Below are 57,671 nucleotides of genomic sequence, written 5' to 3'. Positions count from 1 at the left end.
ATTGGCAAAAGCCTTTTCAGGCGGCCTTTTCGGACAAGGTCTGCGTCGACGAGGCAAGACTTTACATGGGCGAATGGGCTGCGGCGTTCGGGCGCCAGGAGGCAACTCACTCCGGCGAGTTCATGGGGATCGCTCCAACAGGAAAACGGATCGAGATCCGCTACATGGACTTCTGGAAAGTCGTCGACGGCAAGATCGTCGACAACTGGGTGATGGTCGATTTCCCGCATGTCCTGGCGCAACTTGGCAAGGATGTTTTTGATGGTCAGGGTTGGGAAGCGTTCGATCGGGGAGATCGTGTTCCTCCAGCTCCGGACAAGGCCGCGTGACCGCGGTTACGTAGTTTTTCGTGTTTCGCAGAAGTCTGCTTGATCTTTCTGCATACGTATGCAAGTTGAATGGAAACGGTAAGGCGAGTGTCGAGTGAAGTCCGCCAGGAGAGCGGCTGCCGGCACTTTGAAAGGGATGAAACATGGCCATTGAGTATCTGAAGCGTGGAAAGCCGGAAGCGGAACGCTCGCAGGACGATGCCAAGGTTCGCTCCATCGTGGAGGGAACGCTCAAGGAGATCGAGGCACGCGGCGACGCAGCCGTGCGCGAATTGTCGGAAAAATTCGACAACTACACGCCACCTTCCTTCCGTTTGAGTGCGTCAGACATCGAGGCTTTGATGAACCAGGTCTCTTCACGAGACATGGAAGACATCAAATTTGCCCAGCAGCAGGTTCGTAAGTTCGCAGAGGCGCAACGCGCTTCGATGCTCGACATCGAGGTCGAAACGATGCCTGGCGTTGTCCTGGGGCACAAGAACATCCCGGTGCAGTCGGTAGGCTGTTATGTTCCGGGTGGAAAGTTTCCGATGGTTGCTTCCGCCCACATGTCTGTTGCGACAGCGTCAGTTGCGGAAGTTCCCCGCATCATCGCTGCGACCCCTCCCTTCAAGGGTGCGCCGAACCCGGCGGTTATTGCAGCGATGCATCTGGGTGGTGCGCATGAAATTTACGTTCTCGGCGGTATCCAGGCCGTTGGCGCCATGGCCCTCGGCACGGAAACCATTGATCCAGTGCACATGCTGGTCGGTCCGGGCAACGCCTTCGTTGCCGAGGCCAAACGCCAGCTCTTCGGCAAGGTCGGCATAGATCTCTTCGCGGGACCCACCGAGACCATGGTGATTGCGGATGAGACGGTCGATGCGGAAATGTGCGCGACGGACCTGCTGGGGCAGGCCGAACACGGTTACAATTCCCCTGCGGTTCTGGTGACCAACTCGCGCAGGCTTGCCACCGAAACGCTCGCTGAAATCGGCAGGCTCCTGAAGATCCTGCCAACTGCGGACACGGCGTCGAAATCCTGGGAGGACTATGGCGAGGTGATCCTGTGTGACACTTACGACGAGATGCTCGCTGTTGCGGACGATATCGCTTCGGAGCATGTGCAGGTAATGACCGACCGTGATGATTGGTTCCTAGAAAAAATGACCTGCTACGGCGCCCTGTTTCTGGGTGCGCGCACCAATGTTGCAAATGGTGACAAGGTGATCGGCACCAACCACACTCTGCCGACCAAGAAGGCTGGGCGCTACACGGGTGGGCTGTGGGTCGGCAAGTTCCTGAAGACACACTCCTACCAGAAGGTCCTGACGGACGAGGCAGCGGCCGAGATCGGCGCGTATTGTTCGCGCTTGTGCATGCTCGAGGGGTTTGTCGGTCACGCGGAGCAGGCCAATGTCCGTGTCCGCAGATACGGAGGCGGCAACGTCCCTTACGGAGAGGCCGCCGAATAGCGATGGACAGGCATACCGAGCACAAGGCCCTGATCTCTTCGCTGCGGGCAGCGATGTATGACTTTGAAGAAAACAACGTCCGCAAGGCCCTGAAGGATCTGTGCGCTCCGGATTCCCTTTTCAGACTTTGCCATCCATTTGGAGATACGACCGGACCGGACGCGTTTTACGAAAAGGCCTACGCACCTCTCTTCAGGGCCATTCCGGATCTGGAACGCCGCGATACCATCGTCATGGCCGGCCCGACGCCGGAAGGACAGGACTGGGTCGGTTGCGGTGGTTATTACACAGGGTCTTTTGAGACGCCCTGGCTGGACATTCCGGCCACGAACCACCAGGTCTCCATGCGGTTTCATGAGTTTTACCGTTTCATGGATGGCAAGGTCGTTGAATTCCAGGCGCTCTGGGATATTCCGGAAGTCATGATGCAGGCGAATGCCTGGCCGATGGCGCCCAGTCTGGGACGCGAGTGGCACGTTCCGGGGCCTGCTACGGAAGATGGCATCGTTCAGGGTCCCTACGACGCAGACGCCGGTCGGGCTACTTGCCAGCACATTATCGACATGCTGACCTACATGAAACGGCATCCCTCCCAAGGCGGACCGGAAGTCATGGAATTGCCGAAATTCTGGCACCCCCGCATGAGCTGGTACGGTCCTTCGGGCATTGGTACGGGACGGGGCATCAAGGGGTTTCGCAACTGGCATCAGATCCCGTTCCTGAACGGGATGCCGGATCGTGGTCGTTATGTTGACGAGGTGACCTACCATTTCTTCGGGGATCGGCAATATGCTGCCGTGACCGGCTGGCCGAACATGATCCAGACCGTGTCTCACGATGGCTGGATGGGGATTGCGCCTTCAGGCAGGAAAATCACCATGCGCAGCCTCGATTTCTGGCGCCTGGAAAACGGATTGATCCGCGAAAACTGGGTTCTTGTTGATCTTCTGGATGCTTATGCCCAGTTGGGTGTTGACGTTTTCAACAGACTTCGGGATTTCAACAAGGCCCGCGCGGGCTTTGATCCTGAAACCGGAGTATCCCTGACATGATCGAACTTCCTTCTACCCCGAGTTTTTCCCTTGCTGGCAAAAAGGTCCTGGTTGCAGGAGCTTCATCGGGCATCGGCCTTGCCTGCGCAACGGCCCTGGCCGAAGCAGGCGGCGATGTGGTTCTCGCTGCGCGGCGGGAGGAAAAACTGGCGGAAGCCGTCAGCACGATGACGGCCAAGGGGTGGAAGGCGTCCTTCCTGCAACTCGATGTAGCCGATGTTCTTGAAGTTCAGGTCAGCATAGATCGGCACGGCCCGTTTGATGTCCTTGTCAACAGTGCAGGTCTTGCGCGGCACACGCCGGCCATTGAAACGTCTCCTGAAGATTTCGATGCGGTGATGAATGTCAACCTGCGCGGTGCCTATTTTGTCACGCAGTGTGTGGCCAGGGGCCTGATGGCGGCGGGCAAACCCGGGTCACTCATCAACATGAGCTCTCAAATGGCTCATGTAGGGGGCATCGACCGGGCGGTTTATTGCGCCTCCAAGTTCGCGGTCGAGGGTTTTACCAAGGCTATGGCACTGGAATTTGGTCCGAAGCAGATACGCGTCAACACGATTTGCCCAACCTTCATCCGAACGCCACTGACCGAGGTGACCTTCGATAACCCTGAGCGGGTCAGGTGGATCGAGGAAAAGATCAAACTGGGCCGCACGGGCACCGTCGAGGACATCATGGGCGCCGTGCTGTATCTGGCTAGCGATGCGTCTTCCCTGGTGACGGGAACATCGCTTCTGGTCGATGGAGGTTGGACGGCGGACTGATGCGCGCTGAGAAAGTTACATCCGTCGACGTTGCCATGAGGGCCGGCGTCAGCCAATCCGCAGTCAGCCGCGTGTTCACACCGGGAGCGTCGGTATCACCGAAAATGGCGGAAAAGGTGCTGAAAGCTGCTCAGGAGCTCGGATATCGGCCGAATGTTCTGGCGCGCTCGCTCATCACCGGCCGTTCCCGGATCATTGGGCTGGTGGTGGCCTATCTGGAAAACCAGTTCTATCCCGACGCCCTGGAAAGACTGTCCACTGCGCTTCAGGCGCATGGGTACCACATTCTCGTTTTCATGGTGTCGAATGACGACGCAGGTGTCGACAGGGTGATGGGGGAATTGCTCGATTATCAGGTCGACGGCATCATCACCGCATCCGTTGGCATGTCCAACGCACTGGCTGCGCGCTGCGCTGCTGCCGGCGTTCCGGTGGTTCTTTTCAACCGCGGTCAGGATGATCATCGCCTCAATCAGGTCACGTCCAACAATCTGGAAGGTGGTCGCAAGATTGCGGATTTTCTCGCCGCAGGCGGACACCGCAGGATTGCTCATATCGCGGGCTGGTCCGGATCTTCCACAGGCAGGGATCGCGAAGCCGGCTTTCGTGCCGGACTGGAAGCGGCGGGGGTCGGGCTCGCGGCCTGCGTTGACGGTATGTACAACCGGGAGACAGCCGCCGCTGCTGCGCGCGAAATCTTTGCAGGTGACGACCGCCCGGATGCGGTGTTTGTCGGCAACGATCACATGGCATTTGCCGTCATGGATGTCTTGCGTTTCGAACTCAACCTCGACATTCCGGGCGATGTTTCGGTCGTCGGATACGACGATGTGCCCCTCGCGTCATGGCCCGCCTACAATCTCACCACTTTGCGCCAGCCCTCCAACCGGATGGTCGAGGCAACGGTCTCCACGCTGCTCGGCTGGATCGAGGAGGGCAGCAGTGACGTCCAGAAAATTCAGATAGACGGACCACTGATGGTCCGCGGTTCAGCCCGCATACCCGAAGGATGGCTCGATGAAAGGCTTTGACCCGCGCTGGAAGGATTTCCCCGACTACATTATCGGGATCACCAGGGAAATCTGGGAAGAGCGCAAGATCGCAACGCTTCACCACTACTATTCCGACGACATTATCGTACGCTCGCCGGGTTCGCTTGTGGTTGGCAACAAGGGGGTGATCGGTGCGACCATGGCCACCTTGTCGGAATTTCCTGACCGAACCCTGTTCGGTGAGGACGTCATCTGGTCAGGCACTCCTGAGGAAGGCATGCTTTCCTCGCATCGTATTGTTTCCACCGCGACCCACCTTGGCGATGGTGTCTACGGCAACGCGACGGGCAAGAAACTGCAATACCGGATTATTGCCGATTGCCACGCCATCAACAACCAGATCAACGATGAGTGGCTGATCCGCGACCAGGGTGCGATCGTGCGTCAGATGGGCTGGGAACCGAAGAAATATGCATTGGATCTGATCGCGCGCGAAGGTGGCCCCGAACACTGCAGCCGGCCTTTCACACCCGCGATCGACAAGATTGGTCCGTACACCGGCAAAGGGAACGACAATGAATGGGGCGTGAAATACGCCGACATTTTGAGCCGGATCATGAATGCAGACATGGCCGCCATCGAAGCTGAATACGATCGCGCGTGTGAACTCGCCTATCCAGGTGGAACTGCCGGCTATTCCTGGGACGTTGCGGACCGCTTCTGGATGGGTCTGCGAGCCGGCTTTCCGTCTGCCGATTTCCGGATCGAGCATCAGATCGGCCGGGACGATCCCATGATGCCGCCGCGCGCCGCCATTCGCTGGTCGCTCACCGGCAGGCATGACGGCTGGGGGGCATTCGGCGAACCAACCGGTGCCGACGTCCACATCATGGGCGCATCACACGCCGAGTTCGGACCCAGGGGTCTGCGACGCGAATACACGCTTCTCGATGAAACGGTGGTCTGGAAACAGATCGCACTGAAGACCGGATAGGTAAACAGACAGGTATGGTAATGAGCCCTGACGAGATGGAAACGCGGATTGTCCGCTATGGTGACCTGAAGCCGTGCCGAACGGCCTTTATCGATGCACACACACCCGGCTCCGATCAAAAGGAAAACTTCACGATCATCGGTGGCGGCGTATCTGAAAGTCCGGACCAGCATGTTCACATCAAGGACACGCCGGGCTTCAATATCGGCGCGGCCGGGCAACCGCCAAAGTGCCGCAATTCATTGCATTCGCATAAAACGGCGGAGGTCTTCTACGTCCTGAAGGGCCGCTGGCGCTTTTTCTGGGGGCGTTGGGGAACTGCGGGAGAAGTTGTTCTGGAAGAGGGCGACATCTTCAACATACCGACAGGCATTTTCCGCGGGTTCGAAAACATAGGCACCGACTACGGAATGATCATGGCGGTTCTTGGTGGCGATGATGCAGGTGGGGGCGTCACTTGGGCGCCCCAGGTCATCGAGGATGCCAGCGATCACGGCCTTGTTCTTGGTGAGAACGGAGTTCTGTACGACACCAAGAAAGGCCAGTCACTTCCAGATGGTATCAGGCCGATGCCGCTTCTTTCCGACGAGGAGCTCAAGGCCTATCCGGAACCGGGCAATAGTGCCGTTGTCCGCGACTATGTTGCCCGCTATTGGGATCTGATGGCACTTGCTGCCAATTCGCCATGCAAGGTGATCGGTGAAGCCGGGCTTTTGAAGGACAGACCTGGCTTCGAGGTCGAGTTCCTTACGCGTGGATCAATTCCGGACACGAACTACACCTTGAACTGTCATGAAATTCTGATGGTTGTGCGTGGCCATTGGAAACTCTGCTGGTCAGGTGGTGAGAAAGGCCTGGCACCAGGTGATACCTGCGCTGTTCCGCCGGGTCTCGAGCACAGCCTTGTGCCGTCCATGAGCGGAGAAGCGAGCCTTTATCGCGTCCTGAATACCCAAGACCAGGCGGGACCGACCTGGGTCGGCTGATGAAGAAAATGCACCGCCTCACTGGCGATATTGTTTCGATCTGGCGGCATGCTCCGGGGTGCCGTCCAGGCGAAGCACCGCGAAGATCCCGGACCTTGACCATCATCCGGCAACGCGGAAACCAGCTTGGAAGCAGAACAACAGGCCAGGTGTTCCCGGCCCGTACTTCGCCTGGCAGCGAAGACCTGAATGGGAACCACGCATTTGAAGAAAACCAGAGGCACGGCTGAAATCCTGCCAGACACACCGGGGGAGATCATGAGCAATATTGACGTTACCCATGTCGGCTCGTTGCCGAGAACACAGAAAGTCGTCGACTTCATATTTGCACGCGAAAAGGGTGAGGACTACGACGAGGCGGCATTCGACGCGGCGATGGCTGCCGCTGTCTCGGAGACTGTGCGCAAACAGGTCGACGCCGGTGTGACGGTCGTCAGCGATGGCGAGACCTCCAAGATTTCCTACGCTACATACGTGAAAGACCGCTACACGGGGTTCTCCGGTGACAGTCCCCGGAACGCTCCGGCGGACCTTAAGCTCTATCCCGGTTTTCTGAAGCGGATCGCCGAAAGCGGTGGTACGCCGCAATATGCCAGGCCGATGTGCACTGGTGAAGTGCGCTCAAAGGGCCAGGGGGAGTTGGTAAAGGACATCCGGCATCTAAAGGGGGCAATGTCCGAACATGGTGCTCAGCATGGGTTCATGAATGCCGCATCGCCTGGGGTCATCTCGCTGTTTCTGCAAAACGACTATTACCCCACGCGGGAGGCCTACCTGCAGGCGCTTGCCGATGTCATGAAGACCGAATACGAGACCATCGTCGCCTCCGGCTTGAAACTGCAGCTTGACTGTCCGGATCTCGCCTTGTCGCGTCACATGCTGTTTACCGACCTCTCTGATGAGGAGTTTCTCAAGATTGCAGCCGGCCATGTCGAAGCACTGAACCATGCGCTCCAGAACATCGATCCGGCGAATGTCCGAATTCACATCTGCTGGGGAAACTACGAAGGGCCGCATGTCTGTGATATTTCCATGGACAAGGTGTTTTCAACACTCATGTCGGCGCGCGCGCGCTACGTCCTATTTGAAACGTCCAATCCGCGGCATGCGCATGAATGGACTGTTTTCAGGGACCGGCGATCCGAAATTCCCGACGACAAGGTGCTGGTTCCCGGTGTCGTCGACACCACAACGAATTTCGTTGAACATCCGGAAGTGGTTGCGCAGCGCCTTGACCGGTTTGTCGGAATCGTCGGAGCCGATCGGGTGATTGCCGGATCCGACTGCGGCTTCGGCACCTTCGCCGGTTACGGCGCAGTTGATCCGGAGATCGCCTTCGCCAAACTGAAGGCACTTGCCGATGGTGCTGCAATCGCCGGAGAACGTGCGTGATCCCACTGGTCCTTCTTCCCGGCATGATGTGCGATGGGCGGCTTTACGGTCCGCAGGTTGCCGCGCTGTCCGGGCGAATGACAATTCATCTTGCTCCGATCACTGAGCATGCGACTGTCGAGGCACTTGCTGCCGATATTCTGGAAAAGGCCCCGCCGCGATTCGCCCTGGCCGGCCTTTCCATGGGCGGCATCGTTGCAATGGAGGTTCTGAGACAGGCTCCGGCGCGCATCGACAGGCTGGCCCTTCTGGATACCAATCCGCGTGCCGAGCTGGAAGACGTCAGGCGGCGCCGGGAGCCTCAGATCGACAAGGTCCGGGCAGGCGGTCTGCGCGAGGTCATGAGGGACGAACTCAAGCCGAACTATCTGGCGAACGGGCCACTCCGCGAGGATGTCCTCGATATCTGCATGGATATGGCACTCGACCTGGGTGCCGATGTCTTCGAGCGTCAGTCGCGAGCCTTGCAATCCAGGCCCGATCAGCAGGCAGCCCTGCGGGCGGTCGGAATCCCGACCCTGATCCTGATGGGTAGGGAAGACCGGCTCTGTCCGCTGGAGAGACACGAACGGATGCATGACCTCATTGAGGGCTCCGTGCTCAATATCGTCGAGGGCGCAGGGCACCTGCCGACCCTGGAACAACCCGAGGCCGTCAATGAGGCCTTCAAGACCTGGTTGGAACTCTGATGGAAGCTGACCTTCTGAATCTTCTCAAAACCGTCGACACGCCGACGGTCTGCAACGCGATCGAGGTTGCAGAAGGCAGGCGTGGTTTCAACCGCTTCACCCGCGGCACCATGCTGTCGTCCGATCCGACCTCCGGAGCCATGGTCGGGTTTGCCCGAACCGCACGAATTTCGGCGCTGGCGCCACCGACAGAGCCGGCTGACGTCATCAAGGCCCGGCGCATGGATTATTATCGTCATATGTCCGAAGGACCTCGTCCGGCACTGGCTGTCGTCGAGGACATAGACTATCCGAACGCAATCGGGGCCTATTGGGGCGAAATCAACACGACGGTTCACAAGGGGCTGGGCCTGTCGGGCGCCCTGACCAACGGTGTCATGCGCGACCTTGGCGACTTGCCGGACGGTTTCCCGGTCGTTGCGGGATCGGTCGGTCCAAGCCACGGCTTTGTCCATGTCAGGGAAATAGATACGCCGGTCAGGATTTTCGGACTGGACATTCATCCCGGAGAGCTCGTTCACGCGGACCGGCACGGCGCTTTGGTCATACCAGCTGCAGTCATGCCGGATCTGGCCGAAGCAATCCGCAAACTCCTCGACACCGAACATCTCGTTCTGGGACCTGCACGCGAACCCGGGTTCACTTTCGAAAAATTCGAGGCAGCCTGGGCAGCCTTCGAAAGAGCGCGGACGTAGCAACGGCAGAGATTTCATCTGTCGAGAGGGGACGCCGTTTCGGGTCAAAATCCTGAACTGCGGGACCGGTATGCGTGCCGGTGAAGTGCTGCGCGTCACAGGCATCTCTCGCGGCTTTGACTATCTTCAGGTTATCGAAGGACAAAACGTTCATCGGTGGTTCAGCGCTTGTGAAACAGGTTAAAGCGCCAGAGGAGAAGTCAGTGCCAGCAAGAATGACGGTTGAAGCGGAAGCAAGCTCCTTGCAATCGGTGTCTGTCTCGTCTGAGCGTTACGGTTCCCCGGCGCGTCTCTTGCACTGGGCCGTTGCCATATTGGTTCTGATCACGTGGCCCCTTGGGTTGATGATCGGTTTTGCCAAGAAAGACGTTGTTTCGACGTTTTACCTGCTGCATGAGAGTTTCGGATTTCTGATCCTTTGGCTGATGCTCCTGAGGGTCGGATACAAGCTTACGTCGAAGGCCCCGAAGCATGAAGGCTCCGCCCTGGAACGGGTGGCCGCCTCTGGGGTGCATGGCCTGCTTTATGCCTTCCTTGTCATCATGCCGGTGACGGGTTTTCTGGCGACCAACGCCCATGGGTTTCCCCTGAATTGGTTCGGCCTGGTGGAAGTCTGGAGCCCGATTGGCAAGAGCCCGGACATCGCCTGGAACCTCTCGGCCATCCACGAGTGGAGTGCCTGGATTCTGCTCGCCCTGTTCGCGCTTCATATTGGTGCAGTTTTGTTTCATCACATGATTAAGAGAGACATGACTCTCTACAGGATACTTTAAGCGATTGATTTGCACTGTCGAAGCGCGGGAACGGCCGGCACTTGTGTGCCGGCCGTTCAACTTTTGCGCGGCAGAACATTATCTGAACGGGCCTGACTGAAGACCAGGGGCAACGGGACATTGCCGTTTTCGATTGAAGTTGTCGGACATTCGTCGGATCGCCAAAGACCGACCTGCAGTTCCTGTTGGCGGCCTCTGATGGTGACGGTTTCGATCCGCGGGGGAATGACGGTGTCGTCAGACACGAATGAGGTCGCGTCGAGCAGGTCCTTGGAAATGACAACGGAAGCATCGAGATCCTTGGCGACCTCCAGCAGCCTGCTGGCAACGTTGACGCAGTCCCCGGTCGTTGTGATTTGTTGCTGCCTGTCGTGACCGAGCCGGGAGAGAACGACCTGTCCGTAATGTGCCCCGACCCTAACTCTGCTGATTCGGGTGCTCATTCCGGTCTCGCTCAACCAGACGCCAATACCGTTGTGAAGCAGAAACGCACACAGGGCAGCGTTGGCAGGATCGTTTTCCGATGTTTCGGGAATTCCGAACCCAAGCATCGCTCCATCACCCATGAAATCGAGCACGATGCCGCCGGTCTTGTTGGCAACGTCGACCACGATCGTATGAAAACTCTTGAGAAAATCACGCGTTCTGGCAGGGCCGAGTTGCTCGCTCAGGGTAGTATAGCCCGATAGATCAACGAACAGCATGGCTGCTTCCTGCTCTTTCGGCACCATCAGGAAATCCGGATCTTCGGCAACGCGCTTTGCCAGCCGGGGAGACTGAAACCGGCTCAGGGCCTCTTGGGCCTGCATCAGTTTGTTGGATTGGAACCGGTCGAATATCTGCCGGGTGACAATCAGGGCGATAACGGGTGGTAGGCTGGCTGCGAACGGCAGTGCCCCGCTTAACCATTGACCCTGCCCAAACAGGAAAAATGTAATCGCGACCCATCCGGCGAGCATGGCCAGATAGATTATCGAAGCAGGTGCAAGCGGCAGGAAAGCAACTGCAGCCAACCCAATAAGTGTGACCGCGAATGCGGCCGCGCTGTCTGCCAGGCGCGTATTTTCGTTCCTTGAGAGAGCGGATCCGTCGAGCAGGTTGGCAATACCCGTCGCCTGGACTTCGACCCCCGGCAGGACCGGATCGAAAGGTGTGCCGAAACGATCACCGACCGCCGTTGCCGTTACCCCGAGAACGGCAATCCGGTTTGCCAGGTCAATCCGTTCTCCTTCCAGCAGTCTTTCTGCACTGACTGTTGTGATCGTTCCTCGGGGACCATAGTAGTTCAAGGCCAGGTGCCAGCCCATATCAAGTTCCTGAACCCGGTCGCCAAGACGAATTCCCGTTTCGGTGACGTTTGGCGCCGCGGTCAAGAAGAGTTCCATCGCCTTGAGGCTGAAAGACGGCTGTAGCCCGGTCTCTGTCAGGAACAGGAGCGGGATGTGTCGCGGAGTGCCTCCGCTGTCGGTGACAATGTTCGCCAGGCCAATGGAAGCGGTTTCGCCAATTTCGGAAGCAGGCAACAGGACCTTGCTGATAACCGGCACGGCGCTGACCGATGACCTTGTTTCATCGACAAGACCGGCAGCAGCGATGACTGCCGGGATTGAGCCCAACGACTTTGCAAGTGGCACGATGTCGGAATTCTCCGGTCCGCCGGACAGAAGGATGTCGACAGCCAGTGTTTTGGCGCCAGCGTCCCTGATCTTGCCGATGAGGTCAGCCAGACGATTCCGGCTGAGCGGGTATTGCCCTGCCTTGGAAACCGTTCTGTCGTCGATTGCAATAATGGTGATCTCTTCAGGAGCTGTTCGTTCGCCCCTGATCGTGATGCGCAGGTCGAGCAGGACCGTCTCGAAACGGTCGATCACGCTTGCTTTGCCGGCGAGATGGCCCCTTGCAAGAAACCCGGTCCAGGCCAGGCCGATAATCAGCGCAATTGCCGTTATCCAGCCCGGCAGAGAGGATTTCATCGACCAAAGCGGCTGAAGAGATTTCTGACGCGCTCGGCACCCCATTCGCGAACGACGACAGGTTCGCCGGGCGTGACATCAACACCGAAGCCGGCCGCCAGCACGACCTGGTCGGAGCCATCGGACCTGGAGACGGTAACCTCGCCTTCACTGACGAAGACAGCCGTTGTCCCGTCGGCGACTTCAACTGTGTAGACGGTTCCGCGCACAGCCGCGATTGCCTGTGGTGTGCGGATCTGGAACGAGCCGCTGCCCGGAGCAATGTCGATCAGAACGGCGTCGGATGACACATCGATTTCGGTAGGCCGCCCGTCCGTAGCGGTTGCCGTGACGCCGAGAGCCGCAGCGGCCTCGGCCTCAAGGACAAGCCCGCCTGGACACTGGTAGACCACTCTCGCAGGATCTGCCAGTTCCGTACTGGTGCAGCCTGTCAGGGTTTGCGCCGACAGGTTTTGCAATGGCAGGATGACCAGTAGCGAGAGTGCCGCTAGAATGACGTTGTTTCTCATAGTCACTGTCCCGTAATGTGCCTTTCAATCGCCCCGGATTGATTTCATACCACCATCTTGAAACCAAAGTGCAACAACCGCCGTAGCCATCCTTGTACGATACATGGATGCAGAAAGAGAGAGCAACATGGAAGTCGATGGTGATTTCAACAAGGAGAAGCTCCTCGGCAGGAGCTTTGTCTTCGAAGCGCTTGACGGCCAGGCAAGACAGGAGCTTGCCAGTTTTGCATACGTGAAACGTTTCAAGTCCGGTGAAACCATATTCTCCATGGGGGCAACCGGACAAAGCATGATGGCGATCGCGGAAGGAACGGTGCGCGTCAGCATGTTGACCCCGAGTGCGCGTGAAATCACACTGAATGACCTTCAGTCCGGCGAGGTTTTTGGGGAAATTGCGCTGCTCGACGGCGGTGAACGCTCGGCGACAGTCAAGGCATTGACGAACTGTACCCTCATCGTCCTGGAAAGGCGCTCGTTGCTCGATGTGCTGCAACGTAATCCGAAACTCTCCATCCATCTGATCGAACTTCTGTGCCACAGGGTGCGCCGCTCCGATGAGCGCATGATTGAAATCGCCTTTCTTGAGCTTCCGGTTCGATTGGCAAGGCTACTTCTCAGGCTGACGGAAGCAGCACCCGGTTCGGCGGACAGGCCCCTGAAGAAACTTTCCCAGTCCCAGTCGGAACTGGCGGGCATGACAGGCAATACACGCGAAAACGTGAACCGATGTCTTCGCAAGTGGCAAAAGGCTGAACTGATTGAGCTTCGCGATGGCTGGCTGATACTTGAAGACAGGCAGGCCCTGGAGAAAATCGCAGCTGGCGAATGATCGGCAGGAACCCTGCAGGGTCGCCGGTCTGCCATGGATCGTAACGATGTTGATCTGGTGGGCGAGTGTCTCGCCAATGGACCGTCTTGCTGCACGAGTCTTTTATTGAAGATACATAAAAATTGTATACAGATCTGCGTTCAAATTTGTATATTGAGTCTGATCCGGATCACGAGATGCAAAGGGTAGTGCAGTGAAGTCTCAACGCGGCGGCAAGACCGTATATGGCGCAAATGTCGGCATCCTGATGCTGGAAACACGGTTTCCGCGCATTCCGGGAGACATGGGCAACGCCCTTACCTGGCCGTTTCCGGTCCAGTACCGCGTGGTCCGGGGTGCCTCACCGGATCTCGTCGTCAGGTCCGATGCACGCCCCCTCCTCGAAAAATTCATCGAGGCAGCTAGGGATCTCGTTGCAAGCGGGTGCGACGGCATCACCACGAATTGCGGCTTCCTGTCGATCCTGCAGGATCAGCTGGCAGCGGAGATCGAAGTTCCCTTGGCGACCTCGTCGCTGATGCAGGTTCCTATGGTGCAGTCGACCCTGCCTCCTGGAAAACGTGTCGGCATTCTGACCATCTCAAGGGAGACCCTGACGGACGATCACCTGACGGCGGCAAACGTGCCGCTGAATACGCCGATCGTCGGTACGGAAAATGGCAGGGTCTTAACCCGGGACATTCTGGGCGACGCACCGGAGATCGACTTTGCCGCATGTCTGGAAGACATGCGTGACGCGGCAAGAGAGCTTGTCTCGACACACGGCGATCTTGGCGCAATCGTGCTGGAATGCACCAACATGGTGCCTTATGCCGCCGACATCCGCCGGCTGACCGGCCTGCCCGTCTATTCGATCTACAACTACGTTCTCTGGTTCCAGCAAAGCCTTGCTCCGGCCCGTTTTCCGGTCGAGCTGGATGATCCGCGTTGGGGGTGAAACGAACCTTGGGTGCCGGCGTAACCGATCAGTAACTCGGCACGTAGAGTTGGGAATAGGCGAGGCGGACGAGTTCTATGGTCTCTCCGCTTCGGCGTTCGATATGGTTTCGGAGTGCCTTGACGGCGGTCTCCGTGTCCCTGTTTTTCACGGCATCGACGATTTTGCGGTGTGCGGGCAGGGACGGGTCAACATCGACACCGTCCTCCATCTGCTCACGGATCTGGCGGAAATTGATCAGGCGGACATAACGTATCCGTTCATTCAGGTTGCTGAGCAACCTGACCAGTTCGCCATTGCCCGACAGAGCGGTCAGGCGCAGGTGGAACTCTTCGTCCTGCTGCAGCACTTCGGCCAGGTCGGTGCAGGTGAAGTATGTCTTTTCGAACTCGTCGAGATAGTCGCAGAGCTCCGCAATCTTTTCGTCACTGGCGTTTTCGATGCCCCGGATGATGCCTTCGGTCTCGATGGCGCAGCGGGCCTGGTAGAGTTCCAGAACCTTGACGGGTTCCAGTGGCCGACAGAAGAATCCCTGACCTTTGGCGAGTGTCAGGAAACCTTCGGCTACGAGACGATTGAGCGCCTCACGCAGGGGCGTCCGGCTTGCACCGAGCTTTGTCGTCAACGCGGATTCATTTATGCGCTCGCCCGGTTTGAAGTCGAAATTGATCGCCATGTCGCGCAGCGTCTCGTAAACGCGGTCAACGCTGCTGAGGCGGTTTGTCATCTTTGTCCTGCCGTGCATATCCAAACTCTGTGTCCCCTGATAGATCAAAAAATTCGCTTTGTGAACATTTGCGCCTTCACATTTGCCTACAGAGCTGTATACAATATTGAGTGCAGGACAAAAACGCCCGTCCGGACAGGCGGCAAGCTTGGGGGAAACCTTGCGAAACACACTGAATGGCGCCGAAGCGATGGTGCGCTCCCTTGAGGCGCATGGCGTACGGCATATCTTCGGTCTTTGCGGCGACACGACGTTGCCGTTCTATGATGCCATGCACAATCTCGACCACAATATCACCCACGTCTTGACGCGGGACGAGCGCAGCGCGACCTACATGGCAGATGCCTATGCGCGCGTGACCGGACGTGTCGGCGTGTGCGAAGGACCTTCCGGCGGTGGCGCAACCTACATCCTGCCGGGGTTGATCGAGGCAAACGAGAGTTCCTACGCCGTCTTGTCGATCACGACCGATATTTCAGTTGCGTCTTACGGAAAGTATCCCCTGACCGAGGTTGATCAGGAAGCACTGATGCGGCCGCTTACCAAGTTCAACACGGTCATCAGGCGCGCGGATCATATTCCGCGCATGGTGCGCCAGGCGTTCAGGGCAATGACGACTGGCCGTTCGGGTTCCTCGCATCTCGGACTGCCCTACGACATTCAATACGATCCGGTTCCGGTCGACGATATCTGGGGCGATCCCAAACACCAGACCTTTCCCGCCTATCGGGTAGCTCCAGAACCGGGTTCTGTCGGAGCTGCCGTCGAAGCGGTTCTGACGGCAAAGTCACCGTTGATCGTGTGCGGTGGCGGCGTTGTCATTTCCGGTGCCATGGAAGACCTGAACCGGTTGGCAAGCCGGCTGGATCTGGCGGTGGCATCATCGGTATCGGGCAAGGGATCCTTGGCGGATACGCATCCCCTGTCCCTTGGGGTCGTCGGTTCGAATGGTGGCACTGACGAAACCTGGGAGATGATGGAAGCCGCAGACCTTGTCGTCTTCATGGGGTGCCGGGCCGGTTCAACCACGACGTCGCGCTGGGAAGCTCCCAAGCCCGGTCAGCGGATCGTGCATTTCGACAGCGATCCGATGACCATCGGCGCGAATTACCCGACAGAAGTAGGCGTGGTCGGTGATCTGAAACTGGCTCTGGCCGAAGTCAATGCGTATCTCGACACACGTGACGGAGATCTGCCGTCTTTCGGCGGGGCCGCGAAGGTTGCCGATATCAAGGAACGCAAATTCGCCCGGTTCCAGGCATTGGTTCAAAACGATGCCGAGTTGATCGTCCCCGAACAGATCATTGACACATTGAACAAAAACCTTCCAGATGACGCCATCGTGGTTTCGGATCCTGGAACAAGCTGCCCCTATTACAATGCCTATTCGCAGCAGAAACATCCCGGACGTCAGTATATCACCAACCGTGCACACGGCGCGTTGGGTTACTCGCTTTCGGCTGCAATCGGGGCCTGGTATGGCCGCCCCGGCAGCAAGGTCGTGGCCATGATGGGAGACGGGTCCTTTGCCTTTGCCTGTGGTGAACTCGAAACCGTCGTACGCGCCAACGCGCCGATCACCTATATCGTCTTTTCCAATTCGGCCTTCGGCTGGATCAAGGCGAGCCAGTACGCCGACTGCGAAAAGCGCTACTACAATGTCGACTTCAACCGCACCAACCAGGCGGCAGTCGCCGCGGCCTTCGGACTGAAAACCTGGAAAGTGGAAAAGACGGACGATCTGGACCGTGTCATGAAGGAAGCCTTCGCCCATGACGGCCCCACACTGATCGACGTCATCTGTCAACCTCTGGAAGAAGCTGCTGCCCCGGTGCGGCGCTGGATGGGCTGATGCGATGAGCGGGGCGGCGTCTACACATGTCGTGGTCATCGGCGCAGGTGTCGTCGGCGTCTCCACCGCAATCTGGCTGCGTCGGGCCGGTATAGATGTAACGGTCGTGGACCGCGTTGAGCCGGGAACCTCCGCGTCGACATCTTATGGCAATGCCGGCGTGCTTGCGGCGTGTTCTGTTGCGCCTGTCACAGCGCCCGGCATGATTGCCAAAAGCCCTAAAATGTTGCTGGACCCGGAATTTCCGTTGTTCCTGCGCTGGTCATATCTGCCGAAACTGGCGCCATGGCTGCTGAAGTATCTTTCCCACGCCAATGACAAGGATACGCGCCGGATTTCAGACAGTCTTGCGCCGATCCTCTACGATTCCCCTTCCCAGCACGAAGCGCTGGCCAAGGGAACCGAAGCGAAAGAATGGCTGGTCAATTCCGACTACAGCTTCGTTTATCCTTCACGCGAGGCTTTTGAAGCAGACAGGTATACCTGGATGCTCCGCCGCACGGCCGGCTTCGAGCCGGAACTGCTTGAAGGGCGGGCAGTTCAGGAATTCGAGCCGAACCTTTCGTCGGACATGAAGCTGCTGGCAGTCATGCATGACCACGGTTATGTCCGCGATCCTGGAAAGTACATTCTGGCACTTTCGCAAGAGGCGAAGAAACTGGGTGCGAAATTTGTTCAGGCTGAGGTGAAGGATTTTGTGCTCACGGATGGCCGGGTGAGCAAGGTTGTGACATCGGGTGAAGATCTGGACTGCACGCAGGTCGTCCTGGCGACCGGGGTCTGGTCAGGCGGGCTTGCCAAGAAACTCGGCCTTGCAGTGCCGCTGGAGTCCGAGCGCGGTTACCATATCGTGTTCCGGTCCGCTGAAAACGGTCCGGAAACGCCCATGATGATTACCACCGGCAAGTTTGTCGCAACACCCATGAAAGCGGGATTGCGCTGCGCCGGTATCGTCGAATTTGGTGGTCTCGAGGCTTCGGCCTCAAAGGCGCCTCTTGAGTTTCTGCGCAGGAAAGTTGCGCAGACTTTTCCGAAATTGACGTTCGAAAAGGAAGAGAGTTGGCTCGGTCACCGTCCGGCTCCTTCCGACAGCTTGCCACTGATCGGAGAAATCGGGGCATCCGGCGTCTTTGCTGGTTTTGGACATCATCACATCGGCCTCACGGCCGGGCCCAAGACCGGGCGAATTCTGGCAGGTCTCATATCCGGGGATCGCCAGAACATCGACCTGTCTGCCTATAACCCGCAGCGGTTCTAGGCAGACGACACAAGAGCAGCGTGTCCCGCAGACGTGGGGCATGAGGGGACAAAAACGAGGAGGTTTTCCATGTCCGGAATGACGAAAATTCTTATGGCTAGTGTCGCCGTTTCCGTGCTTGCAGCTGGTTCTGCATCCGCTGAATCCTGGGATATGCCTATGGCCTATGCGGCGACCAACTTCCATTCTGCAACTGGTGAAAAGTTTGCCGAATGCGTAACGCTCGGCACCGGTGGTGCTCTTGAAATCAAGACACACCCGGGCGGCTCCCTCTATTCGGGTGCCGAAATCAAGCGTGCGATCCAGACGGGACAGGTCCCGATCGGTGAACGTCTGCTGTCGGGTCACCAGAACGAAAACCCGCTCTTCGGTTTCGACAGCGTGCCGTTCCTGGCAACGTCATTTGAAGATTCCGAAAAGCTCTGGGAAGTTGCCAAGGAGCCGCTGACGGAAATCCTGGCCGAGCAGAACTTGCATCTGCTCTATTCCGTGCCGTGGCCGGCACAGGGTCTGTACTTCGACCGTGAGGTGAATTCCCTTGAAGACGTCAAGGGACTGAAGTTCCGGACCTACAACAACGCCAGCGCCAGGATGGCCGAACTCGCCGGCATGCAGCCGGTGCAGATCGAGGCAGCCGAAATCAGCCAGGCCTTCGCCACGGGCGTCGCACAAGGTATGGTGTCTTCCGGGTCCACCGGTTATGACCGCAAGATCTGGGAAAGCCTGTCGCACTACTATTCGGCGGATGCCTGGTTGCCGCGCAACTACGTCATGGTCAACATGGACAGCTGGAACAGCCTGGACGACAACACCAAGAACGTGATCAACGGCTGTGCGGCCATGGCGGAATATGCCGGTGACTGGCGCTCCATCCAGTACAACGAGTTCACCGTGAACGAATTGGGCAAGAATGGCATGACCACGGGCCGCGTGAGCGACACGATGGCCGGGGAATTGCGGGCCATCGGTGAGACCATGACCGGAGAATGGCTTGAGACCGCAGGCGACCAGGGCAAGGCCATCGTCGATGCATTCAAGGCGAAACAATAGTCTACCCGCATGACAACGTCTGCCCGGCGGCTTCCGCCGGGCACATATGCTTTTGAAGGGGGACGGCGGTGGCTATTTTCAAGCTTTTGCGCACCAGTCTTGATGCGCTTTACAAATTCGCTGGATATCTGGGGGCAGTTTTCCTGATTCTGATCCTCTTTTTTGTGGCCTCGCAAATGGTTGCAAGATGGGGTGGCGGGATCATTACCGGCGCGCCCGATTTTACCGGCTACTGTATGGCGGCGGCATCCTTCCTTGCCTTGCCTTACGCGCTGAACAGCGGCAGCCACATTCGCGTCAGCCTGCTGCTGACGGCGTTGGGGCGCTACCGCAAATACGGCGAGATCTGGTGCTGGGCTATTGCAAGCTACCTGACCTATCTGTTCGCGCACTATGCCATCAAGTTCACGTATGAAAGCTACCGCTTCAATGAAATCAGCCAGGGGCACGATGCCTGGCCGATCTGGATACCGCAGATGTCCATGGCCATCGGAACGGTGCTTCTAGCAGTCTGCGCATTCGACAATCTCGTGACAACGCTGTTTACCGGTCGGGACAATATCCATGCCCCCGGCTCGAAGCCGCAGGGGGATTAACACGTGGAAGAGATCTACCTCGTTCTCATATTCCTGTTCGTTCTGTTCCTGCTTCTCGGGACTGGCGTGTGGGTTGGGCTTGCGCTTTTCGGCGTTGCCTATCTTGGGCTTGAAATGTTCACCTCGCGCCCGGCAGGCGATGCGATGTTGACGCGGATCTGGACCGGTTCGTCCAGTTGGACCCTGACCGCCCTGCCGCTTTTCATCTGGATGGGCGAGATCCTGTTCCGAAGTCGATTATCGCAGGACATGTTCCGTGGCCTCAGTCCGTGGATGCAGCGCCTCCCGGGTGGTCTTGTCCATGTCAATATCGTCGGCTGTACGATTTTCGCGGCAGTGTCCGGTTCGTCAGCCGCCACCTTGACTACCGTCGGCAAGATGTCGATCCCCGAACTCAGGAAGCGCGGCTATCCCGAGTACATGACGATCGGAACGTTGACCGGTGCCGCGACGCTTGGCCTCATGATTCCTCCGTCGCTGACGCTAATTGTCTATGGTGTTGCCGTTGAGCAGTCGATCTCAAAGCTGTTCATGGCCGGTATTCTGCCGGGCATCGTGCTTGCGGGCATGTTCATGGCCTATGTTGCCGGCTGGTCTTTTCTCCGGCCGGGTGAAGTGCCGAAGATTGCCAATCGCATGAGTTTTTCCGAGAAACTGCGCGAAAGCCGGTTTCTGATCCCGATCATCCTGCTTATCCTTGTTGTCATCGGGTCCATGTACGGGGGGTGGGCAACGGCGACCGAAGCGGCCTCCATCGGCGTGATCGGGGCATTCATCCTGGCGGCAGTTCAAGGATCGCTCACCAGGCAAACCTTTATCGAAAGCTTGCTCGGAGCAACCAGAACGTCGGCAATGATTGCGCTGATCCTGATGGGGGCGACTGCCCTGACGCTGGCGATGGGGTTCACGGGATTGCCGCGTGCACTGGCGGAATTCATCGAGAGCCTGCAACTCTCACAATTCTCGCTGCTGATGGCGCTCATGCTGTTCTACATCCTGCTTGGCATGTTTCTCGACGGGATTTCGTCGGTCGTGCTGACCATGGCGATCGTTCAGGAAATGGTTCTTGGCGCGGGGATCGACCTGATCTGGTTCGGGATCTTCATCGTGATCGTGGTCGAAATGGCGCAGATCACGCCACCGATCGGTTTTAACCTGTTCGTCATGCAGGGAATCACCCATCACGAAATGGGCTACATCGCCAAGACAGCAATCCCTCTGTTTCTGATCATGGTGCTCATGGTCTTCGTGATGATTTTCTTCCCCGAGTTGGCCACCTTCCTGCCGGAAAACATGCGCGGGCCTCGAGGATGACAATTGCCGGAGGCGGTCGAGCGCCGCCTCCGGCCCCTACAGGAATACCCTTCAAGAGGATTACGCCATGGCAACGGTCAAGATCATCGCAGCCGTCGATTTGCACCACAGGGAGGCGGATGCCTGTGTGGTCCGCGAGGCGATCATGCTGGCACAGAGCCATGAGGCCGCCGTCGAGCTTGTCTTTGTGATACCGGACCAGCAGAACACGTATGTGCAGGCCTACATTCCCGAGGACATGCGCAATCAGGTCGAAGTTGACGCGCGCAAGGACCTTGAGGCCTATGCGGGTGAGTTCGACTGGAACGGTATTTCATGCACCACGGAAGTCCTGCGTGGTGTCGTCTATGAGAAACTGATCGAGCATGCGGATGAACTGTCTGCACGTTTCATCGTCATCGGTGCAAGTCGCCCGACGGTCAAGGACCTGTTCATCGGGCCGAATGCCGCGAGAGTGTCGCGCTTTGCATCATGTTGTGTGCTGGTTGTCCGGCCTGAATAACCCTGTTCCCACGGATCACTTCCCAATCTGCTCGGAGTTTCGCGTGAGCGACCACAAAATCGAACAAATCCGGGTTCACCGGATCAACATTCCAGCCAAGGCCGTCCATTCGCATGGCAGTGGTGATGTTGCCGGCATTCACGTTGCGATCCTGGAAATGACCACCGACACCGGCATCACCGGTTGGGGCGAAGCGTCGCCTTGGCCGGTTTTCACCGGCACGGCGGAAGGTTGCGCTGCAGCTTTGCATGTTCATCTGCGGCCTCATCTGATCGGCCGCGATCCTGTTCAGGTTGAAAAGCACATGTCCATGGCCGACAAGATCGTTGTCGGGCATCCGGAAGCCAAGGCTGCGCTCGAAATGGCGCTGCTCGACATCACCGGACAGATTGCGGGTCTTTCGGTCTGCGAACTCGTCGGCGGCAGGATGCGCGATGACATGGGCATGAGCTTTTCCATTGCCAATCCGGACTTTGACAAGGATCTGGAAGACGTTGCCGCGATGTGGGCGGACGGGGTCCGGATCTTCAAGTTCAAGACAGGTTTCGCCGACCATCGCTTCGATCTCATGCGGCTTGAGAAAATGCGGGAGATCTACGGCGAGGAAGCCGATATTCGTATCGACTACAATCAGGGCCTAGCGGCCTATGATGCCGTCAGACGCGTGCGCGATCTGGAAGTTTTCCGCCCGACCTTCGTCGAACAGCCGGTCAAGATGCACGAGCGTGAGGTGATGGCGCATATAACCCACGTGATCGATGCGCCGATCATGGCCGACGAAAGCGTTTTCGATCCGCGGGGTGCGCTCTATGCGGCCAACATCCGGATGGCCGACATCTTCTCGCTCAAGATCATGAAGTCTGGCGGCATCCGCAGGGCTCTCGAAGTCGCAGCCATTGCGCGTGCAGCAGGGATCGAGGTCTATGGCGGTTGCATGTTCGAGACCGGTCTTGCCCATGCCGCCGGAACACACCTGATGGCGGCGGTGCCGGACCTGATACTGCAATGCGAATTCTACATGTCGACCTACTACGCACAGGACGACATTCTGACAGAACCTTTCCCGGTCAGAAACGGCCGGGTGCATGTTCCCGAAGGGGCAGGCCTCGGGGTCAGGGTAGATCCGGAAAAGCTTGCGAAATACGCGGTGGCGGATCCACTCAACTAGCGTCACACGGCGTATGCGCAAACGTCCTGGAAAACGGTCGACCTGATCCCGTCAAATTTTCTTGTGAGGGTCTTCTCAGCCTGTCGAGCCCGCCCACGCCTGGTAGTCAAGTTCCGCGGCCTCGATAGCCTTTCCATTCACCAGGCGTCTCAAGAAGGCGATGCTGACGGCCCGTGAACGGCTGTTGTAAATTGCGGCTCCATCCGGATCACGGTCCGTTTCCTGATCGACACCAAGTTTTTCGTAGAGCGACTGCAACCGGCTTTGCACGCTGCGCAGGGAAATTCCCCGCCTCCGGGATATCGCCCTGTCGGTCAGGCCCAGAGCGATGTCGATCAGGACTTCATACTCGGAATCCGTGAGCCCCTGCAGGCGGTCGTCTGCCCGTTGCTGGACACCTCGAACGGTTCTGTCGATGATACATTGTTCTTCGACGAACACGCCCTGCATGGCAAGTTTCAGACGATCTTCGGAAGCCGATTTCAGGATGTAACCGTATGACGCGCCCGGTGGCACAATCCGCGAAATCCCCCGTACATATGCCTCATCTGCGTAGTTCGACCAGAACAGAATGCGCGTTTCGGGCTCCTGTCGCCAGATCGCCCGGGCTGCCTCGACGCCGGTCCGGTTCGGCATTTGCAGATCCATGACGATCGCATCCGGGCGATGTTCGATTGCAAGTGCGATACCTTCATCGCCATTCCGGGCTTCCTTGAGATCGGTTACGTCGGGCAGTTCCCGTTCGACGACTTCACGCAAAAAGGAACGGTGAAGGACGTCGTCCTCAACTATCAAGATACGCATTGTTTCGTTCTGGTTCGGTGATGGGGCATTTTGTGAGATTGGTGACTGGCATCATTACGCGCACGCACGTTCCCGATGATTTCTCTGCCGGTTCGATGCTGAATTCCGCAGATATTAATGTGGCGCGCGTCCGCATATTCTCGATGCCGCCCAGATGATCGGTATCATCGCTCACCAGACCAAGGCCATTGTCGGTGATCGAGAGACAGAGGTACCCGTCAGCCTGTGACAGACAGACGCTGATCCTGGATGCGTCGGCGTGCTTGATGGCGTTGTTGACCGCTTCCTGGGTTATTCGAAAGAGCGCGATCTGCAGCGTTTCCTGAAGAGAGTTGCCGGTCCCGTCTGTTTCGTCCGAGAACTTCACGGTAATCGGGCGCGCTTGAGAGGCGATCGCCCTTTCGAGCAGCGCCTCGATGCCTTCTTCGAAGCCGAACAGTTTCAGAACGCTCGGCCGCGCATCCTCGATGATGCTTCTGAGTTCCTGAAGGCATCCTTCAAGACGGTCGGTCAGGGAGTTCAGGGCCTCGCCGGGAATTTTTGGTGACTGCCGCAATCGGCGCAATTCGTGATTGAGGCGCGTCAGGTCGGCCAGCGTCTGGTCGTGCAGATCCATGCCGATCCGTTGGCGTTCCTGCTCCAGCGCTTCGGTCAGACGCAGCGCGCCAGCCCTCAGGCCCTCGGCATGAGCGTGAATTTCCGCCTGCCGAATGGCGGCCTTGCGGGCACGCTCTCCCTGGTTCAAGGCGTGGATATACGATGACAGAAGGTCCGCGACATACTGGGCAATCGTCACATGGCTGTCCTCGTAGATGCCGCGGGCGTGACAGGAATAGGAAAGCGCTCCGATCACCTTGCCTTCCACCTGGAGCGGGACATGCAACCGGCTGCGCAGGCGGGCATCGAAGATGGGATCGCTGAAGGCGCCGTCGAAATGAAAGCGTTCGTCAAGTTGGGCATCAGCCGTCAGAATGAATTCTTCCTCTCCCCGCAGGATGCTGCGGATAGGGCTGAAGGAGACCGGCACGGGTTCCGGTGCTTCGCCCCAACCCGTGTGTAGTCGGGCTTCGTAGGCAACATGCATGTCCCTCTCACCCGTCAGGATGCACACATCGATATGGTCATGCGGAAGAAAGAAACCGACTTCCTCGGAAACCTTCTGGATCAGGGACTGAAAGTCCAGTTGTCCGGCCACTGCTCTCGAGATCAGCAGAAACCGCTGCAGCATGGCTTCGGCGCTAATGGCACTTGCTCCGGTTTTTGTGCTTTCGTCAGTCAAGGATACCGGTCTCCGGTTCGTATCTCCCGCGCCATTCCCGCCAAGTCGCCGTTGAAACCTGCAATCAATGATGCGGGTTCCCGCAAGACTCTTGTCGAAACTACAGCATACATTCTGCGAGCCGCATGGAAAGCTCTTCGGACAGGAAACGAATTGGCTCCGGATCAGGTTCTTGAAACCGGGGTTGAAGAGGGAGCGATTGGCCATTGCATGAGGGGATCGAAATTGCGTGCGACCGGATGCGGGATCTCGTCATTCCCATTTGCCGCCTTGAACGCCTTTTCGACGCCTGCCTCTGGGCGGAAGGACCGGCTTACATGGCCGGGGCAGATTGTGTGGTCTGGTCGGACATACCCAACAACCGCATCCTGCAGTGGGTTGAAGGTCTTGGAACACGTACTTTCGAAAATGTTTCCAACTTTGCAAACGGAAACACGATTGACAGGGAAGGCCGTCTGGTCAGTTGCGAACATCAGGCGCGGGCGGTCACGCGCCGGGAGCACGACGGATCTCGAACGGTTCTGGCAACTCATTTTGACGGCAAAAGGCTGAACTCGCCGAACGATGTTGTCGTGAAATCGGATGGGTCGATCTGGTTCACCGACCCCACCTACGGCATCCTGACGGATTATGAAGGCGAGCGCGCCGAGCCGGAGCAGGATGGGTGCTATGTTTACAGGCTCCAGCCGGAGACTGGCGAAGTCGAAGCGGTCGTTCGCAGCATGGTCAAGCCGAACGGGCTTGCATTTTCGTCGGACGAACGAAGACTCTATGTCTCCGACACCGGCGTGTCTCATCAGACCGGCGGGCCCCATCACATCATGGCATTCGACCTGGACGCAACCGGACACCCGGAAAAAGAAAAGGTGTTCGCGGAGATTTCGCCCGGTGTCCCCGATGGCTTCAGGCTCGACGAATTCGGCAACATCTGGTCAAGCTCGGGCAACGGTGTTCAGGTCTTTTCGCCCGATGGAGACTATCTGGGCCGGGTTGCAGTGCCCGAAGCCGTTTCCAACCTGACATTCGGCGGGTCCAGGAACAATCGCCTTTTCATTACCGCAACGACTTCGCTTTACGCCATTTACGTCGGCGTAAGAGGTTTAACCAGGAGAAAGGCTCTCTGAAACTCCGATGTAAGTTACTGATGACTGGGAGGAAATCATGAAAATACGCCAATCACTTCTATTTGCTACAGCTGCGCTTGCCCTGACGACGGCTGGCATGCAGCCATCTTTTGCCGATACCGCGGACAAGCGGATCGCACTTTCGAACAACTACGCAGGAAACAGCTGGCGCCAGGCCATGCTCAATTCCTGGGGCAAGAACGCGGACCAGGCGGTCAAGGACGGTGTTGTCGCTGCAGGCGATGCCTTCACGACGGCTGAAAACCAGGCCACGGAACAGGCGGCGCAAATCCAGAACCTGATCCTTCAGGGCTATGATGCCATTGTTATCAATGCGGCGTCACCCACCGCCCTCAACGGCGCCGTCAAGGAAGCTTGCGATGCCGGTATCGTTGTCGTCTCCTTCGACGGTGTCGTGACGGAACCTTGCGCCTGGCGCATCGCGGTCAACTTCAAGAAGATGGGAGAGATTCAGGTCGACTATCTGTCCGGGCGCCTGCCCGATGGTGGAGACCTTCTGGAAATCCGGGGTCTTGCCGGTGTCTTCGTTGACGACGAAATTCATTCCGGTATCGAGGCTGGCGTCGCAAATCACGACAAGTTCAAGATCGCAGGTTCGGTTCACGGAGAATGGACGCAGACCGTTGCCCAGAAGGCAGTCGCCGGTATTCTGCCGAGCATGCCGGAGATCGTTGCCGTCGTGACCCAGGGCGGTGATGGCTATGGTGCAGCCCAGGCATTTGCAGCTGCGGGAAGACCGACACCGATCATCATCATGGGCAATCGCCACGATGAACTCACCTGGTGGAAGGAACAGAAAGACGCCAACGGTTACGAAACCATGTCTGTTTCGATCGCGCCGGGTGTGTCGACATTGGCCTTCTGGGTTGCACAGCAGATCCTGGACGGACAGGATGTGCCGAAAGATCTGATCGTGCCATTCCTGCAGATCGATCAGGCGGATCTTGAAGACGGGTTGGCCAACACGGAACCCGGTGGCGTGTCCAACGTCGAATACTCGCTTGATGATGCCAAGGCATATCTTGAGAGCGTGAACTGAAGTACGCCTGTGCCGTCCGTTGGAATTCCGGAGGAGCAATGACGACGGAAACTGCAAGCCCTTTGATCTCTCTTGGGGGAATTCAGAAGGTATTCGGGGCGGTACAGGCCCTGAGCGGCGTGGATCTTCAAATCCATGCCGGGGAATGCCTGGGACTTGTCGGCCACAATGGTGCCGGCAAGTCTACCTTGATGAATATTCTCGCCGGGACACTCGAAGCGAGTGAAGGCAGCCTGACGATTGCAGGCACCGGCCTCGGCAAGGGTTACCTGGTACAGGACGCCGGGAGACTGGGCGTCCGCTGTGTCTTCCAGGAATTGTCGCTGTGCCCGAATCTGACGGTTGCCGAGAACACGCGGATCATTCATCCCGTTCTGAAAGGTTTCGGGTGGCGCAAGCGTGCCGGCCTCCTGATCATGAAACAGCTCGACCAGGTGTTCCCCGGTCATGGTGTGTCCGCATCAGATGTCATCGGGGATCTCTCGATCTCGAAACGCCAGATGGTCGAGATCGCCCGGGCTTTCACCGTCACCGACACGGACATTCGCCTTGTCATTCTGGATGAGCCAACTTCCTCGCTGGATTCGCGGGTTGCTGACCAGCTTCTCAATTATGTGAACCAGGTCACTGGTCAGGGTGTCAGTGTTATTCTCATATCCCATCTGCTTGGCGAAATCCTGCAGGTTTCGGATCGGATTGCAGTCATGAAGGACGGTCGTGTCGTCGCCTGCAGAAACGCCGCGGATTTCGATCGCGTCAGCCTGGTGGAAGCCATGGGCAGTACCGTGGTCGCAGGAGCAGCACCGCGCCGAGGTGAGGAAAACAGTGCAACGATCGGCGAAGAACGTATCCATATGCGTCCATCGGGACAGCCCGATGACCAGAGCATTCGCGCGCAAGCCGGTGAAGTTGTCGGTTTTGCGGGTCTTGCCGGTCAGGGGCAGACAGAGGCCCTGCTTTCCGTATTCGAAGGACATGGCGTTCTGCCGTCGGGAGCCAGGGGCGCGGGATGCTGTTTCATTGCCGGAGACAGGCAGGTGGATGGAGTCCTGCCGCTCTGGTCCATCCGCAAGAATATCGGAATTTCCTCACTTGGGAGGATGCGGTCCGGCATGCTGATTCAAAGTGAACGCGAGCTTGAGCTTGCCGAGGCCTGGAAGGAACGGATCGGCATTCGCGCACCTGACGTGGAAGCGCCGATCCTGTCCTTGTCGGGTGGAAACCAGCAAAAGGTGCTGTTTGCCCGGGCGCTTGGATCGGCTGCCGAAATCGTGCTGATGGACGACCCGATGCGTGGCGTCGACGTCGGCACAAAGAACGAGGTCTACACCATCATCCGGCAGGAAGCGTCACAGGGACGGACGTTCCTTTGGTACACAACCGAAATGGAAGAGCTGGACTACTGTGACCGTGTCTATGTTTTCAGGGACGGGATCGTCAGTGAAACGCTCACCGGCAGCGACATCACGGAGGAGAATGTTTTGCAGGCGTCCTTCAAGCAGGTGAGCGGAGCAGCATGAACGGTCTTCGTTTTTTCGCCTCTGCCCGATTTTGGCGAGGCGCATTGCCCGCGCTGTCTCTGACCTTCGTGCTCGTCGGCGTATTCTGGTTGCAGCCGCGCGCCATGAGCTATTTCGGCCTGAATCTTCTGTTCAATCTGGCTGTCCCGATCGCGCTTGCAACGATCGCCCAGATGTTCGTGATAGCGGTTAATGACCTTGATCTTTCGATCGGCAGTTTCGTCTCGCTTGTGGCCTGCATCGGAGCAACCTGGCTGCGAGACACACCGCTACTCGGAATTGCTGCCCTGTTGGGATGCGTTGCCGTTTATGCCGCCCTTGGGGCGCTGATCTACATCAGGCAACTTCCCAGCATTGTGGTCACACTGGGAATGTCGTTCGTCTGGTCCGGCTGTGCTGTTCTCCTGCTGCCAACTCCCGGCGGAAGTGCCCCGGACTGGATCAGGACGCTTGTTTCCTACAAGCCGTCTTATGTTCCCATGCCACTCCTGGCAGCGGTTGCTCTCGGTCTGGTCGTTCACTTCGGGCTGATGCGTACATCCTGGGGGGTGCTCATGCGCGGGGTCGGTGGAAACGAGAAGGCGATCACGCGCGCAGGCTGGTCCGTCCTGAAACTCAAGATGGTGATGTATGCGCTCACCGCAGTCTTCGGCATCCTGGCAGGTCTGACCCTCGTCGGGCTGGCAACGTCTGCCGATGCAAACATCGCACTCCGCTATACGCTTCTGTCGATCGCGGGTGTCATTCTCGGCGGCGGTGAATTTGTCGGAGGTCGGATCTCTCCAGTGGGCGCGGTTCTTGGCGCAATGACGCTCACATTGACCGCATCCTTCCTGTCGTTCCTGCGCATTTCACCTGACTGGCAGATAGGCGCTCAAGGAGCAGTCCTGATCATCGTTCTGGCACTGCGCGCGATCGTCAACCGGTTGGAGGCGCGTCGATGAGATCGATTGAAACCTTCATGCGACACCATCCCTGGAGCTGGTCCTTCGTTGCCGCGTTTTTAACCTGGGCTGCAACGGCAGCATATATCAGCGGGACAGGCGGACTGGCACTCGCCTCGACAGCATTGTCCTTTTCGACATTCTTCGTGATGGTCGGCATCGGGCAGATGTTCGTCATCACATTGGGTCCCGGCAATGTCGACCTGTCGATTCCGTCGACAATCACGCTGTCGGCCGTGGTGTCCATGATGGTGATGGACGGCTCCAATGCCATGATCGTGCCGGGTTTCCTCGCTGCGATCCTGGTCGGGACACTGGTCGGTCTCTTCAATTACGGCCTGATCCGGGTGCTCAGCATTCCGCCGATTATCGCGACCATGTCCTCAAGCTTTCTGGTTCAGTCGAGCGCCATTGCGCTGGGACGTGGTGTAAAGATCAAACCGCCTGCAGCGCTCGAATGGGTCGCGACGGCAAAACTCACAGGCGTGCCCGTCCTGTCGCTGGGTGTGATCGCCCTGGCGGTGTGCATGGCCATTCTCCTGAACCGTACCGTCTACGGTCGATCCGTGACGGCATTTGGACAGAACACGCGCGCCGCAGGTCTCGCCGGCGTTCCCATTGAACGTATCCGCTACCTGACCTATTCACTGTCCGCTGTTCTGGCGGCCATTTGCGGTGTTTTCCTGGCCGGGTTCTCCGGCGGCTCTTCGCTGAACATGGGGGAAGAGTATCTGCTCGCCTCCATCGCGGTCGTGGTGATCGGCGGGTCTTCGATTGCCGGAGGCAATTCCAATGTTCCCGGGATCTTCGGCTCGGCACTGTTCCTGTTTCTGCTCGTTGCCATGTTGAACACCTTTGGAGCAGCAGCAGGCCTCCGCCTGATCCTGACCGGGCTGATCATCGTTGGTGTTGTCACCTTCGCCGGTGGCCGCGCGGAAAACCGTTAGCTCCGGTTTTCAGAATTTTTCGCAAGGCTTTTTGCCACCGTGTCATCACCGGGTTTTGTCTTGGCAAACTGAAATCTGGACAGTCGAAGCCCTGAATGATCGGGAACGGTTGGCCAAAATCACGTTCGTCATGCTGGCAATCGTGCCGGCAATCGTGGCGGGACTGCTGACATTCGGCGGCTACCTGCACAGGTGTCATCCGCTTGCCTCCGGCCCCGAGCTGATTGTCGATACGATCCGCGGCATTCCGGTGCTTGTCATCATGCTCGACCTGAATGTCGAGAGCCTTCATTGCAGAGCAACACGTAAACTGACCCATGACCTGTGGGCAGAGAACATGGCAGTTGTCCCGGTTCACCCGGGATGGTTCAGGACGGAAACGGGTGGCAGCGAAGCGGTAATTCCGGTCGTGGAAAGCGCAACTGGACTAATCTCCTTGATCGACGGCATGACTATGTCGGATACAGGCAGCATCAGAGCTTTCGATGGCTCGGTGATCGCATGATGAGGATGCTTCGGATACATGAACAAGAGCGCCGCTAATGGACCGGATTGCGTTGATGGAATTCACGAACTGTTGGACGAGTTATTCGCCATTCAGGGAAACATCTCGCAGCTGCCCGGCGAACACGATCTGAATTTTCATGTTCACACCCCGCGTGGCGACGACTTCCTGCTGAAACTGCACGCCCCCGGTGATGAGGCAGAGCTCGACATGCAAGTCAAGGTGCTTGAGCATCTAGCCGAACATGCGCCCGGTTTGCCGGTATCGCGGCCGGTCCCGGACAGGAAAGGCGCAACGGTCACGAATGTCGAATTTCGCGGCCCGCGCAGGGCTCGGCTCCTGACATGGCTATCCGGTGACGTCTGGGCAAAATCCAGGAACCGCGATGGTGCCTCCGCCCAAACGCTCGGCACGCTCCTGGGGGAGCTTGACCGGAGCCTGACGTCTTTTTCCCATCCGGGCGCCAAACGGATCTACAACTGGGACATTGCGCAGGCCGCATCTCTTCTCGACCAAGTCGATTTCATCGAAGATCCGGACAAGAAAAGGGCTGTTCTGGAAATCCTGGCGCACTTCAAGGACAGGGTCCTGCCGCGTCTCAAGGACCTGCCGCACCAGGTAATCCACAATGATGCCAATGACTACAACGTTCTGCTCGATGGAAGAGGGAACGTCAGCGGTCTTCTGGACTTCGGCGACATGGTTGAAACCTGCCGGGTCATCGAGATTGCAGTCGCCGGGGCATACGCTCTGATTGGTTCTGAGGATCCTGTCGGGACGATCGGCAGGATCGCAAGTGCGTATCACCGGGTGAACCCGGTCACGGAACAGGAAGTCGAACTGATTTTTGATCTGGTCAGGACTCGCTATGCCGTTTCCATGTGCATGGCAGCGAAGCAGATCCGCGAGTTTCCCGAAAACCGTTATCTGCTCGTCAGCCAGGAAGATGTCTGGCGGGAATTGCAGCACCTGGCCAGGGAGAACCCGCGTCTTGCGGTTTTGAGATTGCGAGAGGCCTGTGGCTTTCAGCCGGTTCCCTCGGCAGCACGTGTCATGCGCTGGCTAGAGCGCAATGCTCATGACTTTGCATCCGTCGTCAAACCGGAAAATGAGCGACCCGAGGCCGTTGTATTCGATTTTACGGCAAACGCTTCATATGCAGAGGAGTTGTCGCGATTTGACGGCCCGCAATTTGACAGGTTCTGCGAGGATGCGATCAGCGACGCCGGTGCAGACTTCGGCATCGGTGTTTATGGCGAAGACCGGACCGTCTACAAGAGCGACGCTTTTGAAATGGCGAACCCTGCCATTCGCCGTTCGGTGCACCTGGGGATAGATATCTTCGCCCCCGACTATGAACCGGTCTACGCACCCTTCGCCGGCAAGGTAGCCTTTTTCCATGATGATGCCGTGTCGAACGGTTTCGGTCCGACGGTTCTTCTGGAACACGAAACCGATGAAGGGGATGTCTTCTGGACGCTTTATGGTCATCTCTCACGGCGCGGCTGCGAGAAGCTGACAATCGGGCAGACAGTCGAAACAGGGGAGGCGTTTGCAGAATTCGGCCCACGTCCGGAAAATGGCGAGTGGCCGCCGCATCTTCACTTTCAGATCGTCACCGACCATCTTGGACTGGAAGCGCGGATGCATGGGGTCGGCGTGCGCCGGCAATGGGCCGTCTGGCGCGATATCAGCCCGGATCCCAGTGTCATTCTGGGCCTGCCGGTTCCGGCATCGGTAATTGTCGCGCAGGACAAGGAGACACTCATACGCGAGCGTCATTTGCGGATCGGCAGGGCTCTGAGCATTGCCTATTCCGATGCGCCCCTGAAAATCGTCGGCGGCGAAGGCGCCTACCTGATCGACGATGCCGGAAAGCACTGGCTCGACATGGTCAACAATGTCTGCCACGTCGGCCATTGCCACCCGCGCGTCGTCAAGGCAGCACAGAGGCAGATGGCAGCGCTCAACACGAATTCACGGTACCTGCACGATACGCTGGTGGAGTATTCGCGGCGCTTGACGGCCCAGTTCCCTGACCCGCTCAATGTCTGTTTCTTTGTGAATTCGGGAAGCGAAGCCAATGATCTGGCGCTACGGCTGGCACGAAATCATGGCGGCAACCACGATGTCATCACCGTTGACCACGCTTATCACGGGCACCTTTCCAGCCTGATCGACGTCAGTCCCTACAAGTTCGCCGGCGAGGGTGGAGCGGGATGCCCGGAACATGTCCGCGTTGCCGAAATGCCGGATCTCTATCGCGGCAGATGGCGCCATGGCGATGTCGGCGCAGGGCGGAAATACGCAGAGGATGTGAAGCGGCAAGTCGAAGCACTCGCACACGAAGGCAGGCAACCTGCATTGATGTTCACTGAAGGGGTTCTCGGGACCGGTGGCCAGCTGGTTCTGCCCGACGACTACCTGAAGCATGCCTACCGTCACGTTCGCGAGGCAGGCGGCCTGTGTTTGGCCGACGAGGTTCAGATCGGTTTCGGCCGGGTCGGCAGCCACATGTGGGCATTCGAGACCCAGGAGGTTGTCCCGGACATTGTTACCCTTGGCAAGCCCATCGGAAACGGACATCCCATGGCAGCCGTCATCACCACCGAGGAGATCGCGGCCACCTTTGCCAATGGCATGGAATATTTCAACACGTTCGGCGGGAACCCCGTGTCTGCATCCATCGGTCTCGCAGTCCTTGACGTGATCCGGGACGAGAGGCTGATGCATCACTGCCACGACGTTGGCAATCGGCTGATGGACGGCGCCCGGGCTCTGGCAGACAGGCACGAAATCATCGGCGACGTGCGTGGGCTCGGCCTCTTCATAGGCATCGAACTTGTCCGTGACCGTGAGACGCAAGAGCCGGCCCCGGACGAGCTCGACACGGTAATCCGGAAACTGAAGCAGAACCACGGGATACTGCTGTCCAGCGAAGGACCTCACGACAACGTTTTGAAGATCAAGCCGCCGGCGCCGTTCAGCCCTGAGAATTGTGATTATTTCCTCACGTCGCTCGACGAGGTTCTGTCTGGACTGGTGTAGACCGCGTGAAGGCGTCCAGGGCTCTCGACCACCGAAGATCCCGCCGTGCGGGTCTTGATCATCAGAGGCCCAGCATTTTCCGGATCTGCTCCTGATCGGTGTCGCCACCGGCGAAATCGTCGAAGGCCTTGTCGGTCACTTCAATGATGTGGCTTTCAATGAAGGGGGCGCCTTCGGCTGCTCCCTGCTCGGGTGACTTCAGGCAGCATTCCCATTCCAGCACCGCCCAGCTCTCGTAGCCATATTGTGCGAGTTTGGAGAAAATGCCGGAAAAGTCGACTTGTCCGTCACCGAGGGAGCGGAAGCGTCCGGCACGGTTGATCCAGCTCTGATATCCCGAATAGACACCCTGGCGTCCGTCGGGATTGAACTCGGCATCTTTCACGTGATAGGCGCAGATGCGCTCGTGATAGATATCGATGAAGGCGAGATAGTCCATCTGCTGAAGCAGGAAGTGGGACGGGTCGTAATTGATCTGGCAGCGTTTGTGACCGCCAAGCGCGTCGAGGAACATTTCGAAAGTCGCGCCGTCGAATACGTCCTCGCCCGGGTGAATTTCGTAACCGACGTCAACCCCGTGATCCTCATAGACATCCAGGATCGGTTTCCACCGTCTGGCAAGTTCCGCGAAAGCCTCTTCGACAAGACCGGCCGGGCGCTGTGGCCAGGGATAGAGATATGGAAACGCCAGAGCGCCGGTAAAGCTGACGGTAGCGTCGAGGCCGAGATTGCGACTGGCAATTGCTGCCTTTTTCATCTGGTCGACCGCCCATTCCTGCCGCCCGTCGGGATTGCCGTGCAAGTGCGCCGGGGCGAATCCGTCAAATGCAAGGTCATAGGCCGGATGAACGGCAACCAGCTGGCCCTGCAGGTGGGTCGAGAGTTCGGTGATCTCGACCCCTGCATCCGCACAGATGCCTTTGACCTCGTCGCAATAGGCCTGGCTCTCCGCGGCCTTGTTCAGGTCGAACAGGCGGCTGTCGAAAGTCGGTATCTGAACACCCTTGTATCCCAGACCCGCTGCCCATTTCGCGATCGACGGGAGGCTGTTGAATGGTGCTTCGTCACCGGCAAATTGCGCCAGAAAAATTGCAGGTCCTTTGATCAGTCCAGCCATTGGGTCCTCCCGGTTTCAGTTAGGAACGCGCGATGCATAACCGCAGTCAAGTTCCTTCAGGTTCATAAGAAAAATGTGTGAAGTCGGCCGTTCTGCCGCTGCCTGTCACGTCGAAAGCAAGCATTCCCACGAAAGCGCCGGTGAAAGAAGCGTGTTCCCCGCGGCCACCTTCGTCTGAAATCACACGCGCATCAAGCGTTGGTCCGATAGAACGCCAGTCGCTCGCCTGGCGCCAGAAGAACTGTTGATCAGTGCCATTGACTTCGACTGCAAGATCGACGGGGCCGCCATCGATGGCAATGTGTTCCGCTGGAAATTCCATGCGCCCGTCCGGCCAGCTGCCGGGACACGACATCAACGTCAGACAACGCCCGAGTTCCCGGTTCCAGCTCACTGCAAGAAAATGAAATTTGTGACGGTTATAGTAAGTCGCAAGCCCGGCTGCCTGCTGATAGGTCTCCGGTTCGAAGGCGGAGAGAGTGGTTTCGGCCCGGTAGTGCAGGTGTTCTTGCCTGCGTGCGACAAGAGATTGCTCGTACCAGCTGCCGATGCTTTCGCGTCCTGTGAGGCGCAGTGCCGTCCCGGTGAGCGTAAACAGGCGCTCCGGAAAAGGGGTTCGCAACCACTGGAATTCCGGAGGAAGCTCCGTGCCGTCAAAGGTTCTTTCAAGTTTTTGCGGCGGTTTGGCAATAGTCTCACCAAGGCCGGGGACATCGGCTTGCGGAAGTTGACCGCCGTCGGCGAGATAGAGCCAGTCGTCTCTCCAGACACACTTCTGAATCGCGGTTTCCCGTCCAAGCGGTGAATATCGGCCGGGCAGGGGACGGGAGCAAAGATGCGTGTGATAGGTCCGACCGTCAGCAGTTTCGACGATCTGTCCGTGCCCGGCCCGCTGCAGCGGCCAGTCGGCATTGTCCTTTGCGGTGATAAGATGGGTCGCCGGATGCAGCTCGTAGGGGCCGTCAATCGACCGGGCTCTTGCCATTGTGACTGCATGTTGGTAGCCGGTGCCGCCTTCGGCTACGGTCAGGTAATACCAGCCGTTGCGTTTATGAAGGTGCGGACCTTCTGTCAGGCCCAGTGAGCTGCCGGTGAAGATTTTTTTCGGGCGGCCGATCAACCCGCGGGTTTCTGACCATTCCTGCAGCAGGATGCCATCGAAGGCGGAGGTTTCCGGTTTGCCGCCAACGGAGCTGGACACATGATTCCATTGCAGAACGAGATACCATTTTCGTCCATCATCGTCGTGAAAGAGCGAAGGATCGAACCCGTGTGACGAGAGATATATCGGATCGCTCCAGGGGCCTCCAATTGACGGCGCGCTCACAACGTAGTTGTGCGCGTCCTTGAAGTTTCCATCCAGCCGCTTGACGTCCGTAAAGACCAGCCAGAACCGCTCGTCGGCATAACTCAGGCACGGCGCCCAGATCCCGCCGCTGTCCGGGTTGCCACGCATATCAAGCTGGCTGGCCCGGTTTAGCGGCCGGCAGGTCAGATCCCAGTTGACCAGGTCCGTCGACCGGTGGATCTGGACACCCGGATACCACTCGAACGTCGAGGTGGCGATGTAAAATTCATCGCCAACACGGCAGATCGACGGATCCGGGTTGAAGCCTGGCAGGATCGGGTTTCGGATCATCAGCGGGATGGTCCTTCCCGTTCTGACGATGCGGCCCACAGATTGACTTTTCCTTCCACCGTCGTGGCATCGATTTCCTGAAGTTCCGCTTCGGTGAAATCCATGTTTTTGACGACGGCGGCGCAATCCCGCACCTGTTCGGCACGGCTGGCACCGATCAGAGCCGTTGTGAGCCGGCCTTTGCGCAGCACCCATGCAAGCGCCATCTGCGCCAGCGTTTGTCCGCGCTGCTCTGCCATTGCATTCAGGGCCCGGATCGCGTTCAGGGTCTCTTCGGTCAGGAACTCACTCTTCAGGGATTTTCCCTGGGTTGCACGGCTGCCCTCCGGAATGCCCTTCAGATATTTGCTGGTCAGCATTCCCTGGGCCAGGGGTGTAAAGGCAATGGACCCGATACCGAGATCCTCGAGAGTATCGAGCAGTCCGTCCTCTTCCACCCATCTGTTGATCATCGAGTAGCTGGGTTGATGGATCAGGCAGGGCGTGCCGAGTTCCTTCAGGATTGCAGCGGCCTCCCGCGTCCGTTTGGAATTGTAGGACGAGATGCCGACATAAAGTGCGCGTCCGGAGCGAACGATGTGATCGAGCGCCATCATTGTCTCTTCGAGCGGCGTCTCCGGATCGAAACGGTGGGAATAGAAGATGTCGACGTAGTCGAGACCCATCCGCTTCAGTGACTGGTCGCAAGAGGCAATCAGATATTTCCGGCTGCCCCACTCGCCATAGGGTCCGGCCCACATGCCATAACCGGCCTTGGACGATATGATCATTTCATCCCGGTAAGGGGCGAAATCGGTTCGCATAAGGTCGCCGAAGGCTTCTTCTGCAGAACCGGGGGGCGGACCATAATTGTTTGCGAGGTCGAAATGGGTGATCCCGAGATCGAATGCGGTTCGCGCGATGTCACGCTTGCGTTCGTGCGGCGTGTCGCCTCCGAAGTTGTGCCAGAGGCCGAGCGAGATTACCGGCAGTTTCAGGCCGGATCTTCCGCAGCGGCGATATTCCATGTGATCGTAACGTGCTTGCGCAGCTTGCCAGGTCATAATGTCTCCGAATGAGCCAACAGGTCCCTCGCCGCTTGGGGATCAAGGGCCTCGGGACGGTCGCATGTGGTGAGAATATCCTTGTACTCACCTGTCTCGCCAGAGGCGAGTATGGATGTCATCACATCTACGACATGGAGCGAGAATTCAAGCGAACACCGGTGGGGGCGGCCTTGAAGGATTGCAAGTGCCATATCCGCGAGCCCTGCCGCACGGTAGTTCGCATGAGGGCCGTCATTGGCAATCGAAAACGGATGTTTCCAGTCTTCAGAAACAGTTACGAAACTGCCTTTTTCGGTCAGGCGCAGTTCACCACCGAAAAAATTCGGATCGGGAACGTGAATCGTCCCGTCCCGTCCATAGAGTTCCATGTTGGAATGGCCATGCTGCCAGACATCCCAACTGGCGCAGTACGTGACTTGCGCACCGGAATGGAACTGCAGGATTGAGTGGATTGTTGTCGGGGTCTCGACCTTGATCTTTTCACCATGTCGCGGTTCTGAGGTGATGGTCCGGTAGTCCGATCCCGACATGCACATGGCGGTGACCCGTTTGACCGGCCCGAGCAGCTGAACCAGATTGGACACGTAATAGGGGCCCAGGTCCAGGATCGGACCTCCACCGGGCTTGAAGAAGAAGTCCGGATTCGGATGCCACATCTCCATGCCCGGACTTTGAACGAAACATGTCCCGGACGTCACGGCGCCAACGGAGCCCTGGTCGATCAGATGCCTGGCAAGCTGGTGTGCGCCACCAAGAAACGTATCGGGTGCGGAGCCGACACGCAGACCTTTTTCCCCAGCAAGGGTGGCAAGGGCCTGGCCTTCTTCGACACTCAGAACGAATGGTTTTTCGGAATAGACGTGTTTGCCTGCTTCCAGAATTGTCCTGGACACCTCGAAATGCGCGGCAGGTACAGTCAGGTTGACGATGATGTCGATATCGTCTGCCGACAACAGGCCGTCCACGGTTTCTGCCCTGAGGTTGAATTCTTCGGCGCGCGCTTTTGCAGCGTCGTCGCTTAGATCGGCGCACGCACGCACCTCAATGCCCCGGAACAGGGGCGCCAGACGCATATAGGCAGCCGAAATATTTCCGCATCCAAGGATGCCGATACCAAGTTTGTCAGTCATTTTTCGTCCTTAGAATCTCTGAAATGTCTCGATCGAGCGGCTGGCGAAGCGTTCGAAGTCCGACGGGTTGTCGTGTTCCATGACAAACAGGTCGACATCGATGTTGCGCAGGGCCGCAGTGAGCGTCTTCCAGTCCATGACGCCATAGCCGACATCGGCCCAACCATCCTCGTCAATACACTCGTCCTCAGGGGCAATATCCTTCACGTGAGCCGTGGTGATGCGCTCGGCATACCGGTCGATCCAGGCGAGCGGGTCCTGTCCTCCCCTGACGATCCAGGCGATATCCGCTTCCCATTCGATGGAAGGGGCATTTTGAAGAAGAATGTCCATCGGAAGACGACCGTCCGCACAGGCAGCAAATTCGAAGTCGTGATTGTGCCAGCCGAACCGCAATCCTGCGTCGCGGACCTGCTTGCCGATGTTTTCAAGCCGTTTCCCGACAGAAGTCCAGGCGTCCGCGTCGGCGACCCGTTGTTCCGGGGGGAGGGCCGGACAGAACAATCGCTTCATGCCGAGCGTTTTGGCGGTCGCCACCACGGTGCCGAGATCGTCTTCGAATTGCTCGAGCGGGAAGAAATGCCCGGAAGGCATTGCCAGGCCATGCTTGTCGAGAAGCGCCTTGAAAGCGGCGGCATCTTCATAATTGCCGCCAAAACCCTCAACCTGCGTGTATCCGAGGTTGGAAAGATGACTGAGCACATTGTCCCACGGTGAGAAATTGCGGGCGGAATAGAGTTGAAATGAAACGTCCATGACTGTTGTCCTGAAGGTTGGGGGTATTCTGTCAGATGCGGTTTTCACTTGATTTGTCGAAGAGATTGGCACGTGCAGGGTCAAAGCCGACAGTCACGCTGTCTCCGTCACGCACGAGTGCCTGTCCGTCCATTCGAACCCACAGGGAGCGGCCGGCGACGGCAACACGGGCAAGGGTGTCCGAACCCAGAGGTTCAACCAGTTCCACGCTGCCGTTCAGACGGATAGCTGCGGTGTCCGCCTCGGCCCCGGTAACCATGTGTTCAGGGCGGATCCCGAACCAGGCAGGTCCCTGCACGGGTGTACCATTGTGGAATTCGTATCCTTCGAGCGGAAAGAACTGGTCACCGGTGGAAAATCTCAAACCGTCGCCTCCCACGATGTCACCTTCAAAGAAGTTCATGGTGGGAGAGCCGATGAATTCGGCAACATATTTGTTGGCAGGCCGGTTATAGATTTCGTTCGGCGAAGCAAGCTGCAGGATCTGGCCGCCGCGCATGATGGCGATACGGTCGGCAAGTGTCATGGCTTCGATCTGGTCATGGGTGACGTAGATCATCGTGTTGCTGAGCTTCTGGTGAAGTTGCTTGATTTCGACCCTCAGGTCCGCCCGAAGCTTTGCGTCGAGATTGGACAGGGGTTCGTCAAACAGAAAGACATCCGCGTCGCGTACCAGCGCCCGCCCGATCGCGGCTCTCTGGCGCTGGCCGCCGGATAGAGCCGCCGGCTTGCGGCTCAGGAGAGGTTCGATCTGCAGGACTTTTGCCGCCCGGTTGACCCGTTCCTCGATTTCCGCTTTCGGCAGGCCGGCATTCTTGAGGCCGAAGCTGAGATTTCCGGCAACCGTCATCTGCGGATAAAGCGCATAGCTTTGAAACACCATGCCGATACCGCGCTCGGACGGTTCTTCCCAGGTCACGTTGCGCCCGCCGATAAAGATCTGTCCGTCCGAGACATCGAGAAGTCCGGCGATACAGTTGAGCAGGGTGGATTTGCCGCAGCCGGAAGATCCGAGCAGGACAAGGAATTCGCCCTGCCCGACATCCAGGTTGAGGTCCTTCAGGACATCTAGCGCCCCGAAGCTCAGGGCGAGGTTCTTGATGGATATGCTTTGGTTGGTTTCCATGGAGCGTCTCCTCAGCCTTTCACGGCGCCGGCGGCAATGCCGCGGACAAAGAGTTTGCCGGAGATGAAATAGATGGTGAGCGGAACAAGGCCGGTGAGGATCGTTGCCGCCATGTTGACGTTGTATTCCTTCACGCCCTGTGTCGAGTTGACGATGTTGTTGAGCTGAACCGTCATCGGATAGAGGTCCGGCTTGGTGTAGATGACACCGAACAGGAAATCGTTCCAGATACCGGTCACCTGCAGGATCATCGCGACTACGAAGATCGGCAGGCTCATGGGCACCATGATCCGGAAATAGATGCCCCAGAAACCGGCGCCGTCGACACGGGCCGCCTTGAACAGTTCCTGCGGCACGGACGCGAAGTAGTTCCGGAACAGCAGCGTCAGGATCGGCATTCCGAAGATCGTGTGCACGATAACCAGGCCTGTCAGGCTGCCGTAAAGACCGACTTCCCGCAGCATGATGACGATCGGGTAAATCATCACCTGATAGGGAATGAATGCGCCGACGATCAGGATTGTGAAGAAGGTTTCGGAACCCTTGAAGCGCCAGTTCGCAAGTGCATAGCCATTGACGGACGCGATGGCGATGGAAAGCAGGACAGAGGGTATGAGGATCCTGACGGAATTGAAGAAACCTCTTGAAAGGCCGTCACAGTTCAGCCCGGTACAGGCCTCCGCCCAGGCCTTCACCCAGGGTTGGAAGGTTATCTCGACAGGCGGTGAGAAGATGTTGCCAAGACGGATTTCGGGCATGCCCTTCAGCGACGTCACGATCATCACGTAAAGAGGCAGCATGTAATACAGCGACACCATGATCAGCGTGCCGTAGATCATTATGTTCCGGCGCGACAGTACGGTGCGCGGTTTCGGTCCGCGAGGTCCGGTCATCTCTTGCGGGACAGGGGAGACCTGGACGTCAGCGGAGGCTCTGGTCACGTTACCCACGGCGTTTTCCTCCGAATTCGAGATAGGCCCAGGGAACGACGATCACGATGACCGTAAGAAGCATCATGGTCGAAGCGGCAAATCCCTGTCCAAGGTTCTGCGACAGAAACATGGCGTCATAGACATATTTTGCCGGAACTTCAGAGGCGATGCCGGGCCCGCCACCTGTCTGTGCGACCACCAGGTCGTAGACCTTGATGATGCCTGAAGCGATCAGAACGATGGCGGTAATGAAGATGCCTCGCATCATCGGAATGATGATGAAGATGTAGGTCTTCCACATCGGAATGCCGTCGATTTTGGCAGCTTTCCAGATGTCCTCGTCGATACCGCGCAGACCGGCAAGCATGAGACACATGATCAGTCCCGTGCCTTGCCAAAGACCGGCGATGAGGATGCCGTAAATCACGATGTCGGGATTGTAGAGCGGGTCGAAGGAGAAGTTTTCCCACCCGAGATTACGCACGACTTGCTGAATACCGAAATCCGGATTGAGGATCCATTGCCATGCAAGTCCGGTGACGATGAAACTCAAGGCGAAGGGATAAAGCAGCAGCGTTCGGAATGTGTCCTCGAACCTGATCTTCTGGTCGAGCAAAGCTGCCAGAACAAAACCGATAAGAAGGGAAAAGATCAGGGAGAACGCACCGTAGATGGCAAGGTTCTCAATGGATATCAGCCATTTGCTGCTGCTCCACAACCGTTCGTACTGTGCGAAGCCGACGAACTTCTCTTTGGGGAGAAGCTTCGAGCTGGTGAACGAGTAGAGCACCGTCCACGCTGTTCCACCTATGAAAACAACAAGTGCGGTCGTGATCATGGGGATCGCGGCTATCTTGGCACTCAGGTTCCTGTGCCATCTTGCTGGACCCGTTGCTGCGGCCATGTTGCTGTGTCCTTGTCGAAGAAGTCTTTCGGCGCGCGCTCGGCTTACCCTGCGCGCAGGAATGCGCGCAGGGCTGGAGGACGCCGCCCGGGCGAGACATGACGACGACTGTCCGGGCGGCGGAGCGCCCCGGGATCAGTCGGCGCTGCTGATGATGGACGCGAACTGCGCCTGTGCATCTTCAGCGGACATTTCCGGGTTGTTGAAGAACTCGACAAAGAGATCGTTGACCTGCTGGTTGCTGTCTGCCGACATCAGCTGGTCAGTGCCTGGAATGATGTTGCCCTTGGCCAGAATGTCCAGGCCCTTGCGCATACAGTCATTTGCCGCTGAAAGGTCCACATCTCCGCGAACGGGAAGGGAGCCCTTTTTCAGGTTGAATGCCACCTGGGTCTCTGGAGAGATCATCACTTTGGCAAGTTCGCCTTGCGCTTTGGTAATGGCCTCGTCGTCGACTTTCGGGAAGTAGAATGCGTCGCCGCCCGTCTGAATTACCTCGTTGACGCCGAGGCCCGGCAGACAGGTGTAGTCCTTGCCGGCGACCTGTTCGGCGACCTGGAACTCACCCTGCGCCCAGTCACCCATGATCTGTCCGCCAGCCTTGCCTGTAATCACCAGATTGGTGGCATCGTTCCAGGCCTGGACATTGGAATCCTTGGCAAGATCCCGCGCTGTCGCCGCGGCTTGGAAAACTTTCGTCAACTCGGGACCGGCAGCAAGCTCTGCATCCTTGTCTCCGAATACCTTTGTGTATGTTTCCGGGCCCGCCAGCGCAGTCAGCAGCGTTTGGAACGCCAGCGTTGTCTGCCAGGGCTGCTGACCCATTGCCAGCGGTACGATACCGGCTTCCTGAAGCTTGGGCGCAGCGGCGACAAATTCGTCCCAATTGGTGGGAACAGCCAGGCCATTGTCCTCAAATGCTGAATTGTTCAGCCAAAGCCATTGCGGTGAGTGAATGTTGACCGGCACGCAGTAGATTCTGCCATCAAGTGTGCAACTGTCGAGCAGGGATGACGGAAAGACGATTTCCTTCCATTTGCCTTCTTCTGCGATGTCGGTGAGGTCGCGCATCAGGCCGGCCTCGACGAGTTCTTCAGCCTGCCGGCCATGGTTGAATTGAGTGGCCGCCATCGGATCGCCACCTGTAATGCGGCTGATCATGATCGGTCGTGCGGTGCCGCCGGAACCTGCTATCGCTCCGTCAACCCACTTGTTTCCGGTTGCGTCAAAGGCCTTGGCGAATTCCGCAACTGCTGCAGCTTCACCGCCGGATGTCCACCAATGTGTCACCTCAAGATCGGTCGCCTGTGCAGCTGTCGCGGCACAAAGGGCCGTGGATGCGGCAAAAACCACGCGTAATGCTTTCATGTTGTCCTCCCATCGAACCCAGATTGTTCGAATGTCCTAACGATGTTGCGTTTCTTGCGCTTTGTAATCGATTACATATTGTTGTATACTTCGTGTAATCGATTACATTTATCATTCGCGGGAAACGGCTCTGTGTCAACCCGGAATGTGAATAAAGCGAAAAACAAGCGCTCCGGAGAAGGTCTTGGTACAGAAAAACGTACGCATTCGCGATGTTGCAAGACAGGCAGGTGTATCAACAGCGACGGTGAGTCGGGCGTTGACGACTCCGGATCTTTTGGCAGAAGCAACGCGCGAAAATGTTTTTGCCGCGATACGGGCAACGGGCTACCGGGTCAACAAGGCGGCGCGAACCTTGAGAACCCGTCAGGCCGGGGCGGTACTTGTACTGGTCCCAAATCTTGGGAATCCGTTCTTTTCCCGCATCCTGGCCGGCATCAGCGCGCGATTGGGAGATCACGAAACGTCTGTTCTGATCGCAGATACAATGGATCGTGTGGCCACCGGCAAGTCCCTGGTCGACTATTTTCTCGATTCCCAGATCGACGGAATGATCTGTCTGGATGGAGGATTGCCGGAAAACGACCTGCAGCAGTTTCGGGACAACGGCCTTGCCGACAGGATCGTATTTGCCTGTGAATGGGTACAAAACACCGATTTGCCCTCGGTTCGAAGCGATAATATCCAGGGCGCCCGACTGGCGGTTCGCCACCTTTACGAGCTTGGGCATCGGAAGATTGCTCACGTAACCGGCCCGCTCGACAACGTTCTGACACATGCAAGACGAGAGGGAATGCTGATCGAGCGGGGAAGGCTGGAGCTTCCGGCGCGTGATGAATGGATTATCCGCGGCGACTTCTCGCTGGAATCCGGACGCGAGGCCGCAGAAGAAATCATCCGAATGGAAAACCGGCCCACCGCCGTGTTCTGTGCGTCGGATCAGGTCGCCTTCGGACTGATGTCCACTCTGACAGCCAGGGGGCTCAGGGTTCCGGAAGACATATCTGTCATAGGTTTCGATGACATCGAGCTTTCCGACTTCTACGTTCCATCCCTGACGACCATCCGTCAGGACCGGCACGCCCTCGGCACCAGGGCGGCATCGCTGCTTCTGGAGTGTATCGATCCCCAATCTACAGCGGATGGTCACAGGAAAACCCCGGTTATTGTCGATGTTGAACTCATCGTTCGTCACAGCACTGCAATGGCATGAACGGATTGGCCCTTGGGATGGAGCAGCCTCCGGTTGCGGCAAGTCAGGAAAAAGGAACGACGGACGGGTGGAATAGGCCCCGTTAGCTGAAACCCGAGCCGTTTGGAAGTGTTCCCCGGCTTGTGCAGTCAGTCCACAAGGAGAAACTCTCGGTCGATCGGCACATTGTCAAATTTTGCCCTGTTGAAGTTGATTGCAATTTGCAGCACCCGATAGGAAATTATTACCGATGGGCAATATTTTACATTATTAAGTTGTGATGCAGTTGTATTGGGCTTCGTATTTATTGCATTCACTAATTATGACAACATGTTAATTGTAAAATTTATCGGTACTTTAGTTTTTAATTAACTTGAAGAAGGCACTCTGATCGACAAAATAACCATGGGTGGTCGAAATGCGGATATTTGCGCTGAGCTTGGCGTTGTCGCTAAGCTTCATGGTCTTTCAAATTGAAAAAGTCGAAGCGGATTCCGGACTGAACGTCGTTGGAACCGGAGATGGCCTTGAAATGCTTCGGGAAATTGGCGAAGGCTTTTCTTCGCAGCATCCCGACATCGAACTTTCAATTCCCCCCAGCATCGGATCGGGTGGCGGTATCGCCGCCGTGAGTTCAGGTGCGGAGAGGCTGGGACGGGTTGCCCGTCCGCTCAAGGAAAGCGAAGTCGAGTTTGGTCTGGTTTACTTGCCGATTGCAAAAATACCGAGTGCCATATTCGCGCATCCTTCGACCGGCATCATGGCCTTGTCGAGCGAAGATCTCGTGAAAGTGTATTCTGGCAAGATCAGGAATTGGTCCGAACTCGGCGGTGCTGACTTGCGCGTCAAGCTCGTGAGGCGTGAAGACGCCGACAGTACATTGCAGGTATTGCGCGCTTCCATGCCTGGCTGGAATGATCTGGAATTCTCGCCGCGATCAAAGACGGCTGTCACGACACAGGACGCGATCAATACCGCCAGAAGCGTCGAGGGCGCAATCGCCTTTGGTCCCTATTCTCGGACATTGGAAGAAGGATTGTCCGTTCTGAAAATCGACGGCAATCATCCGACTGACGACAACTATCCGAGCGCGGTGACCCTGGCGTTGATCTACAAGGACGGAACGATGGACTCACAGATGGAGGCCTTCGTCGACTACAGCCATTCGGACAAGGCTCGCGAACTGATCGAAAATTTCGGTGGTGTTCCGACAACCAACTAGTGCTCTGAGCAAACATGATACGTCACTCGTCACTCCTCTGGAACTATACATATGGCGCTGTTTTCACAGCGCTATGTGCGTTTGCAGGTTTGATCGGGCTTGTCGCGTATCAGTTGGAAGACAGCATGGCCCGGCAGCAAACGGAGCTATTGAAGCTGTCACAATCCCGACTGCTCGAAACCCTGACCGCGGATGTGAAGCTTGCCGGAAAAAGGCTCGAGCTTCTCTTTGAAGACAGGCTTCGCCGCGTCAGTGCAATTGCCGCGGACCCCAATATCGTCAAGGCGATAGAATCGCGGAACAATGTTGCCATGTCCGAGTTGCTCGGGCCGTTGGCAGAGTTGGATGATATCGATGGCATTGTGGTTCTGGATGAAGAGGGCAGGGTCATCGGAGCATCGTCCTACGAGGCCGATCTGGTTGCTCTCGGAGCCGGGATATCCAACTACAGCTTCATTGAGGACATCTCCCGGTCCCTGTATGAAAGTATTCCCGGCGAAGTCATCACTTTTTCAAGCGTTCTGCCAGAGACAGAATCGCAGGTTTTTGTTCCTGAAAAGAATGTGAATGCGGTTTCGCAGGTGATTTTTGTCCCGGTCTTCGACGAATTCGGATACGTGGTCGGCGGATTGCTGGCTCAACGCTGGCTTCGTGAAGAAGAACCGATGCTTGCGGGACTGACCGATATCAATTCGTTCGGTTTGGCAATCGTCTATGATGGCAAGATTATCTCCAGAGCCAGTTTCGACGGACCGCTTTCTGCAATCGAGGTCTCTCCCGAAACACCAAATATCACGCTGAACGGCAGCCACGTGATCAAGTGCGGAATGCCGATCACACCGGTCACGATCTGCGCCTTGTTGCCGATTGAGCAGTTGACGGAGACACAGAACGAACTCACCAAAATTGGCGTGGAAGAAGAAACCAAGCTTCTGAAGCGGCTGTTTCTGTTCGGTCTTCTTGCCCTTGTCGCTTTTGCAGGTGTTGCCTTTCTCCTGTCGCGCCAGATCACGCGCCCTTTGACCACGATCACCAGGGTCCTGTCGGGAATTGCCGCCGGTGACTTTGAAAACAGGGTGGTCGGCACGGAACGTCTCGACGAGGTTGGAGACATTGCCAGATCCGTTGTATCGCTTCAAAGGTCGGTCAAGGAACGCGATGCGCTACGTGTCAGGGTTCATGAGAAAAACACGATATTGAAGTCTCAGGAAGCCAAGCTCCGCGAGCAGAATGTCCTGTTCGACGCTGCGTTGAACAACATGTCGCACGGGCTGTGCATGTTCGACGCCAAAGGCAAGCTGATTGTTTCGAACCAACGATACAACGAGCTGTTCGAGCTGGATCAGGACGCGGTGAAACCGGGAATGACCGCAGCAGAAATTGCAGCGGTTCTCAAGGTTGACGTTGTTGAAACCGATGTGCCGGTAGGCGTGGAAATGAAATTTCCGCTGATGCGTTCGAAGGCTGGTCCGCAAAGCACGGAAATGGTTCGTATCGAATCCGGCAGGATCGTCCTGACGACCAGGCAACCGCTTTGCGATGGCGGCTGGGTCGCGATCTCGGAAGACATTACCGAGCGGCAGGAAGCGCGCGACAGGCTGGCATTCCTTGCGCGCCATGACATGCTGACGCAATTGCCCAACAGGATAGAATTCAGGGATCAGCTCGAGGCCTTGCTGAAACGGCAAAAATCTCAAGGTGGTGAATTCGCAATTCTGTGCCTGGATCTGGATGAATTCAAAACGGTCAACGACTCGCTCGGTCATCCGATTGGCGACGAATTGTTGCGCCAGGTTGCCGATCGCCTGAAGGACCTGATCAGTGAGCGGGAATTGGTTGTCCGTCTGGGAGGCGACGAGTTTGCTATCCTGTCCGATCTGCCGGCTGACCTCTACGCGGTTGACGAACTCGCACAATCCGTCATCTGGGAATTGTCCAAGCCATTCAAGATTGCGGATCATGAGATCGTTATCGGTGTCAGCATCGGAATTTCCGTTTCCAAGGGCAATGACGTTGTAGGTGACGAACTGTTCAAGCAGGCCGACCTTGCGCTCTACCAGGCAAAAGAGGACGGACGCAACACCCACCGGTTCTTTGAAACGGACATGGGAACAGCTGTCAGCGAACGCAGGGAACTGATCACCGATCTGAGGCACGCGATCGCAAATTCGGAACTGGAACTCTATTTTCAGCCGCAATATTCGCTCGAAACCAATGCCGTGACAGGGTTTGAGGCGCTCGTACGCTGGAACCACCCGAAACGCGGCATGGTGCCGCCAATGGAATTCATACCTCTTGCGGAAGACACCGGTCTGATCGTTCCGCTGGGAGAATGGGTCCTGAACGAAGCCTGCCGGCGGGCGGCGAGTTGGCCCGAGCATCTTCGCATTGCGGTCAATCTGTCACCGCGCCAGTTGCGGGGTCACGGCTTCGGACCGGTGCTGATTGGAGCACTTGCCAGATCCGAACTCCGGGCCGACCGGCTGGAACTCGAAGTCACCGAGAGCGTTCTTCTCATCGAGTCCGACGATATTCTGGATGCGCTGCACCAGGCCAAAGCGCTCGGTGTCAAGGTGTCCATGGACGATTTCGGGACCGGATATTCGTCGCTGAGTTACCTGCGCCGCTTCCCCTTCGACAAGATCAAGATCGATCAGTCATTTGTCCGTTCGATGGCCTATTCGGACGAGTCGGTTTCGATCGTCAAGGCGGTCATTGATCTGGCCAAGAACCTGGACATGACGACGACCGCCGAAGGTGTGGAAACCGAGTTGCTTCTGGAGATGTTGAAGGATATCGGATGCACGGACGCCCAGGGATATTTCCTCGGTCATCCGATGCCGGTTTCCCAGATGGACGATTTGCTTTTCGAATGTCAGGGACCGATAACTGCCGCAGCGCAGTAACCGCGCCCGGACAAGTTCAACCGGAACATCGCGTACCAGTTTTCAGCTGACAGGGATTCTCCTGCCAGCTTGCGACAAAGAATCCGAAAGAGATCAGCTGGCGGCGGCCGTTGCAAACGGCGTTCTCGCTTTGCGCAGCAGGGCCGACGCAAGCATTTTCAGCCCGCTGCTTTCCTCCGCGACAAAAAACGGATCTGCGTAGAAGGTCGCGCCTGCCTGCCGTGCGACCTCCCGTGTTGCTTCCACGTGAGACGGGGCGCCTGCCGAATAGATGACGTGGTCTTCTGTCAGCTCGCCGAGCAGTTCACAAGGCCTGGCCGTCAAGATGGTCTCGTCATCGCCATCACTTGCGGTCAGCGTCACGGACACGCCACGGTTCCGCAGCCAGCGTATGGCGTCACGCATGTAAAGGCCGTCCTTGGTTCTGGCGCCGACGACAAGCCTGATGTCTCGCTCCGGCTGACCGAGAATCGCCGCGACCGCGATCGCCCATATCGGGGCAAACCCTGTTCCGGTCGATGTCAGGACGATTGGCTCGGGCTGTCTGCGCAGGAAGCCGTTTCCGAACGGCCCGCGCAGTTTGACGCTGTGGCCCTTGGCGATTTCAGAACCGAGCTTCGAGGAGACGACGCTGTTCGGATAGACCTTGATGTGAAAGACGATCACATCCTGTTCCGCATCGAGATTGAGCGGTGTTGTCGGACTGTAGTCTCTTGCCGGAAAACCGGAAAAGGTTGCACGCAGATATTGTCCCGGCAACCAGGTAACGGGTTTGACGGTTCTCACACGAACCTCGAGATAGTCATCCTTGATTTTCTGGATGCTCTCGACAGTTCCCTTGATGGTTTTGACGATCGGCACGGGGTCGTAGGAGATTTCGGCATCTCCTTCCAGTACCGCCAGGCACCCGAGTACGGTATTCTTCTCGTCGGTTCCCAGGGAATCGACCTGCCCGTCGAGCACGCGCACACGGCAGGTTTCGCATTGGCCCGAACAACAATCATGCGGCAGGACCAGCCTTCCTCCAAGGCCTGCGTCAATCAGTGTGTCCCCGACATTTGCCTTGATCTTTTTTCCGTTGATCGTGACGGTACAGGTGCTCTTCGACATTGGGTTTGTCCGTACTGGCCTTGGCTGTATCAGTTGAAAGTCAAGCGCACTGGGCGCGAGTGTCGCGTGTGGCGTGTTTGATTGTGATCGAAAACGGACAGCCAGACATAAAGACCGTCTTCCATGGGAAGATCCTGGTGGTTGCCGGTGTCCATGTCGCGAATGACCTCAAGAGTCCAATAGCCGTCCTGCCATTTGGCACCGCCGTTCAGGTCCGCGCGGCTGCCAAGATATTCTCCCGTGATAAGGACACCCGGAATAACCGTTCCGACCGGAATGTCCGCGTCCTTCTCTGCTGAATACGGGACGCTTTCGGCATCGAACATCCACCATTGCGATCCGGCATCATCGGTTGCCTCGACAGACATGTCGAGATTGCCCATCAGGGCAGCCGTTCTCACATGGTCGGCAGGAAGACGCAAAACGTCCACGGTGCCCTCATAGTCTGATCCCGGTTGTTTCTTGTAATTGTAGACGTAGAACGACTTGCCTTCGTCCGCGGCATAGCCGGCACTGTAGCGCTTCTTGCCGGCTGCCTGCGCTTCATTAGGCTCAAGCGGTGTTCCGAACCACATGTCGTCAACCTTGCCCAGCATGCCGCCGCGGGCGGCTTTCCATTGCCAGACGTCCATCAGGCTGCCGTCGGTTGTGTAATGCAGTCCGCGGCCGTGGAGTGCCGCTGGCTTGTCGCCGAGGGGTTTTGGTCCCATGTGTGTGGAATCGCCGCCGCCGAACGCGTCGGTCCTGGAAAAGGCGACGGAAAACTTGTCCTCGTAATACGCCGTTTCGTCGGAGATGTCGGCCCGGTTGTTGAGCATGCGCCACCCCTCTTCCGTCTTGATGATGGGATGCCGCTTCAAGGACCGGTTGCCGTCCTCCCAGCGGAATGCAAACGCAATCTTGTCGCCGACCTGGGCTGCACGGACCTCAACCGTGGACTCGCCTGTACCGTTCAAGTTGGAACCTTGATGGGTTCGCACAAAAACGGGCCGTGCTCCTTGCCAGGTCGCGTCGTCAAGCACACCATCCAGTTTGGGGAGAACCGATGCCTGGGAAACGAATAGATCACTTCGCGTACCGAAATCGAGAGCAACGGCACCGGCGATGACCACGCCGCCGAGGGCTGCCGACTTCAACAGCGGATAGCGGCTCATGCCCGGAAACTGACGCAGCGACTGCGGCCTAAACAGGCGAAGCAATTGAGCGACACCGCCATAGAAGTAGTGCAGCCCGACATGCGCAACGATGTAGGTCAGCACAGTAAGTGCCGAGACGTAGTGAACAGTGACCCAAAGGCCGCCATGACCAAGAAAAAGCAGGACCCCCGTCACAGAAAGAACAACAATCGCGGCGAACAGGATCCAGTAGGCGATGACGTTGATGGCCGCGATCCGCAATTTGTTGCTGGCCGGCAGCGACAGCACGACGATTTTCTTGGATGAAATGCGGCGTTTCAGCCGCGCGGCAGACATATAGGCGGCATAGGCAAAAATGAGTGCCAGTACGAAGACCGCGGACACGTAGTGCCATGTCCAGATTTCACCTTGCGGCAGGATAGGTTCGAAAAGTTTGGCAAACCAGGATCCCTCTGCATCCGAAGACAGTCTGAGCCCTGTAACCAGGCTGGTGACGATTGCAATCACCAGTGTCCAGTGGAGAAGGATTGTTCCAAGGTCGCTCCGAACGGGCGCCTTCGGCGCGTCGGGTGATCCCGATGCTCTCCTGGAGCTGTTATGTCTGGAGCCCGGCGTAGTGCGGTCTTGCGAGTTCGGTGGAGGAGTGAGTTCAAGGGTGTGATCTGTCACTTGGTCCGTCAAGTTTCTCTCCACGCGTAGCGATTCAACGAAACAAAATCAGATTCTGATTCGTGCGCGAAATATTAACAGGGTTTAAATTTTCTAAGTTAAAAAAACATGATTTCATCGCAAAAATAAATAAAAAAATGAACAAATGTCAAAATATGTAAGTGTGAGTAAATTAATGAATTCATTGTGCCTGCGCAAAATTCACTAGCATGCGAATATAACTGTTAATTGTACAGCGGGTTGTGAAGCTGGTTTGGCTTTTTTGTTGTTCATTTTAACATGGACTCTTTTATGCGTGTCTCATTTCCGGCTGCGCTCGTAACTAATAACAATATGACCAGTTTAACCTGTCCGGGACTGCCACGGTGGATTCTGTATTTCCTGTGTCGCAGACACGGCACTGCCGAACTGGTTCGCGAAGCCGCTCGGAACGCAATGAGATATGTCCGGCCTGGAGATCCTTTCTGCCCGGTTCAATAAAGTCCCGTCACGTTTTTAAGATTTTGCAGGAAATGATTCAGGTCATATGCGCGTAACAATTTCCCTTTTAACATCGCTGCTGTTGAAATTGGCGTAGCGGCGAACTCATCGTTCAGGTTGTGTCAGGTGGATCAACCCGCATAAGATAAAGTGCGTGTGAACAGGCGGCGCCGTGCTGCATGCCTGGCACATGCGTCGTTCACGTCTTATTCCCAAGGGGGCAACAATGCTCGTCTCCCATACCCGTATCGTCGATATTGTCGGTGACATCATCCGAATTCAGGTGTCGGCGTCGAAATCGGAGTCCGAAGGGCGGCCATGCCTGGGGGATCTCGCACTGGTTGACGCCGGGAACGGAACCACATCTCTGGCGCAAGTCATCAACATTGATGACGACATGGTTTCGCTTCAGGTGAACTCCGGCACGAAGGGGCTGGCAAACAATGCATCTGTGAGATTTTTGGGCGAACCGGCCAAGGTAACCTACTCCGACAATATTCTTGGCCGCGTTTTCGACGGTGCAGGACACCCGATAGATCAAGGTCCCGATCTGGGAAGTGACCCGACCGTTCCGATCGGCGGACCGTCGGCCAATCCCATGAAACGCGTTCTGGCCTCTCGCATGATCCGGACCGACGTGCCCATGATCGACATCTTCAACTGCCTGGTGGAGAGCCAGAAGATCCCGATTTTTTCGGTTTCCGGTGAGCCCTACAATCCTTTTCTGGCCCGGATTGGTATCCAGGCGGATGCAGATATCGTGGTTTTTGGCGGTCTCGGACTGATATTCGACGACTATGCATTTTTCCGGAAACAATTCGAGGACGCAGGCGTCTTCCCGCGAACCGTGATGTTTATCAATCAGGCATCCGACCCGGTTGTCGAACGCCTGCAAGTGCCCGACATGGCCCTGGCGGTTGCCGAAAAATTTGCTGTTGAAGAGGGCAAGCGCGTTCTTGTGCTCATGACCGACATGACCGCATTTGCGGATGCCATGAAGGAGGTCTCCATCGCCATGGAGCGCGTCCCGGCGAACCGTGGGTATCCCGGCGACCTCTATTCCCAACTGGCGCGCCGTTATGAAAAGGCATGCGACTTCAAGGGCTCGGGCTCGGTAACCATTCTGACGGTCACGACCATGCCCGGAAATGACGTAACGCATCCGGTGCCGGACAACACCGGTTACATCACCGAAGGTCAGTTTTATCTGCACAGCGGTGTCCTTGACCCGTTCGGTTCGCTCTCGCGACTGAAGCAGCATGTCATCGGCAAGGTCACGCGTGAGGACCACAACCAGATCATGAACACCATGATACGCTTTTACTCCGGCGCTCGCGACGCGGAACAAAAGCAGTCGATGGCCTTTGAACTGTCCGGTTACGACAGGCAACTCCTCAAGTTTGGTGCCTTGTTCCGCGAGCGTTTCATGGACATCGAAGTGTCAAAACCGCTTGAAGAGGCTCTCGATCTTTGCTGGCAGACGCTTGCGGAGTGTTTCGAGCCCGCGCAACTCTTGATGAAACAGGGACTGATCGACAAGTACTATCCAAAGAAACAGACACCGCCGGGGGAAAACAGTAGCGGGGAGGCTGCCGCCTGATGGCAAAGCTTGCACTCAACAAGTCCTCACTCGCACGGGAAAGCACGCAGCTTGCGGAATATCGGCGATTTCTGCCGTCTCTCGAGCTGAAACGGCTTCAGATAACAGCGGAGCGGGCCAAGGCAAAGGAAACCCTGGCGCGGCTTGAGCAACACTATGAGCAGCGTTTTGCCGATCTTGCGGCAGCCCTGCCTATGTTGGCGAACAAGCACGTTCCGCTTGAGGGACTGGTACGGTTGAAAGGTGTCGAGCGGTCGGAGCAAAATCTTTCCGGCACTGTTTTGCCGGTTCTTGGTGAAATCGATGTTGAAGTTGAGCCGTATTCCCTGCTTGCGCGTCCCCATTGGGTCGATCCGTATGTCGATGGCATGCGCGAATTGCTGCGACTGAACCTCAAGCGCGATGTGGCGCGAGAACGTATCGACAAGCTGATTGAAGCCGAGGCCGTGATATCGCGGCGTGTCAATCTGTTCGAGAAGGTCCTGATCCCGCGCGCTGAGCGGAACATAAAGAAAATACGGATGGCGCTTGCCGACGCGGAGCGTGACGCTGTTGTGCGTGCCAAGATTTCCAAGCGTAAGACGGCTGCTCGCAGTGCCGAGGAAAGGATGGCCCGCATATGACCATCGTTCCGCTCGTAAAGGTCAGTCTTGTCGGAATTCTGAATGACAAGGAAAAGGTGCTTGAGGCTGCCCAATCCTTCGGAGTTTTTCATCTTGTACCGCTTGCCTCGGCACAAAAGGATCTGGAAGCCGTTCCGCCCGGACTGGGACGCGAGGCCGTCGAGGCGTTGCGCTGGCTGGTGGACTGTGCCACCCAACGCCGCCCGGTGACCGTTCCTGACGAGTTCGATCTTGAAAAAGTTGTCGATGCCACACTGAAAAACAGGAAGGCGTTGAAGGAATGCCGGGACCGGCTCGCCCAACTGGACAATCGAATCCAGGATGTTGAGCCCTGGGGTGAATTCAGTTTCTCCGAATTGGCGGAAGTCGGTGACAATAGACTGTGGTTCTATGTTGTCCCCGCAGGGAAGCTGAAGCTGATCGACCCTTCAGACAAGATCATCGAGATTGTGCATCAGGACAAGTACCGCAGCTATATCGTACTCCTGTCACCCGAAGAGCCGCCTGTGAATTCCATGCCCGTTCCACGGGTTCATTTTGGTGCCTTGTCACTCTCCGAACTCAGACGGCGATCCGAGCAGTCGGCAATAGAACTCGAAGAGCTGGAGTTGGAGCGCCAGTCCCTGACGAAATGGCGCTATGTCCTGGCACAGAACCTGGCTGCCGCGCGCGACAGATCCGCGCGCAACCGCGCAGCGCTGGAAACCGCGGACAAAGAGCGGGTTTTTGTACTTCAGGCCTGGGCCAGACGGGATCTGGTCAACGAGATCCGGGACCTTGCCACCGACCTCGGTATCGCCGCCGTGTTCGACGAGATTACGGACAAGGACAAACCGCCGACACTCCTGGAAAACACACATGCAATGGAAGGTGGCGAAAACCTGGTGGAATTCTATCAGACGCCCGGTTACCGGGATTGGGATCCGTCTGCCATCGTCTACGTGTCCTTCATCGTCTTTTTCGGCATGATCATGACGGACGCGGGTTACGGTTTGCTGCTTCTGCTGGTCCTGTTCCTGTTTCGCAAGCGTTTCGCCGGATCTGAGCTTGGCAAACGCATGTTGCGAATGTCGACCTGGCTGATGATTTCGACCGCAGCCTTCGGTGTGGCCACCGGCAGCTACTTCGGTGTCACACCACCTGAAGGAAGCTTTCTGGCGCATCTGAAGATACTTGATCTCAAGGATGTGCAGACAATGATGAAAATCACGCTGACGATTGGCGTGGTCCACATTGTTCTCGCCAATCTCATGCGGGCTGTCCACGAGAAGACACCAAGCGGCAGGTTCCAGCCGGTCGGCTGGTCGTTTGTTGCACTCGGAGGGCTGTCGACATTCCTGGGTCAGGGTACCTTTTTTGCATCTGTCGGTCCGGCGTGTGTTGTTGCCGGCCTGCTTGTCGTCGGTTTTTTCGGCAGTGACCGGAAGGTCGATTCCGTCAAGGCCGGCGGACTTCGGATTTTCGACGGCTTCACGGCGCTGGCCAGGATCGTCAACATCTTTTCCGATGTCCTGAGTTACATGCGTCTGTTTGCGCTGGGACTAGCCGCGGCATCGCTTGCAGAAACCATCAATTCGCTTTCCGGACAGCTCAACCAGTCTGTTCCCGGTATCGGAATTCTGATTGCCATTCTCGTTCTGGCAATCGGGCACGCCATAAATATCGGGCTCGGTCTGATTGCAGGTTGCGTCCATGGATTGCGGCTGAACGTTATTGAATTTTTCAATTGGGGTTTGAAAGACGAGGGCACGCCCTTCCGTCCGTTCAAGAAAGAGGAGACACGCCTGTGAACGAATTCGTTGTGGCTCTCGGTTGGTTTGGGCTTTACGCACCGGTTGCTCTGGGTGCGATCGGCAGCGCATGGGGCTGTGCGCTGGGTGGCAGTGCCGCGATTGGCGCCATGCTCGACAGTGAAGGCGGCTACGGTCGCTTTATCGGTGTTTCGCTCATGCCGTCCTCGCAGGTGATCTACGGCATCGTGATCATGTTCTCGCTTCAGCAATCGAGTATTGACGCCGCCAATGGCGCAGCGCTCTTCGGTATTGGCGTACTGTCCGGCTTCACGATGCTCTTTACCGGCATCCGTCAGGGCGAGGTTCTTGCTTCCGCTATTCATGCATCCAAGGCCAAGCCGGAGATTTTCGGCATTTCGCTGGCCCCGGCCGCGGTGCTCGAGGGTTTTTCCGTGTTCGCGTTGGTTTTCGCGCTGGTTCTTGCCGGCTCGATCCCGAGTTAGAGCCCAATTGACGGAAACGGAGGCAGTTATGTCCAAGAACAGTGGCTCGACAGATCTGGAAAATGCAGCCGGCGCCGGGGTCCAGGCCCTGATTGACCGGCTGAAGTCCGAGGGCGTATCGGCGGGCCAGTCGGAAGGCGACGAAATCCTTGCCAAGGCAAAGACCAGGGCAGAGGCCATCGTCTCGGAGGCGCAGAAAAAAGCAGACGCATTGCTGGCCGAGTCGAGGGCTGAAGCAGCCAGGGAGAAGGCCGCGACGGAGGACGGGCTGAAGGTCGCTGCAAGGGATCTGGTGCTCAGTCTGCGAAACGAACTTGGTGACCGGATACAACAGGAGGCCGGGCGCCTTGTGGGCACCACGCTCGGAGATGAGCAGTTCCTGCAAAAACTCATTCTGGCGATGGCCGGCAACG

General features: G+C 57.3%; 51 protein-coding genes (2 of these 51 cut by a window edge). 35 read left to right on the top strand and 16 right to left on the bottom strand.

Going from position 1 to position 57,671, the window contains the following annotated elements; translation table 11 throughout:
• The 11 genes from LA5095_RS29625 to LA5095_RS29575 all read left to right on the top strand — a co-directional run.
• Nucleotides 1-329, top strand: the 3' portion of a protein-coding gene (locus LA5095_RS29625) for an ester cyclase (protein ID WP_055391558.1). It extends 208 nt beyond the left edge of the window; only the last 329 of its 537 coding nucleotides appear in the window; its start codon lies off the left edge, out of view; its stop codon occupies nt 327-329.
• A 143-nt stretch (nt 330-472) separates the two neighbouring features.
• Nucleotides 473-1,783: a histidinol dehydrogenase gene (hisD, locus tag LA5095_RS29620; protein WP_055391557.1), complete on the top strand. Its 1,311-nt coding sequence runs from the start codon at nt 473-475 to the stop codon at nt 1,781-1,783.
• Between the two features lie 2 nt (nt 1,784-1,785).
• A complete protein-coding gene (locus LA5095_RS29615; RefSeq protein WP_055391556.1) occupies nt 1,786-2,835 on the top strand; it encodes an ester cyclase in 1,050 nt (349 codons plus the stop codon).
• Nucleotides 2,832-3,599 carry an SDR family NAD(P)-dependent oxidoreductase gene (locus tag LA5095_RS29610; RefSeq protein ID WP_055391555.1) on the top strand — a complete coding sequence of 256 codons (768 nt, stop codon included), beginning with the start codon at nt 2,832-2,834 and terminating at the stop codon, nt 3,597-3,599. Before LA5095_RS29615 ends, LA5095_RS29610 begins: the two co-directional genes overlap by 4 nt.
• Complete coding sequence (locus tag LA5095_RS29605) at nt 3,599-4,630, top strand: LacI family DNA-binding transcriptional regulator (protein ID WP_055391586.1); 1,032 nt, start codon at nt 3,599-3,601, stop codon at nt 4,628-4,630. Before LA5095_RS29610 ends, LA5095_RS29605 begins: the two co-directional genes overlap by 1 nt.
• Nucleotides 4,617-5,585 carry a nuclear transport factor 2 family protein gene (locus LA5095_RS29600; RefSeq protein WP_055391554.1) on the top strand — a complete coding sequence of 323 codons (969 nt, stop codon included), beginning with the start codon at nt 4,617-4,619 and terminating at the stop codon, nt 5,583-5,585. The genes LA5095_RS29605 and LA5095_RS29600 overlap by 14 nt, the downstream gene beginning before the upstream one ends.
• 14 nt (nt 5,586-5,599) lie before the next feature.
• On the top strand, nt 5,600-6,571 hold the full coding sequence (locus LA5095_RS29595; protein ID WP_055391553.1) for a cupin domain-containing protein: 972 nt from the start codon (nt 5,600-5,602) through the stop codon (nt 6,569-6,571).
• Between the two features lie 189 nt (nt 6,572-6,760).
• Entirely contained in the window at nt 6,761-7,963 is a 1,203-nt protein-coding gene (locus tag LA5095_RS29590; RefSeq protein WP_235808802.1) for a cobalamin-independent methionine synthase II family protein, read from the top strand.
• Nucleotides 7,960-8,652, top strand: coding sequence for an alpha/beta fold hydrolase (locus LA5095_RS29585; protein ID WP_055391552.1), 693 nt, complete (start codon nt 7,960-7,962; stop codon nt 8,650-8,652). Before LA5095_RS29590 ends, LA5095_RS29585 begins: the two co-directional genes overlap by 4 nt.
• Nucleotides 8,652-9,347, top strand: a complete 696-nt coding sequence (locus LA5095_RS29580) for an RraA family protein (protein WP_055391551.1) — start codon at nt 8,652-8,654, stop codon at nt 9,345-9,347. The genes LA5095_RS29585 and LA5095_RS29580 overlap by 1 nt, the downstream gene beginning before the upstream one ends.
• Nucleotides 9,348-9,562: 215 nt before the next feature.
• Entirely contained in the window at nt 9,563-10,120 is a 558-nt protein-coding gene (locus LA5095_RS29575; RefSeq protein WP_055391550.1) for a cytochrome b, read from the top strand.
• A 56-nt stretch (nt 10,121-10,176) separates the two neighbouring features.
• Here the strand turns inward: LA5095_RS29575 and LA5095_RS29570 are convergent, their stop codons facing one another.
• On the bottom strand, nt 10,177-12,093 hold the full coding sequence (locus LA5095_RS29570; protein WP_082442591.1) for a CHASE2 domain-containing protein: 1,917 nt from the start codon (nt 12,091-12,093) through the stop codon (nt 10,177-10,179).
• Complete coding sequence (locus LA5095_RS29565; protein WP_055391549.1) at nt 12,090-12,602, bottom strand: FecR domain-containing protein; 513 nt, start codon at nt 12,600-12,602, stop codon at nt 12,090-12,092. Before LA5095_RS29565 ends, LA5095_RS29570 begins: the two co-directional genes overlap by 4 nt.
• A gap of 127 nt (nt 12,603-12,729) precedes the next feature.
• Here LA5095_RS29565 and LA5095_RS29560 point away from each other — a divergent pair, with 127 nt between their 5' ends.
• Nucleotides 12,730-13,431 (top strand): Crp/Fnr family transcriptional regulator, encoded by a 702-nt coding sequence (locus tag LA5095_RS29560; protein ID WP_055391584.1) that lies wholly within the window; start codon nt 12,730-12,732, stop codon nt 13,429-13,431.
• 193 nt (nt 13,432-13,624) lie between these two features.
• Nucleotides 13,625-14,368 (top strand): aspartate/glutamate racemase family protein, encoded by a 744-nt coding sequence (locus LA5095_RS29555; RefSeq protein ID WP_082442590.1) that lies wholly within the window; start codon nt 13,625-13,627, stop codon nt 14,366-14,368.
• 28 nt (nt 14,369-14,396) lie between these two features.
• Here LA5095_RS29555 and LA5095_RS29550 read toward each other — a convergent pair whose 3' ends face one another.
• Nucleotides 14,397-15,095 (bottom strand): GntR family transcriptional regulator, encoded by a 699-nt coding sequence (locus tag LA5095_RS29550; RefSeq protein WP_055391582.1) that lies wholly within the window; start codon nt 15,093-15,095, stop codon nt 14,397-14,399.
• A gap of 160 nt (nt 15,096-15,255) precedes the next feature.
• Between LA5095_RS29550 and LA5095_RS29545 the strand changes: the two genes are divergently transcribed.
• The 7 genes from LA5095_RS29545 to LA5095_RS29515 all read left to right on the top strand — a co-directional run bounded on the left by LA5095_RS29545 (nt 15,256) and on the right by LA5095_RS29515 (nt 22,835).
• Nucleotides 15,256-16,947, top strand: a complete 1,692-nt coding sequence (locus tag LA5095_RS29545; RefSeq protein WP_055391581.1) for a thiamine pyrophosphate-binding protein — start codon at nt 15,256-15,258, stop codon at nt 16,945-16,947.
• A gap of 4 nt (nt 16,948-16,951) precedes the next feature.
• Entirely contained in the window at nt 16,952-18,205 is a 1,254-nt protein-coding gene (locus LA5095_RS29540) for an NAD(P)/FAD-dependent oxidoreductase (RefSeq protein ID WP_055391548.1), read from the top strand.
• Between the two features lie 69 nt (nt 18,206-18,274).
• The gene (locus LA5095_RS29535) at nt 18,275-19,255 is read left to right on the top strand and encodes a TRAP transporter substrate-binding protein (protein ID WP_208992914.1); all 981 of its coding nucleotides are present in this window, start codon (nt 18,275-18,277) and stop codon (nt 19,253-19,255) included.
• Nucleotides 19,256-19,323: 68 nt separating this feature from the next.
• Complete coding sequence (locus LA5095_RS29530; protein ID WP_055391547.1) at nt 19,324-19,851, top strand: TRAP transporter small permease; 528 nt, start codon at nt 19,324-19,326, stop codon at nt 19,849-19,851.
• 3 nt (nt 19,852-19,854) lie between these two features.
• Complete coding sequence (locus tag LA5095_RS29525; RefSeq protein WP_055391546.1) at nt 19,855-21,165, top strand: TRAP transporter large permease; 1,311 nt, start codon at nt 19,855-19,857, stop codon at nt 21,163-21,165.
• A gap of 67 nt (nt 21,166-21,232) precedes the next feature.
• Nucleotides 21,233-21,667: a universal stress protein gene (locus tag LA5095_RS29520; RefSeq protein WP_055391545.1), complete on the top strand. Its 435-nt coding sequence runs from the start codon at nt 21,233-21,235 to the stop codon at nt 21,665-21,667.
• 43 nt (nt 21,668-21,710) lie between these two features.
• The gene (locus LA5095_RS29515) at nt 21,711-22,835 is read left to right on the top strand and encodes an enolase C-terminal domain-like protein (protein ID WP_055391544.1); all 1,125 of its coding nucleotides are present in this window, start codon (nt 21,711-21,713) and stop codon (nt 22,833-22,835) included.
• Nucleotides 22,836-22,910: 75 nt separating this feature from the next.
• Here the strand turns inward: LA5095_RS29515 and LA5095_RS29510 are convergent, their stop codons facing one another.
• Nucleotides 22,911-23,639 carry a response regulator transcription factor gene (locus LA5095_RS29510; protein WP_055391579.1) on the bottom strand — a complete coding sequence of 243 codons (729 nt, stop codon included), beginning with the start codon at nt 23,637-23,639 and terminating at the stop codon, nt 22,911-22,913.
• A complete protein-coding gene (locus LA5095_RS29505) occupies nt 23,620-24,918 on the bottom strand; it encodes a GAF domain-containing sensor histidine kinase (RefSeq protein WP_199485860.1) in 1,299 nt (432 codons plus the stop codon). The genes LA5095_RS29510 and LA5095_RS29505 overlap by 20 nt, the downstream gene beginning before the upstream one ends.
• Nucleotides 24,919-25,157: 239 nt before the next feature.
• Here LA5095_RS29505 and LA5095_RS29500 point away from each other — a divergent pair, with 239 nt between their 5' ends.
• The 7 genes from LA5095_RS29500 to LA5095_RS29470 are packed head-to-tail and all read left to right on the top strand — an operon-like array spanning nt 25,158 to nt 34,066.
• The gene (locus tag LA5095_RS29500; RefSeq protein WP_055391543.1) at nt 25,158-26,042 is read left to right on the top strand and encodes an SMP-30/gluconolactonase/LRE family protein; all 885 of its coding nucleotides are present in this window, start codon (nt 25,158-25,160) and stop codon (nt 26,040-26,042) included.
• Between the two features lie 37 nt (nt 26,043-26,079).
• Nucleotides 26,080-27,102: an ABC transporter substrate-binding protein gene (locus LA5095_RS29495; protein ID WP_055391542.1), complete on the top strand. Its 1,023-nt coding sequence runs from the start codon at nt 26,080-26,082 to the stop codon at nt 27,100-27,102.
• Between the two features lie 38 nt (nt 27,103-27,140).
• Nucleotides 27,141-28,622 (top strand): sugar ABC transporter ATP-binding protein, encoded by a 1,482-nt coding sequence (locus LA5095_RS29490; protein WP_055391541.1) that lies wholly within the window; start codon nt 27,141-27,143, stop codon nt 28,620-28,622.
• A complete protein-coding gene (locus LA5095_RS29485; RefSeq protein ID WP_029063478.1) occupies nt 28,619-29,566 on the top strand; it encodes an ABC transporter permease in 948 nt (315 codons plus the stop codon). The genes LA5095_RS29490 and LA5095_RS29485 overlap by 4 nt, the downstream gene beginning before the upstream one ends.
• Nucleotides 29,563-30,513, top strand: coding sequence for an ABC transporter permease (locus tag LA5095_RS29480; RefSeq protein WP_055391540.1), 951 nt, complete (start codon nt 29,563-29,565; stop codon nt 30,511-30,513). Before LA5095_RS29485 ends, LA5095_RS29480 begins: the two co-directional genes overlap by 4 nt.
• Before the next feature lie 55 nt (nt 30,514-30,568).
• On the top strand, nt 30,569-31,018 hold the full coding sequence (locus LA5095_RS33350; protein WP_055391539.1) for a Rossmann-fold NAD(P)-binding domain-containing protein: 450 nt from the start codon (nt 30,569-30,571) through the stop codon (nt 31,016-31,018).
• Nucleotides 31,019-31,036: 18 nt separating this feature from the next.
• Nucleotides 31,037-34,066 (top strand): aminotransferase class III-fold pyridoxal phosphate-dependent enzyme, encoded by a 3,030-nt coding sequence (locus tag LA5095_RS29470; RefSeq protein WP_055391538.1) that lies wholly within the window; start codon nt 31,037-31,039, stop codon nt 34,064-34,066.
• Between the two features lie 61 nt (nt 34,067-34,127).
• Here LA5095_RS29470 and LA5095_RS29465 read toward each other — a convergent pair whose 3' ends face one another.
• The 9 genes from LA5095_RS29465 to LA5095_RS29425 form a co-directional block, all read right to left on the bottom strand.
• Entirely contained in the window at nt 34,128-35,183 is a 1,056-nt protein-coding gene (locus LA5095_RS29465; RefSeq protein ID WP_055391537.1) for a sugar phosphate isomerase/epimerase family protein, read from the bottom strand.
• 46 nt (nt 35,184-35,229) lie between these two features.
• Entirely contained in the window at nt 35,230-36,831 is a 1,602-nt protein-coding gene (locus tag LA5095_RS29460) for a glycoside hydrolase family 43 protein (RefSeq protein WP_208992916.1), read from the bottom strand.
• Nucleotides 36,822-37,865: an L-glyceraldehyde 3-phosphate reductase gene (mgrA, locus tag LA5095_RS29455; RefSeq protein WP_055391536.1), complete on the bottom strand. Its 1,044-nt coding sequence runs from the start codon at nt 37,863-37,865 to the stop codon at nt 36,822-36,824. Before mgrA ends, LA5095_RS29460 begins: the two co-directional genes overlap by 10 nt.
• A complete protein-coding gene (locus LA5095_RS29450) occupies nt 37,862-38,998 on the bottom strand; it encodes a Gfo/Idh/MocA family protein (protein ID WP_055391535.1) in 1,137 nt (378 codons plus the stop codon). Before LA5095_RS29450 ends, mgrA begins: the two co-directional genes overlap by 4 nt.
• Before the next feature lie 9 nt (nt 38,999-39,007).
• Entirely contained in the window at nt 39,008-39,754 is a 747-nt protein-coding gene (locus tag LA5095_RS29445) for a sugar phosphate isomerase/epimerase family protein (protein ID WP_055391534.1), read from the bottom strand.
• Nucleotides 39,755-39,785: 31 nt separating this feature from the next.
• Entirely contained in the window at nt 39,786-40,880 is a 1,095-nt protein-coding gene (locus tag LA5095_RS29440) for an ABC transporter ATP-binding protein (RefSeq protein WP_055391533.1), read from the bottom strand.
• 11 nt (nt 40,881-40,891) lie between these two features.
• Entirely contained in the window at nt 40,892-41,773 is an 882-nt protein-coding gene (locus LA5095_RS29435; protein WP_051644930.1) for a carbohydrate ABC transporter permease, read from the bottom strand.
• Between the two features lie 49 nt (nt 41,774-41,822).
• Entirely contained in the window at nt 41,823-42,716 is an 894-nt protein-coding gene (locus LA5095_RS29430) for a carbohydrate ABC transporter permease (protein ID WP_055391532.1), read from the bottom strand.
• Nucleotides 42,717-42,851: 135 nt separating this feature from the next.
• The gene (locus LA5095_RS29425) at nt 42,852-44,084 is read right to left on the bottom strand and encodes an ABC transporter substrate-binding protein (RefSeq protein WP_055391531.1); all 1,233 of its coding nucleotides are present in this window, start codon (nt 44,082-44,084) and stop codon (nt 42,852-42,854) included.
• Between the two features lie 184 nt (nt 44,085-44,268).
• On the opposite strand from LA5095_RS29425, the gene LA5095_RS29420 reads away from it, so the two are divergent.
• The 3 genes from LA5095_RS29420 to LA5095_RS29410 all read left to right on the top strand — a co-directional run bounded on the left by LA5095_RS29420 (nt 44,269) and on the right by LA5095_RS29410 (nt 49,404).
• Nucleotides 44,269-45,297 (top strand): LacI family DNA-binding transcriptional regulator, encoded by a 1,029-nt coding sequence (locus LA5095_RS29420; RefSeq protein ID WP_055391530.1) that lies wholly within the window; start codon nt 44,269-44,271, stop codon nt 45,295-45,297.
• A gap of 397 nt (nt 45,298-45,694) precedes the next feature.
• Nucleotides 45,695-46,498, top strand: coding sequence for a PstS family phosphate ABC transporter substrate-binding protein (locus LA5095_RS29415; RefSeq protein ID WP_055391576.1), 804 nt, complete (start codon nt 45,695-45,697; stop codon nt 46,496-46,498).
• Between the two features lie 14 nt (nt 46,499-46,512).
• Nucleotides 46,513-49,404, top strand: a complete 2,892-nt coding sequence (locus tag LA5095_RS29410; protein WP_055391529.1) for a bifunctional diguanylate cyclase/phosphodiesterase — start codon at nt 46,513-46,515, stop codon at nt 49,402-49,404.
• 93 nt (nt 49,405-49,497) lie between these two features.
• On the opposite strand, the gene LA5095_RS29405 is transcribed toward LA5095_RS29410, so the two are convergent.
• The gene (locus tag LA5095_RS29405; protein ID WP_055391528.1) at nt 49,498-50,514 is read right to left on the bottom strand and encodes a 2Fe-2S iron-sulfur cluster-binding protein; all 1,017 of its coding nucleotides are present in this window, start codon (nt 50,512-50,514) and stop codon (nt 49,498-49,500) included.
• A 29-nt stretch (nt 50,515-50,543) separates the two neighbouring features.
• Entirely contained in the window at nt 50,544-52,331 is a 1,788-nt protein-coding gene (locus tag LA5095_RS29400; RefSeq protein WP_055391527.1) for an ethylbenzene dehydrogenase-related protein, read from the bottom strand.
• 694 nt (nt 52,332-53,025) lie between these two features.
• On the opposite strand from LA5095_RS29400, the gene LA5095_RS29395 reads away from it, so the two are divergent.
• The 5 genes in view from LA5095_RS29395 to LA5095_RS29375 are tightly spaced (at most 28 nt apart) and all read left to right on the top strand, a layout consistent with a single transcriptional unit that may run on beyond the window.
• Complete coding sequence (locus LA5095_RS29395) at nt 53,026-54,399, top strand: V-type ATP synthase subunit B (RefSeq protein WP_055391526.1); 1,374 nt, start codon at nt 53,026-53,028, stop codon at nt 54,397-54,399.
• Nucleotides 54,399-55,022: a V-type ATP synthase subunit D gene (locus LA5095_RS29390; protein WP_055391525.1), complete on the top strand. Its 624-nt coding sequence runs from the start codon at nt 54,399-54,401 to the stop codon at nt 55,020-55,022. The genes LA5095_RS29395 and LA5095_RS29390 overlap by 1 nt, the downstream gene beginning before the upstream one ends.
• Nucleotides 55,019-56,812: a V-type ATP synthase subunit I gene (locus LA5095_RS29385; protein WP_055391524.1), complete on the top strand. Its 1,794-nt coding sequence runs from the start codon at nt 55,019-55,021 to the stop codon at nt 56,810-56,812. Before LA5095_RS29390 ends, LA5095_RS29385 begins: the two co-directional genes overlap by 4 nt.
• Nucleotides 56,809-57,258, top strand: coding sequence for an ATP synthase subunit C (locus tag LA5095_RS29380; protein ID WP_029063495.1), 450 nt, complete (start codon nt 56,809-56,811; stop codon nt 57,256-57,258). The genes LA5095_RS29385 and LA5095_RS29380 overlap by 4 nt, the downstream gene beginning before the upstream one ends.
• Before the next feature lie 28 nt (nt 57,259-57,286).
• A protein-coding gene (locus tag LA5095_RS29375) for a hypothetical protein (protein ID WP_055391523.1) crosses the window boundary here: on the top strand, nt 57,287-57,671 show its 5' portion. It continues 317 nt past the right edge of the window; the window shows 385 of its 702 coding nt (coding positions 1-385); it begins with the start codon at nt 57,287-57,289; its stop codon lies off the right edge, out of view.

Origin of the sequence: Roseibium album, assembly GCF_001404515.1 — a bacterium.
GTDB lineage: Bacteria > Pseudomonadota > Alphaproteobacteria > Rhizobiales > Stappiaceae > Roseibium > Roseibium album.
The sequence above is the reverse complement of the archived record's forward strand: the minus strand, read 5'-3'. Positions and strand labels throughout refer to the sequence as shown.

Coding starts and splice junctions, on each gene's coding strand:
- LA5095_RS29570 (WP_082442591.1), bottom strand. CDS start 12,093: ATGAAATCCTCTCTGCCGGGCTGGATAACGGCAATTGCGCTGATTATC.
- mgrA (WP_055391536.1), bottom strand. CDS start 37,865: ATGACCTGGCAAGCTGCGCAAGCACGTTACGATCACATGGAATATCGC.
- LA5095_RS29610 (WP_055391555.1), top strand. CDS start 2,832: ATGATCGAACTTCCTTCTACCCCGAGTTTTTCCCTTGCTGGCAAAAAG.
- LA5095_RS29405 (WP_055391528.1), bottom strand. CDS start 50,514: ATGTCGAAGAGCACCTGTACCGTCACGATCAACGGAAAAAAGATCAAG.
- LA5095_RS29600 (WP_055391554.1), top strand. CDS start 4,617: ATGAAAGGCTTTGACCCGCGCTGGAAGGATTTCCCCGACTACATTATC.
- LA5095_RS29495 (WP_055391542.1), top strand. CDS start 26,080: ATGAAAATACGCCAATCACTTCTATTTGCTACAGCTGCGCTTGCCCTG.
- LA5095_RS29605 (WP_055391586.1), top strand. CDS start 3,599: ATGCGCGCTGAGAAAGTTACATCCGTCGACGTTGCCATGAGGGCCGGC.
- LA5095_RS29500 (WP_055391543.1), top strand. CDS start 25,158: ATGCGGGATCTCGTCATTCCCATTTGCCGCCTTGAACGCCTTTTCGAC.
- LA5095_RS29540 (WP_055391548.1), top strand. CDS start 16,952: ATGAGCGGGGCGGCGTCTACACATGTCGTGGTCATCGGCGCAGGTGTC.
- LA5095_RS29430 (WP_055391532.1), bottom strand. CDS start 42,716: ATGGCCGCAGCAACGGGTCCAGCAAGATGGCACAGGAACCTGAGTGCC.
- LA5095_RS29440 (WP_055391533.1), bottom strand. CDS start 40,880: ATGGAAACCAACCAAAGCATATCCATCAAGAACCTCGCCCTGAGCTTC.
- LA5095_RS29450 (WP_055391535.1), bottom strand. CDS start 38,998: ATGACTGACAAACTTGGTATCGGCATCCTTGGATGCGGAAATATTTCG.
- LA5095_RS29385 (WP_055391524.1), top strand. CDS start 55,019: ATGACCATCGTTCCGCTCGTAAAGGTCAGTCTTGTCGGAATTCTGAAT.
- LA5095_RS29565 (WP_055391549.1), bottom strand. CDS start 12,602: ATGAGAAACAACGTCATTCTAGCGGCACTCTCGCTACTGGTCATCCTG.
- LA5095_RS29445 (WP_055391534.1), bottom strand. CDS start 39,754: ATGGACGTTTCATTTCAACTCTATTCCGCCCGCAATTTCTCACCGTGG.
- LA5095_RS29595 (WP_055391553.1), top strand. CDS start 5,600: ATGGTAATGAGCCCTGACGAGATGGAAACGCGGATTGTCCGCTATGGT.
- LA5095_RS29435 (WP_051644930.1), bottom strand. CDS start 41,773: ATGACCGGACCTCGCGGACCGAAACCGCGCACCGTACTGTCGCGCCGG.
- LA5095_RS29410 (WP_055391529.1), top strand. CDS start 46,513: ATGATACGTCACTCGTCACTCCTCTGGAACTATACATATGGCGCTGTT.
- LA5095_RS29490 (WP_055391541.1), top strand. CDS start 27,141: ATGACGACGGAAACTGCAAGCCCTTTGATCTCTCTTGGGGGAATTCAG.
- LA5095_RS29590 (WP_235808802.1), top strand. CDS start 6,761: ATGGGAACCACGCATTTGAAGAAAACCAGAGGCACGGCTGAAATCCTG.
- LA5095_RS29470 (WP_055391538.1), top strand. CDS start 31,037: ATGAACAAGAGCGCCGCTAATGGACCGGATTGCGTTGATGGAATTCAC.
- hisD (WP_055391557.1), top strand. CDS start 473: ATGGCCATTGAGTATCTGAAGCGTGGAAAGCCGGAAGCGGAACGCTCG.
- LA5095_RS29465 (WP_055391537.1), bottom strand. CDS start 35,183: ATGGCTGGACTGATCAAAGGACCTGCAATTTTTCTGGCGCAATTTGCC.
- LA5095_RS29580 (WP_055391551.1), top strand. CDS start 8,652: ATGGAAGCTGACCTTCTGAATCTTCTCAAAACCGTCGACACGCCGACG.
- LA5095_RS29520 (WP_055391545.1), top strand. CDS start 21,233: ATGGCAACGGTCAAGATCATCGCAGCCGTCGATTTGCACCACAGGGAG.
- LA5095_RS29390 (WP_055391525.1), top strand. CDS start 54,399: ATGGCAAAGCTTGCACTCAACAAGTCCTCACTCGCACGGGAAAGCACG.
- LA5095_RS29395 (WP_055391526.1), top strand. CDS start 53,026: ATGCTCGTCTCCCATACCCGTATCGTCGATATTGTCGGTGACATCATC.
- LA5095_RS29615 (WP_055391556.1), top strand. CDS start 1,786: ATGGACAGGCATACCGAGCACAAGGCCCTGATCTCTTCGCTGCGGGCA.
- LA5095_RS29480 (WP_055391540.1), top strand. CDS start 29,563: ATGAGATCGATTGAAACCTTCATGCGACACCATCCCTGGAGCTGGTCC.
- LA5095_RS29550 (WP_055391582.1), bottom strand. CDS start 15,095: ATGACAAACCGCCTCAGCAGCGTTGACCGCGTTTACGAGACGCTGCGC.
- LA5095_RS29535 (WP_208992914.1), top strand. CDS start 18,275: ATGTCCGGAATGACGAAAATTCTTATGGCTAGTGTCGCCGTTTCCGTG.
- LA5095_RS29415 (WP_055391576.1), top strand. CDS start 45,695: ATGCGGATATTTGCGCTGAGCTTGGCGTTGTCGCTAAGCTTCATGGTC.
- LA5095_RS29510 (WP_055391579.1), bottom strand. CDS start 23,639: ATGCGTATCTTGATAGTTGAGGACGACGTCCTTCACCGTTCCTTTTTG.
- LA5095_RS29575 (WP_055391550.1), top strand. CDS start 9,563: ATGACGGTTGAAGCGGAAGCAAGCTCCTTGCAATCGGTGTCTGTCTCG.
- LA5095_RS29560 (WP_055391584.1), top strand. CDS start 12,730: ATGGAAGTCGATGGTGATTTCAACAAGGAGAAGCTCCTCGGCAGGAGC.
- LA5095_RS29425 (WP_055391531.1), bottom strand. CDS start 44,084: ATGAAAGCATTACGCGTGGTTTTTGCCGCATCCACGGCCCTTTGTGCC.
- LA5095_RS29485 (WP_029063478.1), top strand. CDS start 28,619: ATGAACGGTCTTCGTTTTTTCGCCTCTGCCCGATTTTGGCGAGGCGCA.